Genomic DNA, 56,643 nt, shown 5'->3' with positions numbered 1-56,643 from the left:
CGCGAGGCGAAGTCGCGCGCCGTGTCGCCGTCGCGCGTGAAGATCGCGGCGCCATTGCCATATTCATGGTCATTCACCAGCTTCAGCCCCTCGTCATAGGTCTTCGCACGCACCACGGAGAGCACGGGCCCGAAGATCTCCTCCCTGTAGATCTTCATGTCCTTCGTCACATTGTCGAACAGCGTGCCGCCGAGGAAGAAGCCGTTCTCGTAGCCCTGCATCCTGAAGCCGCGGCCATCGACCTTCAGCGTGGCACCTTCCTTGACGCCCTGGTCGATGTAACCCACAACGCGGTCCAGCGCCTGCCTGGTGACGAGCGGGCCGTAATCCGCCTCGCGGTCCGTGGAAAGCCCCACCTTCAGCTTCCCGACACGCGGCACAAGCTTCTCGACCAGCGCATTGGCGGTTGCCTCGCCCACCGGCACCGCCACCGAGATCGCCATGCAGCGCTCGCCGGCCGAGCCATAGCCCGCGCCGATCAGCGCATCGACCGTCTTGTCCATGTCGGCGTCGGGCATGATCAGCATGTGGTTCTTGGCGCCGCCGAAGCACTGCGCGCGCTTGGCCGCGCCGGTGGCGCGCGAATAGACATAATGCGCGATCGGCGTCGAGCCCACGAAGCCCACCGCCGCGATGTCCGGATCGTCGAGAATGCCGTCGACGGCTTCCTTGTCGCCATTCACCACATTGAAGATGCCGGCGGGCAGGCCCGCCTCGAGGAAGAGTTCAGCAAGCCGCATCGGGCAGGACGGGTCACGCTCCGAGGGCTTCAGGATGAAGGCATTGCCGCAGGCAATCGCCGGTGCGGCCTTCCACAGCGGGATCATGGCCGGGAAGTTGAAGGGCGTGATGCCGGCTGCGATGCCGAGCGGCTGGCGCATCGAATACATGTCGATGCCGGGGCCTGCACCGTCGGTGTATTCGCCTTTGAGAAGATGCGGAATGCCGCAGGCGAATTCGACGACCTCGACGCCGCGCTGCAGGTCGCCCAGCGCATCGGGGATGGTCTTGCCGTGTTCCATGGAAATCAGCGTGGCGATTTCCTCGGCATGGGTGCGGGCGAGTTCAAGAAACTTCATCATCACCCGGGCGCGCACCTGCGGGTTCCTGGCGGCCCATTCGGGCTGGGCCGCCTTGGCATTCTCGACCGCGGCGCGGAGTTCGGCGGGCGAGGCCAGCGCAACCTTCGCCTGAACCTCGCCGGTGTTGGGGTTAAAGACATCGGCGAAGCGGCCAGACGTGCCCGCCACATGCTTGCCGCCGATGAAATGTCCGATGTTCTTGACCATGAAGGCCATCCTCCAAACTGAAACAAAACGGTTGCGCAACCTAAATCCCCCCCGCCACCCCGGCAAGGGTCAGCCTCACAATGAAAGTGAAGCCAGAACGCATGGCGCTGCAACCGCGAAGAGCCATGTGCAAAGCGCATGGATCATTCATTAAGCCTTCGCCGCATTGCAACATAATCTTTATTTCGTCGGACGAATTTAAGTTCAGGCAGGAAAAGCTAACAATGCAGCGTCAGCTCCGGATCTACCGCATCCGCAAGCTCTGGCCGCTTGAGACCGGGGCGTTCCGCCGCCATTTACTGCGGCTTGACCCCGAAACCCGCCAATTCCGCTTCGGAACCCCGGTGAACGACAATTTCCTGAACGCCTATGCCGAAACGGCCTTCCGCATCGGCTCAGTGGTCTATGGCGCCTTCATCAGGCGTGAGATGTATGCCTCGGCGGAGCTCCGCTCGCTCCATGCCGTGGGCGACGTGATGGCGGAAGCCGCCTTGATGACGGCGAGGCCCTGGGCGAGATCGACACCGACCCGCCGACGGCTCTTTCAATCCTCGGCGAGGCGATGCACGACACCGGCGATTTCGTAACGGCAGTGTTCGACTGGTCGCCTATCGCGGCGTCGGCGCCGTCGGCACCCACGAATATCCGTCATCATCGAGAATGACGCATTCGCGAAGCCCGTGCGCCTTGTCGAGTGAGCCCGCCAGCACCGTGAAGCCCAGCTCGCGCGCCTTTGCTTCCGCCCGGTCCGGGTCACAGCCGAAAATCCGCAGTTCCACGCCCGCCCCGCGCGCCTCCAACCCGGCGACGAGGCCGGACAGCGGGTGCCCGCGATAGGAACGGTCGGCATGGAACATGAAGTCCTGCCCCTGCCAGCGCAGGGCGGCGAAATCCTCATTGTCATAGAAGCTGGTGGCGCCCAGCACCTCCTTTGCGAAGGTCACGGCGCGCGGCACGTCGGTCACCAGCAGGTTGAAGCCGAGGCCCCTGAGGCTTCGGCCATATTCGGCGGCATTCGGTTCGGGATTGGTATCGCTCATGAAGCAATGTGAACACTGGCACGTTCGGCGTGCAAGTTCCACTTCACGGCGCAGGCGGGAATCCGCTTCGGGTCGGCAATGCCATGGCGCTTCATGGCGATGAGGAAGACCACCGCCGCATCGGCCACGGCCTCGGACAGATCGGCCGCGGGCAGACCCTCCTCCAGCAGTTCCATCAGGTGCAGCGCCGCGGCGTCGCTGAGTTCGGCGGCCTCGCCCGCGGTGAGATCATCCGCCGCCTGCCAGCTCTGGGCCAGGTCGTCGTCATCCATCTCGGCGACAAGCTGAGCCCCGATGGTGAAGGCCAGCCGCCCCGCCTGGGGCCGATAGCCGGGCGATACGAGCGTAAACGAGTCTTCCGGCAGGGACGGGGACATGAAACACCTCAAGCAACACACAGGCCCCATCCTGCGCCCGATGCTTTGCGGGATGGTTAACACCCCTTGTGCGAAGCTTGCGGAATTTGAGGGAAGCGGGAAAGCAAGCCGCAGCAACTTCCCCTTCTCCCGTTGGCGCGAGCCAATGGGAGAAGGACCCGTGGCCGTCACCGCGCTGCATAAGCCAACGCACGCCATATTGCCCGATAAGCATCAAGCCCCGGCACATCGGCCGGCGTCACCTCGGCCATCCTGATGGCGATCGCCGGCAGCCTGCCATTCTCGATCATCGCCAGTGCCGCCGCCCCCGCGGTGGTGCCGTCACGCAGGGCAGACGCCTTCACCTGCTGTGCGGGCCTGAGTGCCGCCAGCACGCCAAGCAGCACCGGGTTCTGCGAGAAGGGCCCATCGACGATGATGCCGTCCTTCGACGCAATGGCATCGAGCTGCTCTGACACCATCAGCGCGCAATAGAGCGCCGCCAGCGTGGCGCGCTCCTCCGCACTCTCTGCCGCGGGCCCCTTCACACAGCCTTTTCCAGCTGAGCCGGGCGCAGGCCCGCTGGTCATGGTGAAGGACGGCACGGCGTATGTGCCGCGCGCCACCAGTGCGGCCACGCAGGCGAGGCTTGCCGCTTCCGCCGGCGCGCCATTGGCCACCGCGGCGAATTCCATGCCGCCGAAGAAGCGGCTGCAGCACACGTTGCGGCCCAGCACGTCGGTGTTGGTGTTGGTGTCGCGCGCCGGGTCCAGCACGTCCACGCTCGTCGACGGATCGAAGCTGATGCTCCACGTGCCGGTCGAAACCAGCGTGAAGCGGTCAAGCCCGGCGCAGACATAGCGCATGAAATTGGCCGTCGAGTCATGCACGCCGCCGAGCACGCGGGCCGCGCCGCGGAAGCTTGCGCCGCGGAACTCATCCTTAAGCGTCCCGATCGTCTCCCACGCCTTGGCGCGGGGCGCATAAAGCCTGTCCCAGCCCAGCCGCCTTGCGGTGCTCGAAGGTTCCTGCGCGCGGATGTCGAGGAGATGCGTCTGGCAGGCCATGGAGGAAATCTCGGTCACCGCAACCCCGCTCAGCCGGAAGCCCACATACTGGATCCACGGCAGCAGCGTCCTCACCCTGGCGAAGTCATCCGGCCAGGCCCGCTGCTGCCAGTAGAGCTGCAGTCCGTGGGTGATCGCCATCGGCAGCAGCGGGCACAGCGCCTCCTCGAAGCCCGGCATGATCTTCTCGTAATCCGCCACGACCGCCGGCGGCGGCTCGCTGGTATAGTCCATCACGGGGAGCGCCAGCCTGCCCTCCGCATCGAGGCAGGCCATGGCCGCGCCATGCGCCGTGGGCACGACCGCATCGATGGGCAGCATGGCGTCAAGCTCGGGCAGTGCGCTCCGGCACAGCGCCACCATCGGCTCGGGGTCGATGTGCTTGTAGGGCGGCGCGGGCACATGCCGACTCGGCGCCTTGCGCTCGGCCAGCAACTCGCCCGCCCCCGAAAACAGCGCGATCTTGGTGTTGGTGAAGCCCACATCCACCACCGCGATGCCGCGCAAGCCGTCCTGCCCCATTCGCCTCGTCCTGCCGTTTTAGCCAGTCTCTCGCATCCGCCGCATGGGCGTCAATCGCCCCGGGCACTTGAAGGGGCGGGCGGCCCGGGTCTATAGCCATGCACCTGACAACCCGTCCGGAGACCCGTCCACATGGCCAAGCTGAAGTATCCCGACCTCCGCCGGGCGGTGATCAACACCTGCCTCAGGATGAACGAGGAAGGGATCAACCAGGGCACCTCCGGCAATGTGAGCGTCCGCACCCCGGAAGGCTTTCTGATCACGGCCTCGGGCATCCCCTATGCCCGGATGAAGCCCGAACACATCGTCGAGATGGACCTGGACGGCGGCTATATCGGCGAGTACCTGCCCTCCACCGAGTGGCGCATGCATCTCGACATCTTCAGGCGCCGCGCCGAGGCGGGCGCCATCGTCCACACCCATTCGATCTATGCCACCGCACTCGCCTGCCTCAGGATGGACATTCCCGCCTTCCACTACATGATCGGCATTGCCGGGGGCTCCGACATCCGCTGCTCGGACTATGCCGAGTTCGGCACGCCGGAACTTTCGAAAGTGATGCTGAAGGCGCTGGAAGACCGCTCCGCCTGCCTCCTCGGCAACCATGGCCAGATCGCCTTCGGCCCCGATCTGGAAAAGGCGCTGTGGCGGGCGGGCGAGGTCGAAACCATCGCGCAGCAGTATTGGGCGGCCCTGCAGGTGGGCAAGCCCGTCATCCTCAAGGCGAACCAGATGGGCACCGTGCTGGCGCGCATGAAGACCTATGGCAAGCAGTCGGGCGAGTTCAAGACGACCGATGCCGCATCGGTCACCGGCCTGGAGCGCCGCGATGCGCCGGGGACGCCCGCCGCGAAGAAGAGAGGCGCGGCGAAGCGGTGATCGCAGGTGTCTCCCCGCTCGTTGCCGAACTCAAAGCCCGCGAAGAGGCGGGCAAGACCGTGACCATCGGCCTTGCCGGCTGCGGCCAGATGGGCGCCGACATCATGGTGCAGCTGAACCGCATGCCCGGCCTGCGCCTGGGCGCCGTGGCCGAAATGCGCCCGCCCCAGGCCAGGGCCGCCGCCGCCATGGCGGGCTTCACGGAAGACCGCACCGTCTACGCCGAGACGCCGTCGGCCGTCGATGCCGCGATCGGGACCGGTCGCATCGCCATAACGTCAGACCCGGCGGTGCTCGCCAGGTCCTCGCGCATCGACGTGGTGATCGACGCCACGGGCAATCCCAACACCGGCGCGCAATTCGCGCTCGACTCGATCGCCAACGGCAAGCATGTCGTCATGCTCAATGTCGAGGCCGACATCACCATCGGCCGCCATTTGCACGGGGAGGCCAAGCGCGCCGGCGTCGTCTACACCGGTGCTGCAGGCGACGAGCCCGCCGCCACGCTGGAGTTGATCGGCTTCGCCCAGTCCATCGGCCTTGAGGTCGTCTGCGCCGGCAAGGGCAAGAATAATCCGCTCAAATGGGACGCCGTCCCCGCCGACTACGAGGCGGAGGCCAGATCCCGCAACATGAATGCCCGCATGCTGGTCGAATTCGTCGACGGCTCCAAGACCATGGTGGAGATGGTGGCGATCGCCAACTGCACCGGCCTCGTGCCGGACGTGCCCGGCATGCATGGCCCCGCGGCGGCGGGAGACGAACTCGCCTCGGTGCTGATCCCGAAGGAACATGGCGGCGTGCTCTCCAGGAAGGGCTGTGTGGATTATTCCATCGGCAAGGGTGTGGCCCCCGGCGTCTTCTGCATCGTGACGACGGATCACCCGCGCCTGCAAGAGCGCCTCATCGACCTCAAGGTCGGCAAGGGTCCCTATTTTGCCCTGACGCGCCCCTATCATCTCACCAGCCTCGAAGTGCCGCTCTCCGCCGCCCGCGCCGTGCTGCATGGCCAGGCCGACATGGCGCCGCTGGCTCAGCCCGTGGCCGAATGCGCCACCGTCGCCAAGCGCGATCTTTCGCCGGGCGAAAACCTCGGCCGCATCGGCGAAACGGATTACCGCGCCTGGGCCATGACCCACGCCGAGGCCCGCAACGCCAACGCCGTGCCCCTGGGCCTCGCCCAGGGGGCGAAGGTGCTGAAGGCGATCAAGTCCGGCGAGCCCCTCACCTACGGCAATTGCGCACCCGATGAGTCGCTCCTCATCACCCAGATCCGCCGCCGCCTGGACCAGTCCGACACGCGCTTGCACGCGCTGTAAGACAGCCAAACGAGGATTTTTTCAAAGGTCGGTAATCGCTTAGTGGAGCAGGCTGTCCTCTAGCTTTTGTTTGACCGCGACCGCCTCACCATCCATAGAAGCCAGACGTATCTCGGAGTTAATTACTCGTGATAACGTCCTTTCCTTGATGTCGGCAGGCTTTGCCTTTTCAAGAACTAGCATCGCGCGCACGTTAGATAGCAATTGTTTTTTCTGTTCATTGACGAACAAAAGTGCCTCTAACGCCTTGACTTCGGATGTGCCCGCGAAAATGGCCAGAATTCTTCCGTCACGACCTTCGACAACAATGTCGACGATGTAGTCCTTCATGGTTTCGCGAATAGGTTCACCAATTCTGATCCGGGCCGTACCACTGAATTGGGCTTCGACCAGCTTGATGAGGTCTTCCTTAAACCTGCTTCGAACCCTATTCTTTGCCAGTAGAGAAAGATCAAAGACTCGGTTCATCAGCGACATGAATGAAATCGCCCTGGCCGGAATTTCGTCTTCAAGAAAATATTCTGTATGCAGTACTGAGCCAGCTTCGTCATAGCTGGCTTGGTGAGTTCGAAGCAAATCTGCTAGAGCCTCCAGACGACTCTCGCTATCAAAATCGACTCCTACTGCTTCCAAGGCGGCGACAGTTTCGCCATCATCTTCAAGTCTATAAAACTTGCTGTCAGCTGAGCTTCTACGGATGTAGATTGCAATACTCTCACCGTCATCCTTAAGAAAAGGGGTCTTGAGGACATATCCCAGAGGCACAGTCCGCAGCTGTAGCTCTGAACAAATCGCTTCACAGAAGTTTTCTCTGTTCATATTAGATCGCCCTGAGCCTTGAAGCGAAAGCGCTCTGCAGCCACCGACACACCAGACCTGATCGTAACGTTAAAATCTGTTCTTGAATGTTTGGCGTGCCTAGCCGGCCAACGGCGAGCGGTCTTCCTCGCATAACCCGGTTCCACTCTTGAATGATCATCTAACTTTAGGTGACAATGCCAACCGGGTTCTGAAGCGTGGTACTCGAACTGACAGAGCACTCGCATGTCGCCGTTGTCCTCAACGCCCAGCGTTGCGCGAAAAATCTGTTTGTCCTCATTCAAGATGATTAGCACTCGACATACCTCGCCGACGCATTGGAATCGCACTACGCGCCATTTGTAATCTGGGCCATATTTGTATCGCTTGTTCGACAACCCGGATAGAGGGAAGGCCGAACGTGGTACATGACCTTCCTGCCACTTTCCTTCGTCCAACGTGATTTTGACCCCTCTCAGAACTTCCTTCAGGTTCATATGGCGACCTCGACCCGTTTTTTACTTCCGGTTGTTTTCACCTCCATATCAGGAAAGTGAATCGCATTGAAACCCGTTACTTTGGCATTTGGGGGCATCTGCTAGGGGCAACCGTCGCACTGCAACATACTGTTTGCGCTGCGATATCCTGCGCCATTTGGCTGCGCGCCGTTGACTTGCGGCCAATTCCCCTGCACTTTTGCAATTCAAAAATGACAAATACGATTGCCCGCAACGCCGGGAATGGGAGCCGTGCTGATGACTGCCGATTCCGCCAGCCCCGTTGGCGCCGCGCCGGAGCGCCGTCCGTGGCTGCCGCACTGGCTGACGTCGGAGAGCCCCTTGCCCTGGCTGTTGCCGACGGCGGCGCTGATGGCGGTTTTCGGCATCTATCCGCTGATCTATGCGATAACACTGTCGCTCTACAAGAGGAACGCCGCCACCCGGAAGATGACCTTCGACCCCACCCACAACTGGACCAAGATCCTCGCCGACGAGCGCGTGTGGAATGCCATCTACAATACCTTCCTCTATACCGGCGTGGCGCTGGTCTTCCAGCTGGTGCTGGGCATGCTGATTGCGCTGCTGCTCGATTCGGACCGCAAAGGCTACGGCGTGCTGCGCGCCATGATGACGCTGCCCCTCGTCATCCCGCCCGCCGTCACCGGCATGATGTTCCTCCTCATGCTCAACGGCTCCTTCGGCGTGTTGAGCCGCGGGCTGATCGCGCTTGGGGTCTTTCCGCCCGGCTTCTCCATTCTGGGCACGGCCAACACCGCCATGGCCGGCGTGCTGCTGGCGGAAATCTGGCAGTGGACGCCCTTCATGGTTTTGATCATGCTGGCGGGCCTGCGCTCGCTGCCGAAGGAACCTTTCGAGGCCGCCGCCATCGACGGCGCCAGTGCATTCCAGGCCTTCTTCAGGCTCACCCTTCCGATGATGTCGAAGGTCATCGCCATTGCGGTGCTGATCCGCGGCATCGACCTGTTCCGCGCCTTCGACTATGTGAAGGTGATGACGGATTCGGGGCCAGGCACCGCGACGGAGACGCTCACCTCCTATGCCGGCCGCATCTATTTCGGCAATGCCGATTTCCCCTATGCCTCCACCGTGGCGCTGCTGACGCTGGTCATCGTCATCGTCGTCTCGACCCTGTTCATGCGGATCTTCAGGGTGAGGCTCTGATGGAAACCCCGCGCGCCCTGCAGATCCTGCGCGATGTCACGGCCATCCTCGTGGTCGGCCTCTTCATGTTCCCCATTTTCTGGTGGGCGCTGACCTCGATCAAGCCGGCCTATGCGATCTTCGACAAGGACCGCGTCAACTTTTTCGATTTCGCGCCGACCTTCATCAATTACGGCGTGACGCTGCTCGGCATGTCGCGCTCGGAGATGGCCATCGACCAGGGCATCGGCATGGGGGTGGGCGGCGGCGGCGCCTATGATTCGCGCCAGTCGATCCTCGAATCGGTCATCGTCTCGCTCGGCGCCACGGCCATCACCATGAGCGTCGCTGTCTTCGCGGCCTATGCCATCTCGCGCATGATGTTCCGCGGCCGCGGCCACTATCTCAACTGGGTGCTGGGCCAGCGCTTCATGCCGCCCATCGCCATCCTCGTGCCGCTCGTCACGATCTACAAGACGGCGGGCCTGCGCGACACGGACAACCTCGCCATGGGCTATCTCGGCCTCATGATGATCTATGCGCTGATGAACCTGCCCATCGCCGTGCTCCTCATGAAGTCCTTTCTCGACGACGTGCCGAAGGATGTTGACGAGGCGGCGATGATCGACGGGGCCACCCGCTTCCAGACCTTCCGCAAGGTGGTGCTGCCGATGGTCAGGGGCGGCATCGCGGCCTCGGCCGTCCTCGTCTTCATCTTCAGCTGGACCGAGTTCCTGCTTTCGCTGTTCCTCACGACGGAGATCCGCACCGTTCCGGTGAAGATCCAGACCTTCGTGACCTCGACGGGCAATGAATGGGGCTTCATCGCGGCGCTCGGCACCGCGGCGATCATCCCGAGCTTCATCTTCATCCTGCTCGTCCAAAAGAATCTGGTGCGCGGCCTCACCCTTGGCTCGCTGAAAGAGTGATCCGCGCGCGAGAACCCAAAGCTCAAACCCATGGGAGGATTTCAATGAGCTTCAAAGACCACGACAAGAAGACGTTCATCGCCGATACGGCCCGCGACTTTGCCGCCCGCCGCATCTCCAAGCGCGATTTCATGAAGAAGATGGCGCTCGCCGGCGTCGGCTTCTCGGCCTTCTCGGCAGGCCTTCTCGGCAACAGCCGCGGCTTCCGCGGCAATTTGGGGCTCATCGGCACCGAGGCCATGGCGCAGGATGCGTCCATGACGCAGTGGCTGAAGGACGTGGGCGCCCCCTTCAAGGGCGCCAAGATCCGCTACACCTCGGAAGCAACGCCCCCCACCGTCGTGCTCGACCAGATCAAGAAGGAATTCACAGAGCCGACGGGCATCGAGGTGGAGGTCGAGATCGTTCCCCTGGAGCAGGTTCTCGCCAAGGCCACGCAGGACGTGCAGGGCCAGCTCGGCACCTATGACCTCTATTACCTTGACCAGTCCTGGGTGGCCACCTTCGCGCAGGACACCATCGATCCGGTGCAGTACTACAAGGACAAGCCGAACCTCGCCATGCCGGGCTTTGACTGGGACGACTTCTCCAAGCCGCTGGTCGAAGGCCTCGCCATGTATGACGGCAAGATGGTCGGCATTCCCTTCGACATCCCGATCTTCATGCTCATGTACCGCAAGGACGTTCTGGAGAAGCACGGCATCGCGGTGCCGAAGACGGAGGAGGAGTTCACCGCCGCCATCAAGAAGATCACCGAGGCGGAGAAGGCCAACGGCATGTACGGCACCGGCCTTCAGGCCAAGTCCGGCCACTATTCGCTGAACTGCGACTGGACCCAGATGGTGTGGAACGCCGGCGGCTCGATCTTCGGCGCCGACAAGAAGTTCAAGGGCAATGACGAGGCCGGCATCCGGGGCCTCGCGCTGTACCAGGAATGGGCGAAGAATGCCCCGCCGGAATCGCTCAACTCCACCTGGGACGGCCAGTTCCAGATGATGGCGTCCGGCCAGTGCGCCCTCGTCCAGTCCTGGGACGAGTTCTTCCCCGGCCTCGACGGCAAGGACTCCAAGGTGCAGGGCCTGTGGATGCCGGCGAAGCCGCTCACCGGCAAGGACCTTCGTCCGAAGTCCGAAGTGGGCTTCGGCGAAGTGCCGAACCGCGCGCATCAGGGCGGCTCGGTGCTCGGCCTGTCGAAATACTCCAAGAACGTCGACGCCGCGTGGATCTTCATGCAGTGGGCTTGCTCGAAGGATGTGATGACCCGCTGCACGCTCATCGGCGGCTTCGCGCCGATGCGCATCTCATCCTTCACCGATCCGCGCGTTGCGGCGAAGGCTGTCGTGGGCCCCGGCACCACGCGCCATCTCGAGCTGGTGAAGTGGATCATCGACAACGACATGGCGTCCGAGCCCGACATGCCGCTGTGGGCCGGCTTCTCGAACAACGAGATCCCGGTGAACCTCGGCAAGCTGCTGACCGGCCAGGACTTCGGCGGCGACCCGAAGAAGTGCATGGACACGATCGCCGCGGCGATCGATGCCGCCGTGGCCGACGCCGGGCTCTAAAGCATTTTCAGGTCAAGTGGGCACCGGTTGACCGTCGAAAATGCGGCCAGACAAAGCATTTTCAGGTCAAGTGGACACCGGTTGACCGTCGAAAATGCGGCCAAGCAAAGAGATGGAGCAGGTTTCGATTCCGCTGAACCGAAACCTGCTCTGAACCACGCCACGCGGAGGCGGCACAGCGCATCGTGCGGGCAAGCGGCAACGCTTGCGAAGCGTAAGGTGCGCCAGAGTTGAAAGTCTGGCGCAACGTCCTGCCCTCAAGCGCCATGCGCTTGAGGGTCCGTTGCGCAGGCCGCCTCCGTCTTCACCCCGGAAAGAAGCCTCACGTCCCATGCGCCCCGATCTCGTCATCGGCATCGACAGTTCGACCACGGCCACCAAAGCCATTGCCTTCGATGCAAGGGGCCGCATCGTCGCGGAAGGCAGAGCGCCCATTGCGCTGTCCAACCCGCATCCCGGCTGGTTCGAGCAGGAGGTCGGCGACTGGACCGGCGCGCTCACCAGGGCGCTGAGGCAGCTGTTGAAGAAGATCGACGCAAAGCGCGTCGCGGGCCTCGCCATTTCCAACCAGCGCGAAAGCTTCGCGCAGTTCGACGCCAGGGGCAAAGCCCTCCGCCCCGGCACGCTGTGGCTCGACGAGCGCGCCCAGAAGGAAGTCAAGGACATCGTGTCCGAACTCGGCGCCGACACGCTGCACCGAGTCTCCGGCAAGCCCGCCGACGTCACCCCCTGCCTCTATCGCTGCCGCTGGCTCTCAACCCACATGCCGAAGCTCTGGGGCAGGACCGCCAAGACGGCGGAGGTGCACGGCGTCCTCACCCATTTCCTCACCGGCCAATGGGCCACCTCCACCGCCTCGGCCGATCCCATGGGCCTCCTCGACGCCAGCGCCTATGACTGGTCGGACGTTCTGCTCAAGGCCGCGCGGCTGACGCGCGAGCAGCTGCCGCGGCTCCATCGCCCGGGTGACATCATGGGCGGGGTGACGGCCGAAGCCGCCAGGCTCACCGGCCTCAAACCCGGAACCCCCGTCATCGCCGGCGGCGGCGACGGGCAATGCGCCGGCACCGGCGCCAACACATTCCTTGAGGGCCGCGCCTATGTGAACCTTGGCACCGCCGCGGTCTCGGGCAGCTATGGCAGGCACTATGCCGTGCACCGGTCCTTCCGCACCATGATGGCGGTGGGCGAGGAGGGCTTCTCCTTCGAAACCGCAATCCGCACCGGCACTTTCCTCGTCAACTGGATGGTGGAGCGTCTGTTCAATGTGAACCCGGGCAAGCACCCGGCCATCTTCCAGGCGCTGGAGGCGGAAGCCGCCGCCTCCCCCATCGGCGCTCACGGCCTTGTGCTGGTGCCCTACTGGTCCGGCGTGATGACGCCCTACTGGGACTCGGCCGCCCGCGGCGTCATCGCCGGTCTTTCGGGCAACCACTCGCGCGGCGATGTCTATCGCGCGCTGCTTGAAGGCGTGGCGCTGGAACAGGCGATGATGACCAACCAGGTGGCGGATGCCACGACACCCATCACGCATTTCGCCGCGGTGGGCGGCGGCTCGCGCTCCGACCTGTGGTGCCAGATCCTGGCGGATGCCTCGGCGCGCGAGGTGAAGCGGCTGGAAACGGCGGAAGCCTCCGCACTGGGCGCCGCCATGGCGGCTGCCAGGGGTGCGGGCTGGTACAAGAGCCTCCCGCAGGCCTCCGCCGCCATGTCCGGCAAGCCGTCGAAGACCTTCCGCCCGCGCAAGAAGGATAAGGCCCGCTACCAGGACCTGCTCGCCATCTATGCCGAACTCTGGCCGAAGCTCTCCGGCTGGAACCAGAAACTCGTCGATTTCTCGCGAAGCGCACGGAAATGACCGACTGGAACGAACTGATCAGCGATGTGGTGGCGGGCCGCTGGCAGGACCCCGCCACGGGGAAGACCGCCACCGTCCCTTTCGAGGTGATCCGCATCGAGGAAGACCTCGATGGCGGCGAGGCCGACGTGCTGGCCCCTTTGAATCTCGGCAGGCGCATCGCGGTGGTCTCGGACGTCAACACGCATGAGGCCATGGGCCGCCGCGTCGCCAGGCGCCTGAAGTCGCTCGGCGCCGTCGAGGAACTCGTTCTCCCCGGCGACACCCACTGCGACGAACCGACCATCGCCATGGTGCGGGAGAAGACGCGCCACGCCGATGCGCTGGTCGCGGTGGGCTCCGGCGCCCTCTCTGACACCTGCAAATTCGCCACCTTCAAGGACGGACGGAAATACGCCACCTTCGGCACGGCCGCCTCGATGAACGGCTATGCCGCCTCCACCGCCTCGGTGACGCTGGCGAACGGCTACAAGACCTCGCTTCCCGCCCATGCCCCGCGCGGCATCTTCCTCGACCTGAAAGTCTCCGCCGCCGCGCCGCACTGGCTCTCCGCCGCGGGCCTCGGCGACTCGCTCTGCCGCCCCACCGCGCAGGTCGAATGGTGGGCCTCGCACCGCCTGTTCGGCACCTTCTATTCGGGCGTGCCCTACACCCTCACCGGCGGCGACGAGCCCCGCATGATCGACAACGCGGCGGGCCTCAAGACCCATGATATCGCCGCCAACGGCCATCTCCACCGCGTGCTGACGCTCTGCGGCCTCGGCGTCTGCTTCACCGGCGTGTCGCACCACGGCTCGATGGGCGAGCATCAGGTGTCGCACTGGATCGACATGTTCGCCGGCGGAAAGCATCCGGGGTCAACGCATGGCCAGCAGGTGGGCGTGGCCTCGCTCGCCATCGCGCGCCTCCACCATGAGCTTCTTGCCCTCGACCAGCCGCCGCTGATCAGGGCGACGCACATCGAGGAAAAGGAATTCGTCGCCCGCTATGGCGAGGCCATCGGCCGCATGTGCCATGCCGAAGCCAGGAAGAAATCCTTCGACCGCGCCGGGGCCGAAGCCTTCAACAGGAAGCTCGCCGCCATGTGGCCGCAGCTCCGCGGGGAACTGCGCCCCATGCTCATGGATCCGGCGAAGATGAAGGCGGCGCTCGCCGCGGCCGGGGGCCCGACCACGGCCACCGAGCTCGGCCTCGACCGCCAGGTGTGGCGCGATGCCATGAAATTCGCCCGCGATGTCCGCAACCGCTGGTCCTTCCTCGACTTGGCGGACGATGCCGGCCTGCTCGACGATTTCCTCGCCCGCGATGAACAATAGGACCGTAGAATGTCATCGGTAACGATCAAGAACGTCAGGAAGAACTACGGCAACCTCGAGGTCGTGCACGGCATCGACCTCACGATCGACGACGGGTCCTTCGTGGTGCTGCTCGGGCCCTCCGGTTGCGGCAAGTCCACCCTCCTGCGCATGATCGCGGGGTTGGAAAGCGTCACCTCGGGCGACATCGAGATCCAGGGCCGCCGCGTCAACAAGGTGCACCCGAAGGACCGGAACATCGCCATGGTGTTCCAGAACTATGCGCTCTACGCCCACATGAAGGTCAGGGACAACATGAGCTTCTCCCTGCAGCTCGCCAGGCGTCCGCAGTCCGAGATCGACGAGAAGGTGAAGTGGGCGGCGAAGATCCTGAACCTCGAACCTTACCTGGACCGCTACCCGCGCGAGCTTTCGGGCGGCCAGCGCCAGCGCGTCGCCATGGGCCGCGCCATCGTTCGAAATCCCGCCGTCTTCCTCTTCGACGAGCCGCTCTCCAATCTCGACGCCAAGCTGCGCGTGCAGATGCGCACCGAGATCAAGGAGCTGCACGAGCGCCTCAGGACCACCACCGTCTACGTCACGCATGACCAGATCGAAGCCATGACCATGGCCGACAAGATCGTCATCCTGCGCGACGGCCATATCGAACAGGAAGGCTCGCCGCTCGAAGTCTATGACAGGCCGGCCAATCTCTTCGTCGCCGAATTCATCGGCTCGCCGTCGATGAACCTCCTGAAGGGCGAGGTCACGTCCGATGGCGTGCTCCTGGGCGAAGGCACGGTGCTGCCGCTGCCGCCCGTCCACAAGGCCACGCCGGGCCAGAAGGTGGTCTATGGCATCAGGCCCGAACACTTCACCTTCGGCTCAGGCGCCCCCGCCAAGGTCGTGGTGGTGGAGCCGACAGGCCCCGAGATGCACATCTATGCCGACATGGGCGGGCAGGAGATCTGCGCCATCACCCAGGACCGCGTGTCGCTCTCGCGTGACGAGGTCTTCCACCTGCAGCCGCGCCTCGAGAAGGTGCACCTCTTCGACGCGACAAGCGGAAAGGCCCTGGCGTGAGCACCGTCACCATCCTCGGCGCCGGCGTCATGGGCTCGTCCATGTGCATGCCGCTGCGCGACCGCGGCCACGGCGTCCGCCTCGTGGGCACCCATCTCGACACCGGGATCATCGACAGCGTCAGGGCCACGGGCCGCCATCCCAGGCTCAACGTCAAGCTCCCCGGGGGTGTTGCCGCCTTCCAGCACGATGAATTCGCCACGGCGCTGGGCGGCGACACGGACCTGATCCTGCTCGGCATCAGTTCGGCCGGTGTCGGCTGGGCCATCGACCGCCTGTGCGAAACGCTCAAGGGTCCCGTGCCCATCGTGATGATCACCAAGGGCATGCACCCGGAGGTCGGCCGCCTCACCGCCCTGCCTGATCGCGTGGCCGCGGAAGTGAAGCGCCGCACCGGCATTGCGCTCGCCATCGCCGCCATCGGAGGCCCCTGCATCGCCGGCGAACTCGCGGTCAGGCGGCAGACCGGCACCGTCATCACCGCGCACGATCTTGCCTTCGCGCAGACGCTCTGCGACATGCTGGCGTGCGACTACTATCATCCGCGCCTCTCCGCCGATGTCATCGGCGTCGAGATCTGCGCGGCCTTCAAGAACTTCTTCGCGATCGGCGTCGGCTGGGCGGCGGGGCGTCTCGAAAACATGCCCGCCACGGAAAACCGCGCCTTCAACCACAATGCCGCGGCCGTCATTTTCGGCCAGGCGATCCGCGAGCTGACGGTGCTGGTCCGCGCCCATGGCGGCTCGGAACAGAGCGTCTGGGGCATGCCGGGTGCGGGCGATCTCTATGTCACCTGCCAGGCGGGCCGCAATTCAAGGCTGGGCAACAATCTCGGGCGCGGCCTCACCTACGGCCAAACCAGGGACGGCCCGATGAAAGGCGACACCATCGAGGGCGCTGAGCTCGGCGTCGCCGTGGCGGCGACACTCCGCGCCATGATGAGCACCGGCGCGCTTGACGCGAGGTCGCTGCCCCTCACCACAGCCCTGCTGGACGCACTCACCGGCGACTCCGCCCTCGACATTCCCTGGGCGGCCTTCCAGCGCATGTGAGGCGATGATGGAGGAGGGCGAGACACGCGCATTGCCGGAGCTGGCGCCTGCCGTCGGCGTGAATTTCGCCGTCGACCCGGAGGAACAATTCGCCACCCGCGCCGCCTGGCTTTCTTTCGTGGCGAGCCTGACGCAGGCGCAGATCGGCAGGAAGCTGGGGATCAACCGCACCCGCGTCAACCGCCTCCTGGCCCAGGCGCGCGGCCAGGGCCTCGTTCAGATCAACATCACCGGGAGACTGGCCTCCTGCGTCGAGCTTGAGGAGAAACTGAAGCAGATTCCCTGCGTCGTGATCGCGTCCGGTGGCCGCACCAAGGCGCAGGGCCTGCGGGGCGTGCTCAATGGCGGCATGTGCGACGTCATCATCACGGACGGGCAGACGGCCCGGTCCATCCTCGCCATGGAGGAGACATGACGGACGTCGTCCTCGGCATCGACATCGGCACCTCCGGCGTGCGCATCGCCGCCACCGATGAGGCCAACACGCCAAAGGCCATGGCCACGGCCCCCATCGCCGCGCCCATCGCCGGTTTCGGCCGCGCCTGGCAGGACCCGCAGCTGTGGTGGGACGCCACGCTTGCCGCCTTCGCCGCCCTCAGGCTGGACGGCCTGCATGTGCGGGCCATTGCGGTCGACGGCACCTCCGGCACCATCCTCGCCGTCGGGGACGACGGCGCGCCGGCCAGCCTGGGCTCCATGTACAACGACGTCTGCGATGCGGCGAACCTGGCGAAGATCGCCGCCGCCGCCCCGCGCGGGACCGCGGCCCTCGGCAGCACCTCGCCTCTCGCCCGCGCCATGGAACTCGTGGGCAAGGGCACGCGCATCCTGCATCAGGCCGACTGGGTCCTGGGCAAGCTGTCTGGCCGCTACGGAGTCACGGACGAGAACAACGCGCTGAAATCCGGCTACGACCCCGTCACCCGCTCCTGGCCGGACTGGATCGCCAGGACCGGCTTTGACACCCGCCTGTTCTCCACTGTCGTCCCCGCCGGAACCAGGATCGGCAACATCACCGCGGAGATGGCCGCCCGGCTCGGCCTGCCTCGGAACACCGCCATCGTTGCGGGCACCACCGACGGCTGCGCCGCCTTCCTCGCCTCGGGCGCCTCCGAACCGGGTGACGGCGTCACCTCGCTCGGCACCACGCTCACCCTCAAGCTGCTCTCGAAGACGCCGGTCTTCGCCCCGGACTTCGGCATTTACAGCCACCGTATCGGCGACCGGTGGCTGGCGGGTGGCGCCTCCAACACCGGTGGCGCCGCCATCGGCGCCTGTTTCTCGAAGGACGACATCGCGCGCCTCACGCCGCTGCTCGATCCGGAGCAGCCCACGGGCCTCGACTATTATCCCCTCCCCAGGCCAGGCGAGCGCTTCCCCGTCAACGACCCGGCTCTCCAGCCGCGCCTCACGCCGCGGCCCGCCGATGACCGCATCTTCTTTCAGGCCATCCTCGAGGGCATCGCGCGGATCGAGGCGGAGGCCTATGCCAAGCTCGGCGCATTGGGCGCCTCGAAGCTCGCCAGCATCCGCACCGCCGGCGGCGGCTCGGCCAATGCGGCCTGGACGGCGATCCGGCTCAAGGCGCTGGGCGTTCCCGGGAAAGCGTCCCTCAGCGAACACGCCGCCGTTGGCACGGCCCGTCTTGCCTGGCGCGGGATCGGCCATGCCAACTGATGCAAAGCGGATAAACGGGCTCCACGAGATCGCATCCCGCTTTGACGGCATGCTGATCGACCAGTTCGGCGTCATCCATGACGGCCAGACGCTCTATCCCGACGCCCTGCGCGTGCTGGCCGGGCTGAAGGCGCTCGGCATCCCCGTCGCGGTGATGACCAATTCCGGCAAGCGCGCCGAGGCGAACCGCCAGCGCCTGGTCGGCATGGGCGTGCCGCGCGGCCACTTCGTCGATGCCGTGAGCTCCGGCGAGGTCGCCTTCTCCGGCCTCACCGCGAAACGCGCCTTCCTCATCGGCAAGGACGGCGAGCATTATGGCTTCGACGGCATCAGTTTCGTCAGCGACCCGCACGAGGCCGAGATCATCCTCATCCTCGGTTCCAACGCGCCAAGGACCTCGCTCGATGATTACCGCAGGCTGCTCGCCGGCATGGACCTGCCTGCCGTCTGCTGCAACCCGGACAGGCTGATGCTGACGCCGCAGGGCCTCGTGCCCGCCCCCGGCGCCATCGCGGCGCTCTATGAGGAGATGGGACGCAAGGTGACGTGGATCGGCAAGCCCTACGCCGGGATCTACCGGCAGGCCGCGCGGCTCATCGGCAATCCCGCCCGCATCCTCTGCATCGGCGACAGTGCCCTGCATGATGTGGCGGGCGGCCGCAACGCGGGTTTTGCCACCCTCCTCGTGCTGCAGGGCGTCTCGGCGGGGCACGACCCGGCGACGCTCTCTCCCCAACCCGATTATGTGATGGACGCTTTCCAATGGTAGAACTCGACCGCCTCCGCACCCTTTCGGCGAGGGTGGGCAGCGACCCCCTGCTGGTTCAGGCCGCCGGCGGCAACACCTCGCTCAAACGCGGGGGCGTGATGTGGATCAAGGCCTCCGGCACATGGCTGAAGGACGCCGCCACGCGTGACATCTTCGTGCCGCTCGACCACGCGGCCATCCTCGCCGCACTGGCGAAGGACGATCCGGCATGTGAATCCTGCACGGACTTCGTGCGCGCCGACCTGAACGGCACGGGCCTTCGCCCCTCGATCGAAACCACCGTGCATGCGCTCATGCCGCAGCGCGTCGTGGTGCACGTCCACTGCGTCAACACCATCGCCTGGGCCATCCGGACGGATGCCGAACAGCGCCTTGCCGAAAAGCTCAGGGGCTTCGACTGGGCCTTCATTCCCTATGCGCGGCCGGGCCTGCCGCTCGCCGCCGCCATCCGGTCCCGCATGCGCAAGGGCGTCAACGTCCTCGTCCTCGGCAACCACGGCCTCGCCGTCGCCGCCGACAGCGTGGAAGACGCCGGGGCGCTCCTCGACAGGGTCGCCGCCGCCGTGACGCGCCCTGTGCGCGAGGCCGCGAAGCCCGACCGCGCCGCGCTGGAAAAGCTCGGCACAGGCGCCTCCTACAGGCCTGCGGAGATGGACGAGACCCACGCGCTGGCCACCGATCCCCTCGCCCTGAAGCGCGCCCGGCACAAGGTCTTCTACCCCGACCACGTGGTCTTCCTCGGCGCCGGCGTGGCCACCGGCTTCGACGGCAACCCGCCCCTCGTCGCAATCCCCGGTGTGGGCGTGCTGATCCGCGATGACGCGAGGCCCGCCGTCGAACCCATGGGCCGCTGCCTCGCCGACGTCATGCGCCGTGTGGAGGAAGGCGATCCGCTGCTGGCGCTGACGGATGACGATATCGGCCGTCTGGTGAACTGGGATGCGGAGAAATATCGCCAGACGCTGAAACTCTGATGTCTGCTTGCATCATTCCGGCAGGCATTCCCCACACTCGTCACCCGGCGGATTGTCAGAACAGGCGCAACACGGGCAGGATGAGGTTCAGGTGGGAACAGAGCACCCACGCCTGAGCCCTGAGGACAGGAGGATGGGATGGCCGCCCGAGCAGATTTCCGGCCGGCGGGAGCGCCGGGCGATCAAATGAAATAGGTATGGTTTCCCTTCCTGAGCCGGCACGCGTCCGCTCAGAACCGGTATTTGAGCGTGGCGCGCGCCACGCTGAAGGCATAGTCGGCGTTGCCGGTTTGCCTCACATTGTCGAAGATGTCGTCGAGCGTTGGGTCGGCGAGGTCGACGTTGCCCGAACCGCCCCAGCTGTAGCTGCCAAGGTTGACGTAGAGATATTCGGCGCCGAGCAGCCAGCGCCCGGCGCCATATTCGATGCCGCCGCCCAGTGTCCAGCCGGCCCTGTAGCCGTCTGTCTCGCTCGCCCAGCTGAGCGTTTCGCCGTCGCCATTGGTGGCTTCAAGCGATTGCTTGATCTTCATTTGCCCCCAGGCCAGGCCGCCGGTGCCATAGATCAGCACGTCGTTCATGGCATAGCCCAAACGCGCACGCGCCGTTCCGAACCAGTCGGCGGTGTAGTCGATCTTGTCCGTGCCCGAGGCGTTCTCGGGCGCCATAACCTCGCTGATGGCGTCGCCGACGTCATGCCTCACGGAGCCGTTGAAGCCGATGTAGTTGACGTCAGCCTCGGCGCCCAGCACGAAGCTGGAATACTGCCAATTGTAGCCCGCCAGAAAGCCGCCGGAAAACCACAGGTCGTCCGCCGTGTCGCTGAAGCCGAAATTGTCGATCAGCGTCCGCTCGTCTGCGGTAAGGCTGTCCGAGCCGGTATAGCGGTAGTTGGAGCTGAACTCGCTGCTGTCGAGGGCGGCGCCGGCGTTGACGCCCACATAGCCGCCTGACCAGTCATAGGTGGACCCGGCAAGCCCGAGGTCGCCCGCCCGCGCGCCCCCCGCCCAGCCGGCGAACATCAGAGTGGCGCAGGATGCGAGAAGCAGCGTTTTCATGGTGGGTCTCCGGCGATGACATTAGCGATTTGGAAAGCAAGAATCGCAGGAAATGGCTTACGAAAGATGAATCCGGAGAATTGCCTCTAAAAATCAAGCCCGCCTGTCCGGGCGGCGGCAAACGAAAACGCCGCGCACGGAGGTCCGTGCACGAAGGTCCGTGCACGGAGCATGAAGCGCAAAAGTGGAACTCACTTCCGCGGAAAGGTCATGCCCAAGCTTTTAAGGTGGCGCATGTTCTTCCCGGTCAGGTAAGTGCGCCTGACGTGAACATGCGCTAAAGCGGCGTGAACTGGACCTGGCCGGCTGTCAGCCGCATGCCGTCGGAGGTGATGGGCTGGCAGGTCGAGGGCGTGCCCTTGGGAAGCCAGCTCGTGGGGTTGCGCGCCTGGCACAGCTTGCCATCGGAAGCCTGCCAGATGCCGGTTCCAACGCCCCTGCCCGCCTGATCATATTCGAATGTGCCGTCCCTGAAGAAGGACACGGTGCCCTTCATGCTGGGCGCGGCATAGGTGAATTTGCGCTCCGCCAGCGCATTGGTGATCTGCGCCGCGGTGAGAGCGTTGCCCACCGGCAGCGGCCCCGGAGCGGGCGCCACGGGCGCCGTGGTGACTGGCGCCAGATCGGGCGTGGTCGTGCCCGACGCGCAGGCGGCAAGCGACAAAGCCGCCGCCGCCAGCAACAGGCCGGACATTCCGCGGGCCAGGCCCATTGCGTCAGACTCCTTCCGCCAGCACCACGACGCGGGTGCCGATGGGAACGCGGCGGTAAAGTTCCTCAACATCCTGGTTGACCATGCGGATGCAGCCGGACGAGGCGTTGTGGCCGATCGACATCGGGTCGGTCGTGCCATGGATGCGGTAGAGCGTGTCCTGACCGTTCTGGAAGAGGTAAAGCGCGCGCGCCCCCAGCGGATTGTCCGGGCCGCCGGGCATGCCATTGGCCCATTTGGCCTTCTCCGGCACGCGGGCGATCATTTCCTTAGGCGGAGTCCAGCGCGGCCACATGACCTTGCGGCCGATGTCGGCAAGACCCGCCCAGCGGAAACCATCCTTGCCGACGGCACAGCCCCAGCGCAGCGCCTGGCCGCCCTCCTGCACGAGGTAGATCTGGCGGTTGGGCGTATCGACGATGATGGTGCCCGGCCACTGGCGGCCGGTGTAGGCCACGGTTGCGGGGCGGAAGGCCGCCGGCAGCTTCGAATAGTCGAAGGGCGGCAGCGGATAGGGATCGTCATCAGTGGACTGCGGAAGGGCCGCAGTGGACAGGGGAACCGCCAGCAGGGCTGCGGACGCTCCAGTCAGAACTGCGCGGCGGGAAAGCATCATGGTCCTCTCGTCGGGTCTGGAAATCACGGCTTTGTCGTACCAAATTGGCGGGCAAACGCTAAGCACATATTAACGATGGCCCGCCGCTTGTGAGGGATTGCCTGTCAGAAAGCAATTGAACTCGAATTAATGCTGCCGCGGTTTTATCGGCTGCATCCCCGCTCCGCAAGCTCCCGTCAGCCCCTGACCCTCAGATTCGCCGGATCATGCAGCGCCCCCAGGTGGATGCGGGCGGCCACCACCTGGTTCGCCACCACCAGCTCATAGCGGCCTGACCGGAGATAGGCCTGGTCCACCCCCTCGGCGCGGCGCACATAGCCATAGCCCACGGGCCGGCCCACCGTATAGCCATAGCCGCCGCTGGTGAGATAGCCCGCAAACTGGCCGTCGCGGAGGATGGTTTCGCGCCCCGCCAGCACCACGTCCTCGCGCTCGGTCGTGAAGCCTGCAAGCATCTTCGCCAGGCGCTTCGCCGCAATGGCCCCGGATGCGGCGCGGCCGATGAAATCCTCGCCGGACTTGAGCTTCACCGCCCAGCCGAGCCCGGCATGGAAGGGCGAGTCATTGGGCGTGATGTCCGCTCCCCAGGCGCGATAGCCCTTCTCGAGGCGCAGCGATTCGATGGCGCGGTAACCGGCGGGCACAATGCCGTGCCGGCGCCCGGCCGCCATCAGCGCATCGAACACGCCGCCCGCCGCGGCGACCGGCACATGCAGCTCCCAGCCGAGCTCGCCCACATAGGTGACGCGCAGCGCCCGCACCTGCGCCCCCGCAATGGCGATTTCGCGCACCGCGCCGAAGGGGAAGGCCGCATTGCCGACATCGGCATCGGTGACCGCCGCAAGGATGGCGCGGGATGCCGGGCCCATGAGCGAGAGTGTCCCCCACTGCCCGGTGACGTCGGTGAGCGTCGCGTCGAGGCCCGGCTTGATGTGCTCCCTGATCCACGCATAGTCGTGGGTGCGGAAGCCGGTGCCGGTGACGATGTAGAAATGATCCTCCGCCAGCTGCGCCACCGTCAGGTCGCACTCGATGCCGCCGCGGCTGTTGAGCATCTGGGTATAGGTGAGCTTGCCGGGCCCCCGCGCCACGCGGTTGGCCGCAATGAAGGAGATGGCCTCCGCGGCACTCCTGCCCTTCAGTTCGAACTTGGCGAAGGACGACTGGTCGAACAGCCCCGCGCGCTCGCGCACCGCGCGGTGCTCCTCGCCCACATGGGCAAACCAGTTCTGACGGCCCATGGAATAGACGTCCCTGGGCTCCACGCCCGGCGGTGCGAACCAGTTGGGCCGCTCCCAGCCGAGCTTCGAGCCGAAGCAGGCATTGAGCTTTTTCAGCCGCTCATAGAGCGGCGAGACGATGCGCGGGCGGCCGCTCTGGTATTCCTCATGCGGGAAGACCACCGTGTAATGCTTGCCATAGGCCTCAAGTGTTCTTTCGCAGGTCCAGGCGCGGTCCTTGTGCAGGTCCGAGAAGCGGCGGATGTCGACGACCCATAGGTCCATCGGCGCTTCGCCCTTCGCCGCCCATTCCGCCAGCACCCAGCCCGCGCCGCCGCCCGATGCAATGCCGAAGGCATTGAACCCCGCGCCGACATAGAAATTCTTCAGCTCCTGCGCCTGGCCGAGGATGAAGTTGCCGTCGGGCGTGAAGCTTTCGGGCCCGTTGATCATCTTCTTGATGCCGGTCCCGGCGAGAGCCGGCACGCGCGCCAACGCCGCGCCCATGTGCTGTTCGAAGTGGTCCCAGTCATCCTCGAAGAGCTGGAATTCGAAATCGCCCGGCACGTCGCCGTTGGTCCACGGGACCGGGTTCGGCTCATAGCCGCCGAAGACGAGGCCACCGACCTCCTCCTTGAAGTAAGTGCGCCGGTCCGGATCGCGCAGCGTGGCGGCATCGGGGCTGAGCCCGCCCACCTTTTCAGTGATGACGTATTGATGTCTCACCGGCTGCAGCGGCACGCAGACGCCCGCCATGGCCCCGATCTGGCGGGCCCACTGGCCGCCGCAGTTGATCACCGTCTCGCAGGCGATCACACCCTGGCTGGTGCGGATCGCGGTCACCCGGCCATCCTTGATTTCGAAGCCCTCGGCGCGGCAGCCCTCGACGATCCTCGCACCATGCATGCGCGCCCCCCTGGCGAGCGACTGCGCGATGTCGGAGGGAGAGGCCTGCCCGTCCGTCGGCAGCCACGATGCGCCGATGAGATCGGACACATCCATCAGCGGCCACATCTTCCTGACCTCCTCCGGCGAGATCAGATGCATTTCCATGCCGAAGCTTTGCGCGGTGGTGGCAAGCCGCTTGAACTCGGTCCAGCGGTCGTCATTGGTGGCCAGCCTGAGGCAGCCGGTCATCTTCCAGCCGGTGGCAAGTCCCGTCTCGGCATCAAGCCGCTTATAGAGATCGACCGAATATTTCAGCATCTGGGTGATCGAGGCCGAAGAGCGGAGCTGGCCCACGAGGCCAGCCGCATGCCAGGTGGAGCCGGAGGTGAGCCTGTTCTGCTCCAGCAGCACCACGTTGGCCTTGTGGTCCCGGGCGAGGTGATAGGCAGTCGAGCAGCCGATGATGCCGCCGCCGATCACCACATATTGCGCATGCGAGGGAAGGGTCATGATGAGTCCGTCTTGTGAGCGGGGCGTATGATGGAAGAAGTCAGGGCGGAATTCACCTCCTTTCGGCACGTCCCGCACCGGCCGCCATGCCCTCTCCGCATCCTCGCCCCGCCTCCCAAGCCCTTGTTCCCCCGCCGGAACTCCGCCATTGTCGCGAACCTTACGGGGAGAAGCCAAATGAGCATTCTGGTCATCGGCGGCGGCGGCATGGTCGGCGTCAAACTGATCAACCGCCTGGCGAAGGACGGCACGCTTGGCAATACGCCCATCTCAAGGATCATCCGGCATGACGTGGTGCTGCCGCCGCCCCCGCCTGCCTCCGCCTTTCCCGTCGAAACCTTGATCGGCGACCTTTCGACACCGGGCGAGGCGGAGAAACTGGTGGCGCTGAGGCCCGGCGTGATCTTCCATCTCGCGGCCATCGTCTCGGGCGAGGCCGAGGCCGATTTCGCGAAGGGTTACCGCATCAATCTCGACGGCACGCGCTGTTTGTTTGAGGCGATCCGCAAGGCGAGCGGCGGCTACAGGCCCAGGGTCATCTTCACCTCGTCCATCGCGGTGTTCGGCGCGCCCTTCCCGGACGCCATTCCGGACGAATTCTTCAACACGCCGCTGACCAGCTACGGCACGCAGAAGACCATCTGCGAATTGCTGCTGGCGGATTATTCGCGCCGCGGCTTCTTCGATGGGGTGGGGCTGCGTTTCCCGACGATCTGCGTGCGCCCGGGCAAGCCGAACCTGGCGGCCTCGGGCTTCTTCTCCAACATCATCCGCGAACCGCTGGCGGGGCAGGAAGCCGTCCTTCCCGTGCCGGAGGATGTGCGCCACTGGCACGCGTCGCCTCGCGCCGCCGCCGGTTTCCTGATTCATGCGGCGGCCATGGATACCGCGAAGCTGGGGGCGCGGCGCAACATCACGCTGCCCGGCGTCTCCTGCACGGTGGGCGAACAGATCGCGGCGCTGCGCAAGGTGGCGGGCGACACGGTGGTGGCGCGCATCAGGCGTGAGCCTGACGAGTCCATCATGAAGATCGTCGCCGGCTGGCCCCGGAATTTCGAGGCGAGACGCGGCCGTGAACTGGGCTTCGAGGCCGAGAACAGCTTCGAGGACATCATCCGCGTCCACATCGAGGACGAGCTCGGCGGCAAGATCGCCTGATGGCCCGCACTGCCGCCGTCGCCCGGTCTGCCCCCTTTTCGCCCGCTCCGGCGGGCGGACCGGAACGGGCGTGCCGCCGGAGTTCTGATGGCGCCTGACCTGAGGGAGAACCGGACGCGCGGCATTTTGTGGATGCTCGCCACCATGTTCTGCTTCATCGCGCTCGATACGATGATGAAGTACCTGATGGAGACCTATTCGCTGGTGCAGGTCACCTGGGCGCGCTTCTTCTTCGCCACGGTGGTCGCGATCATTGCCTGCGGACCGCGCATCGGCCAGCTTGCCGTCAGCGGCCACCCGAAGCAGCAACTGCTGCGCTCGGTGTTCCTGATGTTGACGACCGGAATGTTCAACGCCGGCATTCGCACCGTGCCGCTGGCCACCGCCACCACCATCATGTTCCTCAACCCGGTGCTGGTGACGGTGCTGGCCATCCCGCTGCTGGGCGAGAAGGTGGGGCTGCGGCGCTGGACCGGCGTGCTCCTGGGCTTCCTCGGCGTCGTGATCGTGGTCAGGCCCTGGCAGGAGGACATGGGGGCCCATGGCGCCGGCGTGCTGTTCCTGCTCGCCGCCGCCATGCTCAATGCCAACTACCAAATCCTCACGCGGCGCGTGCGCGGTGACGACCCGCTGACCTCCCTCCTCTACACCGCCACGGCTGGTGCGGCGGTGACCAGCGTTCTGGCGCCGTGGTTCTGGTCCTGGCCCACCGGCTTCGACTGGCTGCTGCTGGTGGGCACCGGCGTCGCAGGTGGCCTCGGCCATTTGTTCCTCATCCGCGCCTTCCGCGCGGCGCCCGCCTCCGTTGTGGCCCCCTTCTCCTATTCATCGCTGATATGGGCGACGTTTTTTGGCTTCGTCATCTGGGGCGACTGGCCGGACCTGTGGACCTGGGCGGGTGCTGCGCTCATCATCGGCTCCGGGCTTTACATCTTTTCGGGGGAACGACGGGCATGAAGACCGTCGCGTTCGCCGCCATGCCCCAGATCGAGAGCCTGAGCATGACCCGTTGGTGCGGCAGAAGGGCGTGGTCAGGGGCATCCGGCCACTCACCGCCGCCGCGGAATGGCGCCAAACGCCGCAAGCAGACCTGAAATGCCGCGCCCCGGCTGGCAGCCGCCCCCGCTGCCCGCCAAGGTGGGTGCATGACTCAGCCCTCCCCCGCCATGAACCGCAACCTCGTGGGCGTTGTCTCGCTCTGCGCCGGTGTGCTGGTGTTCTCCGCCCAGGATGCGATCCTTAAGGGTCTGAGCGGCAGCCATGCGGTGACGCTGGCCATCATGCTGCGCTCCGTCGTGGGGCTTCCCATCCTCTTCGCCATGGTGTGGGCCGAGAAGGGGCCGCAGGCGCTGCGCACGAAAAACTGGAAACTGCTCGTGGCGCGCGGCCTGATCCTCCTCACCTCCTACACCACCTATTACATGGCCTTCCCGGCGCTGCCGCTGGCCGAGGCGGTGGCGCTGTTCTTCACCTCGCCGATTTTCGTCACCATCCTCGCCGCGCTTTTCCTGCGCGAGAAGGTGACGCTCAAGGCCTGGGGGGCGGTGATCGCGGGCTTCGTGGGCGTGCTCATCATTCTGCGCCCGGGCACTGGCCTGTTTGAGCCGGCAGCCCTGCTGAGCCTGTTCAGCGCCGCGGCCTATGCGCTTTCCATGGTGCTGGCGCGGCGCTACAGCGCGGATGAGCCCACCACCGTCATGGCCTTCTACGTCAACGCCGTCTACATGGTGGCTGCGGCGGGCGTCGCCCTCGCCTTCCACCTGCTTGGCGTCACCCATGCCGCGCATCCGAGCCTCGAATTCCTGGTCAGGCCCTGGGCCGTGCCGGACCTGCGCGATCTCCTTCTCATGGGCCTGTGCGGCGTCATCGCCGCGCTGGGCATGACGCTGCTCACCCACGCCTATCGTCTGGCGCGGGCCAATCTTGTCACGGTGTTCGAATATACCGGCATGTTCTGGGTGCCGCTCTGGGGCTTCCTGTTCTTCGCGGAAATCCCGCGCTGGACGACGGTGACCGGCACCGTCATCATCATCGCGGCCGGCATCTTCGCGGTCAGGAATTCGAAGGCTTAAGGCGCCACCTGCTCGCTTAGGATCCGGAAATCGCCGACATAGCTCTTGGCCCCGCCTGCCGCGCTGGCGACGCGCAGCCACAGGCCCTTGCCGGCCTCGCCGCCGGGAATGGCGAAGGTGCGGGCTTCACCCGATTGCGGCAGTTCGAAGCTCATCACCGGGCGTCCCGAGGCGCCAAGCTCGCCCTCCGGCAGCACCATCACATCCACGGCCCTGGCCATCGAAGCGGGGTCCACGCCGGCGGGCGGCGTGTATTCCAGCGCCGTCACCTCTTGCGCCGTATCGCCCTTGAACAGCACGAGCACGTTGATCTCGGTGTCGGGCGGGTTGATGGCGAGGAAGGTGTCGTCCTGCGCGTCGAACAGGCTGGCGAAGGCATAGCGTGCGTCGCTGCCGTCCTTGAGCGCGGCGGCAAAGCGTGCACCGTCGGCGAGGTTCACGGTTTCGGTCGCGAGCTTCGGGGCGTCCGACTTTGCCACCGTCTCGTTGGGAACGATCGCATCCGCCTTTTGCGGATCGACCGTCACCACCACGTTCACCGGCGGTTGCGCCGCCTCGCGGGGCGCGAAGGTCTGATAGGCGGCAAGGCCCACGCTGGCCACCGCCGCGAAGCTCGTGATGACGATCTGGAAATTGCTGAGCTTCACCGAACTAGGTTTTGAGGATTGAACGTCCCGCATATGCCGCCTGCGACCCCAGTTCCTCTTCGATGCGAAGAAGCTGATTGTATTTGGCCAGCCGGTCCGAGCGCGCCAGCGAGCCCGTCTTGATCTGACCGCAGTTTGTGGCAACAGCAAGGTCCGCGATCGTCGAATCCTCGGTTTCGCCCGAACGGTGCGACATGACTGCGGAATAGCCGGCCTTGTGCGCCATCCCGACGGCTTCCAGCGTCTCGGTGAGCGAGCCGATCTGGTTCACCTTGACGAGGATCGAATTGGCGATCCCTTCGGAAATGCCCTTTTTCAGGCGCTTGGTGTTGGTGACGAAGAGGTCGTCGCCCACCAGCTGGTGGGTCTTGCCGATCAGGTCGGTCACCTGCTTCCAGCCGTCCCAGTCGTCTTCCGCCATGCCATCCTCGATCGAGAAGATCGGATAGGCCCTGGCGAGCCCGGCGAGATATTCCGCCTGCTCGGTGACCGGGCGCTTCTTGCCCTCGCCCTCATAGTCATAGGCACCGTTCTTGAAGAACTCTGTCGCGGCACAGTCGAGCGCAAGGTAGACGTCCTGGCGCGGCTTGTAGCCCGCCTGCTCCACCGCCTTCATCACGAAGTCGAGTGCCGCCTCAGCCGACGGCAGGTTGGGGGCAAAACCGCCCTCGTCGCCGACGTTGGTGTTGTGGCCGGCCTTCTTCAGCGCAGCCTTCAGCGTGTGGAAGATTTCCGCACCCATGCGCAGGCCCTCGCGGAAGCTTTCCGCCCCCACCGGCATGATCATGAATTCCTGGAAGTCGATCGGGTTGTCGGCGTGCGCGCCGCCATTGATGATGTTCATCATCGGGACGGGAAGCACGCGGGCGCCCGCACCGCCCACATAGCGGTAGAGCGGAAGGCCCGCCGCATCCGCCGCAGCCTTGGCCACGCTGAGCGAGACGCCGAGAATGGCATTGGCGCCGAGGCGGGCCTTGTTGGGCGTGCCGTCAAGTTCGGCCATCGCCTGGTCGATGGCGATCTGGTCCTCGGCCTCCATGCCGGCCAGCGCGTCGAAAATCTCGCCGTTGACGGCGGCCACCGCCCGGGTGACGCCCTTGCCGAGGTAGCGCGCCTTGTCGCCGTCACGGAGTTCCACGGCCTCATGGGCGCCTGTCGAGGCGCCAGAGGGAACCGCGGCGCGGCCCATGGAGCCATCCTCCAGCACCACATCCACTTCCACCGTCGGGTTGCCGCGGCTGTCGAGGATTTCCCGGGCGGTGATGTCGATGATGGTGGTCATGGCCGTGTCCCCTGATGTGCGCAAATCAAGGAGGGGTTATGGCGGGGGCGAATGTCGTTTGCAAGACGGATGCGGGAGGGATGACGGCATCAAACCGCCTTCGCCACCCTGTCCAGCGCCATCAGCGTCCGCAGCAACCCTTCCATCTGGCCGATCGGCACCATGTTGGGGCCGTCGGAGGGCGCATTGTCCGGGTCCTGGTGGGTTTCGATGAACACGCCGGCCACACCCACGGCCACGGCAGCGCGCGCCAGCACCGGCACCATGCGGCGCTCACCGCCCGACGAGGCGCCCTGGCCTCCCGGCTGCTGCACCGAATGGGTGGCGTCGAAGATCACCGGTGCGCCGGTCGCCGCCATGACCGGCAGTGCGCGCATGTCGGAGACCAGCGTGTTGTAGCCGAAGGACGCGCCGCGTTCGGTGAGCAGAACGTTGGGATTGCCGCTGTCGACGATCTTGGACAGAACGTTCTTCATGTCCCATGGCGCCAGAAACTGGCCCTTCTTGACGTTCACGGCCCGGCCCGTTTCGGCCGCCGCGATCAGCAGGTCCGTCTGGCGGCAGAGGAAGGCCGGGATCTGCAGAATGTCCACCACGGTCGCCACCTCGGCGCACTGGCCTCTCTCATGCACGTCGGTGAGCAGGGCGAGGCCCAGTTCCTTGCGCAGGTCGGCGAAGACGGCGAGCGATTTTTCAAGCCCCATGCCGCGCCGGCCCTGGAGGCTGGTCCGGTTGGCCTTGTCGAAACTCGATTTGTAGACCAGCCCGATGCCGAGGCGGGTGCAGATCTCCTTGAGCCTCTCCGCCATCATGAAGGCATGGTCGCGGCTCTCCATCTGGCAGGGGCCGGCGATGAGCGAGATCGGGAGGCTGTTGCTGAAACTGACGTTGGTGGCGGAGACGATGCTGTTGGGAGTCATTTCGTGGGATACACCAGGAATGTGCCCGAGCCATGGGCGTAGAGTTTGCCGTTGTCGCCGGTGAGCTTCGCTTCCGCCGTCAGCATGATGCGGCCGGCATGGATCACCGTGCCGGTGCAGATGAGGCGCGTCACCGAGGCGTCGATCTTGCCGACGTAGTTCACCTTGAGCTCGATCGTGCCATAGCCGGTTCCGGCGGGCAGCTTGGTCTGCACCGCGCAGCCGGTGGCCGAGTCGATCAGCGTCGCCGCATAGCCGCCATGCATGCGCATCTGCGGGTTATAGAACTTGGGCGATGGGAAGGCCTCGAAAGTGGCCGTGCCGTCGTCGACCGCAATGAGGCGGAAATTCAACGTTTCGGCCATGGCCGAGCCATGCCAGCCCTGCAGCAGCTGGCGGAGATGGTCGAGCCCGCTTTGCGGAGGGGTCTTGCTGCCCTGGGTGTCCATATGTCCCGTCACTTCGCCGCCTGCACCACCGGCACGGCCTGGGCAATGGTTATGCCCATGCCGCGGAATTGCGACAAAAGAGCGAAGCGGATGTCGCTTGCGACCTGGGCGCCCGTCAGCACGTCGGCGACGAAGGCCCGGACCACGAATTCGAGGCCGTTCTTGCCGAAGCTGGTCAGCAGAACCACGGGGGCGGGATGCTTCAGAACCTTGGGGTGGGCCCTCGCGGTGTCGAGCAGCAGTTTCCGCATCACCTCGGCGTCCGTGTCGTAGTCGACCACCACGTCGACCGAGAAGCGGCCCATGTCGTCATTGTGGGTCCAGTTCTTGACGGCTTCGGTGACCAGAGCCGAATTCGGCAGAATGATCGAACAGGAATCGAAGGTCTCGATCTCGGTCGACCGCACGTTGATGCGCCTGACAATGCCCTCGCCCTCCGGCAGCGACACCCAGTCGCCCACCCGGATCGGCCGCTCGGCCAGCAGGATGACGCCCGAGACGAAGTTGTTGATGATCGACTGCAGGCCGAGACCGATACCGAGGCCGAGCGCGCCGGCGATGATGGCGAGGCTGGAGAAATCGACGCCCGCCGCCGTGAGCGCGAAGACGCCCGCGAGGAGGTATCCGATATAGCGCGATCCCGTGAGGATCGAATCCTGCACGCCTTTCTTGATCCGCGTGTCCGACAGGATGCGGCGATCGAGCCAGCTGTTGAACAGCTTGGTGGCGATGACGCCGAGAACCAGAATCGCCAGCATGATGGCGAGCGTTCCCGGCAGGATGGTGACGTCGCCGATGGTGATGCCGAGGGAGAGGGTGGTGAGAAGGCCCCGCATGTCGACCCAGTTCAGCGTCCACAGCAGCAGCAGGGTGGGCACGCCGACGATCACCAGCACGAGATCGACCATGGTGCGGAACATCAGGCCCAGCCGCTCGATGGCGCGTTCGCCAAGCCCGGTGATGCGGCGAAGGAAGGTGCCGAAATTCGACTGCGGATCGAAGCTCGCCTGCACCATGGCGTCGAGCAGGTAATAGACCAGGAACACCAGCGTCACGACCATGGCGGTGCGCACGATCTGGTGAGCGATGTAGTCGCCGAGCGCCAGATAGCCCGTGGCCAGCGCCGCGAAGCCGACGAAGATCAGCGCCCACACGAGGGGTGCCAGCCTGGTGGCCCAGCCGAAATAGAAGCGCCGCTTATCCTCCTGCGGAAGGCCCGGCTGTTTGCGCAGCGCCAGCAGCACGAGGCTCGTCAGCACCAGCAGGATGAGCGCGCCCAGCGCCGACTGCCCCTGCGTGTAGTTGAGGCTCAGATACATGCCGGCCGAGATCTGGCCGAACTGCTTGTTGAAGGTGGCGGCGAAGGCCGTGAGGCCCACCAGCCAGGCGAACCGCCGGGCCGACCGTTCGTCCATGTTGACAATGCGGATCTCGGGGCGTCCGGGGGCCGCCATGCGCCGTCCGAGCACGTAATAGAAGATGGTGGTGAACACCGTGTCGCGCACCGCCTCCCACAGCATCACCATGCGCGGCGTTGCATCGCTGAAATAGCCGCTCGTCTCCAGCGCGAAGCGGATCGGCAAGAACAGGATCGCCAGCGCCGCCAGGGTCACCATCAGGGCGCGCAGGATGATCCACAGCCGGGTCATGTTGTCGATGGGGCGGACCGAAGCCTTGTAGCCCGTCAGCCAGCGCGCGAAGAACCGCTTGAGAAGCCGGAAGGCAAAAGCAAACGCAGTGACGAAAACCGGGATCATCAGCAGCCCCAGCGGCTGCGCCGTCTGCGATACGTCCGCCCACCAGTTGCGCAGCATCAGCGACAGACCGGTGAACAGCACGCCCACGCCCGCCACCAGGTCATACCAGAGCTGCGGGTTGAACACGGACCGGGTGCGGTCGAAGATGCGGCCGAAGAACTGGTTTCGCTGTATGCTCGACACCGACCTCGAAAGCTGCTCGGCCTCGACGGTGACCACGTCGAGCTGCGCCTTGAGGCTTTGCAGCCTGTCACGCGTTGCCGTGAGGTCGGCGCGCGATTGGGCGACGCCCTCATCCTCCTTCTGGCCGGCGGCGGGCGCGGCGCCCAGCGAGTTCAGCTGCTGCGTCACCTCTCCCAGCGGACCAAGCAGCTTGATCGACCTGTCCGCCGCCGTGGTTCGGATCTTTTCGAGCGTGACCTTGAGGCTGGCGAGTTCCTTGTCGCTGAGGTTGGGCCTCCGCAGCTGCATGCCCGCGCCGTCGAGGTCGATGCGCAGCTGCTGCAGCGCGCGGTCCGTCTCGCCGATGATGGCGCGGTCGAGCGCAAAGCCCGCGGAAACCGCAAGGCACAGCGCAAGCAGCGCCCCCAGCAGGATGCGTGCCGCGCGCATCGGGCTAGACCAGCCGGCTCTGTTCGATCGCCGCCGCGATGAAGGAAGAGAACAGCGGGTGCGGATCGAACGGTTTGGATTTCAGTTCCGGGTGATACTGCACGCCGATGAACCACGGATGATCCGGGTATTCGACGGTCTCGGGCAACAACCCGTCGGGCGACATGCCGGCAAAGCGCAGGCCTGCCTTTTCCAGCCGGCCGCGGTAGTGAGTGTTCACCTCGTAGCGGTGACGATGCCGCTCGGAAATGCGGGTGGCCCCATAGATGTCGGCAATCTTGCTGCCAGGCTTCAGTTCCGCGTCGAACGCGCCGAGCCGCATGGTGCCGCCGAGGTCGCCGCCCCGCTTGCGGATTTCAAGCTCGTTGCCGTTCATCCATTCGGTCATGGCGCCGACAACGGGTTCCCCCGTCTCGCCAAATTCGGTTGAGCTCGCGCCCTCGATGCCGCAGAGCGAGCGCGCCGCCTCGATGCAGGCCATCTGCATGCCGAAGCAGATGCCGAAATAAGGCACCTTCCGCATCCTCGCAAAGGTCGCCGCCTTGATCTTGCCCTCGGATCCCCGCTCGCCGAAGCCGCCGGGAACGAGGATGCCGTGCACGCCCTCGAGATAGGGTCCCGGGTCTTCCTTCTCGAAGACCTCGCTCTCGATCCAGTCGAGATTGACCTTCACCTTGTTGGCGATGCCGCCATGGACGAGGGCTTCCTGCAACGACTTATAGGCGTCGAGAAGGCCTGTGTACTTGCCCACCACCGCGATGTTCACTTCGCCCTCGGGCTGGGTGATGCGGGTCATGATCTCGTCCCAGCGGGAGAGATCGGGCTCGCGCACGTCCTTGAAGCCGAAAATGTCGAGCACTTCCTTGTCGAGGCCCTCATGGTGATAGGCGCGCGGCACGTCGTAGATCGACTTGACGTCGAGGGCCTGGATGACGGCCGAGGGGCGTACGTTGCAGAACAGCGCGATCTTGCGGCGCTCGGTCAGCGGGATTTCGCGGTCCGCCCGGCACAGAAGGATGTCGGGCTGGATGCCGATCGAACGCAGTTCCTTCACCGAATGCTGGGTGGGCTTGGTCTTGAGCTCGCCCGCGGTGGGAATAAAGGGCAGCAGCGTGAGGTGGATGTAGAGGCAGTCGCCGCGCGGCTGTTCCTGGCCGAACTGGCGGATCGCCTCGAAGAAAGGCAGGCCCTCGATGTCGCCCACCGTGCCGCCGATCTCGACCAGTACGAAGTCATGGCCCTCGTTGCCGCTGCGGATGAAGTCCTTGATCGCGTCGGTGACATGCGGGATCACCTGCACCGTGCCGCCGAGGAAGTCGCCGCGCCGCTCCCTGGCGATGATCTCCTGGTAGATGCGGCCGGTGGTGATGTTGTCCTGCTTGTTGGCGTGGCGTCCGGTGAAGCGCTCATAATGGCCGAGGTCGAGGTCGGTCTCGGCCCCGTCATCGGTGACGAAGACCTCGCCATGCTGGTAAGGGCTCATGGTGCCCGGATCGACGTTGAGATAGGGGTCGAGCTTTCGGAGCCTGACGCTGAAGCCGCGGGCCTGCAGCAGCGCGCCCAGTGCGGCCGATGCAAGACCTTTTCCCAATGAGGAAACCACGCCGCCGGTAATGAAAACATATCGCGCCATGGAACTTCACCCTATCTGCTTCACATCACATTGGAAAGCCCGGAAACAGCGTTTCCGGGCTTTGTGGATAAATCAATAAATACGTGGCCTTACGGGCTGACTGGAACCTGCGGCTGGGCCGGCGCGGCGGGCGCCAGTTTGGGCAGCACCGGGGAATCGCCTGGCACGGGCTTGGCCTGCTCCGGGCCTGTGGCGGCCGGCGGCGTCACGTTGTCGATCACCGAGCCGGACACGCGGTGGGTGGCGATCACCGTGAGGGCGATCGAGGTCGAGAAGAAGGCCACCGCCAGCCAGGCCGTGGTCCGCGTCAGCGCATTGCCGGCACCGCGCGCCGTGAACAAATTGCCCCCCGAGCCGCCGCCACCGCCGATTCCCAGCGCACCGCCCTCCGAGCGCTGCAGCAACACCACGCCGGTCAGCGACAGGGCAACAACGAGGTGAATGACGAGAATGACGGTTTCCATGGGCGTTCCGGGTTTTTCCGATCAAATTGCGGGCTGGCTTTACCCGCTTCATCCGGGGAAAGCAACCGGCAGGGGCTGGCCGGGGTAGAGTGAGGAGATTTCAGGATGATGCGCCTTTCTAGCACATCGAGCGCGCGCTGTCAAGGACTATTTTCTGAACACCCGCTTTTAGTCACTCCACGTCCTGCCCGGCCGCTCCCTTGTAGCGGTAGCGGAAGGTGCAGCAGGAAGCACCTTCCATAATGGTCTGCTTGCGCTCCAGGACGATGTTGGGGTCATAGCCCTCGCAGAAAGTCCCGTCGCGGTTGCAGGACAGCAGGTGACCGATCTTGCCCAGACCCATCTCCTTGTAGGTCTCGGCATAGCGGCAGCGGGTGATGTCAAAATCGAAGGACGTGTCATCCGCCTTCAGCACCTTCATTTCCAGTGCCCCGTCCGCCGTCCAGTGCTCGTAGAGCTTGATGAATTCGGCCATGGAGGTCTGGCCGCCGGTTTTCCCGGCGAAATATCGCCCCTCGGCCACCGCCGCCTTGCTGATCGCGGCGTCGAGGATGGCCGCCGCCTTTTCCTGACCGAGCTGTTCCACCATCTCGGCATAGATCGGCCCGATCACCTGCGCCTGGAGCCTGCGCTTGGTTAAAGTGGGGATTTCTGACATTACGCGAAGACCTTGATAATCCCCAGGAAATCAGCCGCCTTAAGGCTGGCGCCGCCAACCAGCGCGCCATTCACATTGGGCAGGCTCATCAGGTCCCCGGCGTTGGAGGGCTTCACCGACCCGCCATAAAGGATGCGCACCCCCGCTCCGTCATTGCTCATCAGGCCACCCAGTTCGTTGCGGATCAGGGCATGCACTTCGGCCACTTCCGCGGTGGTGGGGGTCAGTCCCGTGCCGATGGCCCAGACCGGCTCATAGGCGATCACCGTGTCCGACGCCGCCGACTCGTGCGGCAGGGAGCCTTTGATCTGGCGGGCGACCACGTCCAGCGTCTTGCCCGCCTTCCGCTCCTCCAGCGTCTCGCCGATGCAGATGATGGCCTTGAGCCCCGCTTTCTGGACGGCCCTGGCCTTCCGGGCCACGATCTCGTCGGTCTCGCCGTGGTTGGCGCGGCGCTCGGAATGACCGACGATGACAGCAGTGCAGCCCGCCTCCTTCAGCATGTCCGCTGAAATGTCGCCGGTGTGGGCGCCCGCCGCGTTCCAGTGGCAGTCCTGGCCGCCAACCTTGATCTTGGAGCCTTTCAGCACCGATTTCACCCGGCGGATGAGAATCGCCGGCGGGCAGACCATCACGTCGGCCTTCAGCCTCACATCCTTGAGCATGGCGGCGAGGAGGCGGGGCTCCCTCAGCATAGCCAGGCTGCCGTTCATTTTCCAGTTTCCGGCGACCAGCGGCCGCGGCCCTTTGCTTGCCATGATTGACTGCTCTCACTCCCTTGCGAAACAGACTCTTAGCAGACGCATCCCGCGCTTGCGAGGGGGTGTTCGCCTACCTATAGTGCGCCGCGCCCGGTGAGGCTCGGCAGTTTATGAGGAATGTTCTGACATGATGGATTCCATGCGCAAGGCCGCCAAGGGTTGGGTGGCGAAGCTCCTCATTGGCTTGCTGGCCGTGAGCTTCGGCGTATGGGGAATCGCTGACGTGTTCCGCTTCGGTTCGTCCGCCGGGCTTGCCACCGTCGGCAGCCAGAAGGTGACCGCCGCGGAATATGACAAGGCCTTTCGGGACCGGCTGCAGGACATTGCCCGCCAGACCGGCCAGGGCATCACGCCCGAGCAGGCCCGCGCCTATGGCATCGACAAGGGCGTGCTCGCATTTCTGATCCAGGGCGCGGCGCTGGACGACGAGGCCGCCAGGCTTAAGCTCGGCGTGTCAGACCAGTTCCTTGCCAAGGACGTGATGGCCAATCCGGCCTTCCTCGATGCGGCGGGCAAGTTCAACGCCGACCGCTTCAGGCAGGCGCTGGCGCAGAACGGCTACAGCGAAGCGACCTTTTTCGCGGAGGAGCGCAAGCGCAGGCTGCGCGAGGCGCTGACCGGGACGGCCACCGCCGGCGTGGCCGCCGGCGCCGGCCTGGTCGAGGCGCAGTACCGCTATGACAATGAGCAGCGCGATGCGCGCTTTTTCACGGTCACCACCGCCGAAAGCGAGGTGGCGCCCCCGACCGGCGACGAGATCAGGAAGGAATATGACGCCAATCCGGCCGCCTACACCGCGCCCGAACACCGCTCGATCGCCATCATGAAGGTTGAACCCGCCGACATCGTGTCGAGGATCACCCTCACCGACCAGGACCTCGCCGACGCCTATGCCAAGCACAAGGCCGAGTATTTCTCGCCCGAGAAGCGCACCGTGCTGCAGATCACCTTCCCCAGCCTCGCCGATGCCGCCGCCGCCAGGGCCAGGCTGGCGGGCGGCGCGGATTTTCTGGCGCTGGCCAGGGAGCGCGGCCTCACCGAGGCTGACGCCACCTTCGCCGACAAAACCAAGGCCGACTTCATCGACCCGGCCATTGCCGATGCCGCCTTCGCGCTGCAGGAGGGCGCGGTGAGCGAGCCCGTCAAGGGTGCTTTGTCCACCGCGCTTCTCAAGGTGGTGAGGATCGTGCCGGAACACCAGGCCACACTCGAGGAGGTGAAGCCGCAGCTTTCGGAGCGCGTCAGGATGGAGCAGGCGATCGGGCAGATCCAGTCCATCTACGAAGCTGTGGAAGACGCGCGCGCCGCCCAGACCAAATTCGAGGACATTGCCGCCAAGGCCGGCATTCCCTTCGTCCTGATCGCGGCGGCCGATGCCCAGGGCAATGACAAGGCGGGCAAGCCCCTCGACATCCCGCATGCGCCGGAGGTGCTGCAGGCCAGCTTCTCCAGCGACGTCGGCGTCGAGAATGACGCGATCTCGCTGGACAACGGCTATGTCTGGTACGAGGTGCGCGAAGTCGTGCCCGCGGCGCTCAAGCCTTTCGACCAGGTGAAGGACCAGGCCCGCGCCGCGGTCATGGCCACAAAGGTCAGGGCCGGCTCGGAGGAAAAGGCGAGGAAGCTGGTGGAGCGCGCCCGGTCCGGCGCCAGCCTCGACGACCTCGCCAGGGAAGTCAATGCGGAGGTGCAAACCGCCCAGGGCCTGAAGCGCAACGAAACGGGCGCCGGCTTCGGGGCCGCCGCCGTCCGCGCGCTGTTCTCGGTGCCCGACAGCGGCTTCGCCTACGCCGCGGAGCCTGACGGCAAAGGCGCGCGCGTGATGCAGTCGGCGCCGGTGCTGCTGCCGCCCTTCGACCCCAATTCGCCCGACGCGAAAAGCATCGCCGCCGCGCTTGAGCCGCAGCTGGCCGACGCCATTCTCACCGCCTATCTCAACGCGCTGCAGGGCCAGGTGGGCGTCAAGATCAACGACGCCCTCTGGCAACAGGTTGCGGGACAACAGACGAACTGAGCCGCCCCCCCCCCCGTGACCCTTCTGCCGGAATAGGCCAATGATCATCTCCCCCGATTACGAGAGCTTCGCCAGCGCCTATGACCGCGGCGAAGCGCAGATCGTATCGACCAGACTCGTCGCCGATCTTGAAACACCCGTCTCCGCCAAGCTGAAGCTTGCCCGCAATGCGCGCTATTCCTTCCTGCTTGAGTCGGTTGAGGGCGGTGCGGTGCGCGGCCGCTATTCGATCATCGGGCTGAACCCGGACCTCATCTGGAAGGTCGAAGGCGGCAAGGCCCAGATCAACCGCAAGGCCTCGCTCGACCCGGACGGCTTCTTCGAGGACACGGGCCTCCACCCGCTCCAGTCGCTGAGGGCGCTGCTGGCCGAGAGCCGCATCAGGCTCGCCGATGACGCGCCACCCATGGCCGCCGGCGTCTTCGGCTATATGGGCTATGACATGGCGCGCTTCATGGAGGAGCTGCCGGAGCCCAATCCGGACACGCTGGGCCTTCCCGACTCGATGATGATCCGCCCCACGGTGATGGCGATCTTCGACAGCGTGCGCGACGAGGTGACGGTCACCTCTCCCGTCTACCCGGCCCCCGGCGTTTCGCCGAAGGCGGCCTACGCACGCGCTAGCGGGCGCATCGGCGAGGTGGTGGACGCACTCGACCGCCCGCTCGATCTCTCGCTCAAGGAGGCGGACCTCCCGCCCATCGGCGCCCCGCGTTCCAACACCTCGCCCGAGGACTACAAGGCGATGGTGCTGAAGGCGAAGGACCATATCGCGGCGGGCGACATCTTCCAGGTGGTGCTCTCTCAGCGCTTCGAGACCGGGTTCAGCCTGCCGCCCTTCGCGCTCTACCGCTCGCTCCGCCGGGTGAACCCCTCGCCCTTTCTCTATTACCTCGACTTCGACCGCTTCTCGGTCATCGGGTCGAGCCCGGAAATCCTCGTCCGCGTGCGCGACGGCAAGGTGACGATCCGCCCCATCGCCGGCACGCGCCGCCGCGGCGCAACGCCCGCCGAGGACCGCGCGCTCGCGGCCGAACTGCTGGCGGACCCCAAGGAGCGCGCCGAGCACCTGATGCTGCTCGACCTCGGCCGCAACGACGTGGGCCGTGTGGCCGATATCGGCTCGGTCAAGGTCACCGACCAGTTCATTCTCGAATACTACAGCCAGGTGATGCACATCGTGTCGAACGTCGAGGGCCGGCTCTCGGACAAATACGATGCGATCGATGCGCTGGTGGCGGGCTTTCCGGCGGGCACCGTCTCGGGCGCCCCGAAGGTGCGCGCCATGCAGATCATCGATGCGCTCGAGAAGAACAAGCGCGGAGTCTATGCGGGCTGCGTGGGTTATTTCTCGGCCGATGGCGAGATGGACACCTGCATCGTGCTGCGCACCGCCATCGTCAGGGATGGCAGGATGTATGTGCAGGCGGGTGCTGGCATCGTCGCCGACAGCGTGCCTGAGTCCGAGCACCAGGAGTGCGTGAACAAGGCCAGGGCGCTGTTCCGCGCCGCGGAGGAAGCGGTGCGCTTCGCCGGCCGGGCCGGGAGGGCGCAATGATCATCCTGATCGACAACTACGACAGCTTCACCTGGAACCTTTATCATTTCCTGGGCGATATCGGCGCCGAGACGGCCGTCCACCGCAACGACAAGATCAGCGTGGGCCAGGTGATCTCGGCCAGGCCGGAGGCCATCGTCATCTCGCCCGGCCCCGCAACGCCAGACGAAGCTGGAATCTGCCTCGAGCTGATCGGGAAGGCCTCGGAGACGATCCCCGTGTTCGGCGTCTGCCTCGGCCTCCAGTCCATGGGGCAGGCCTTCGGCGGCAAGGTCGTTCGCGCGCCAAACCAGATGCACGGCAAGACCAGCCGGATCCGCCACACCGACAAGGGCGTGTTCAAAGGCGTGCCGCAGGACTTCACGGCAACGCGCTACCACTCGCTCATCGTCGAGCGTGACAGCCTGCCGGACTGCCTCGAAGTCACGGCGGAGGCCGATGGCCTGATCATGGGCCTGCGGCACAGGACGCGGAATGTGCATGGCGTGCAGTTCCATCCGGAGTCGATCGCCTCCGAGCATGGCCACCTGATCCTCAGGAACTTCCTCGAACTGGCGAGGGCCCGCTGATGGCTGAACTGAAACCCCTGATCGCCAAGGTCGCGGCCGGCACGCCGCTCACCCGCGCGGAGGCCCGCGAGGCCTTCGGCGTGATGATGTCGGGCGATGCGACGCCCGCGCAGATCGGCGGTTTCCTCATGGCGCTGCGCGTGCGCGGCGAAACGGTGGACGAGATCACCGGCGCCGTCGAGATCATGCGCGAGAGGATGCTGCCTGTGGAGGCGCCTTCGGACGCCATCGACATCGTCGGCACGGGTGGCGATGCCTCCGGCTCCTATAACATCTCCACCTGCGCGGCCTTCGTCGCCGCGGGCGCGGGGCTGAAGGTCGCCAAGCACGGCAACCGAGCGCTGTCCTCGCGTTCGGGCGCGGCGGATGTACTCATGGCGCTGGGCGTCAGGATCGACGTGCCGCCGGAGAAGATCTCGGAGTGCGTCGCCGAAGCCGGCCTCGGCTTCATGTTCGCGCCCGCGCATCATTCCTCGATGAAATTCGTGGGCCCCTCGCGCGTCGAGCTCGGCACGCGCACCATCTTCAACCTGCTCGGCCCCCTCTCCAACCCGGCCCGTGCGAAGCGGCAGGTGACGGGGGTTTTCTCGAGGCAGTGGGTGGAGCCGCTCGCCCAGGTGCTGCGGAACCTGGGCTGCGAGGCCTGCTGGATCTGCCACGGCGAAGGCGGCATGGACGAGATCGTGCCCACCGGCACGACATGGATCTCCGAACTCAGGGACGGCAGGATCGCCTCCTTCACGCTGACGCCGGAGGAGGCGGGCCTCAAGCGCTCGTCCTTCGGGCAGCTCAAGGGCGGTGACGCCCTGCACAATGCCGATGCACTGCGCCATGTGCTGGCCGGCAAGCCCTCCGCCTTCCGTGACGCCGCGGTGATGACGGCGGCCGCCGCCCTGGTGGTGGCCAGCCGCGAGCCCGGCCTCAAGCAGGCTGTGGCCGCCGCGCAGAAGGCCATCGACAGCGGTGCGGCAGAGGCCGCGCTCGCCAGGCTCATCAAGGTATCGAACGGCTGATGGCCACCATTCTCGACAAGATCGCCGCCTACAAGCGCGAGGAAGTGGCCAGGGCCAAGACCCTCGCCACGCTCTCCGAACTGGAAGCCCGCGCCAGGGCCGCGCCGCCGGTGCGCGGCTTCGCCAGGGCGCTCGACGCCAAGGCGGCCCAGGGCGAGTGGAGCCTGATCGCCGAGATCAAGAAGGCGAGCCCGTCCAAGGGCCTGATCCGCGCCGATTTCGATCCGCCGGCGCTTGCCAGGGCTTACGAGGCCGGTGGTGCTTCATGCCTTTCGGTCCTCACCGACAGGCCCTCCTTTCAGGGCGCCCCGGAATTTCTTGCCGCGGCGCGCACCGCCTGCCCGCTGCCAGCACTCCGCAAGGACTTCATGCTGGACACCTGGCAGGTGGCCGAGGCCCGCGCCTGGGGCGGCGACTGCATCCTGCTCATCATGGCGATGATCGATGACGCGCTCGCCGCCGAGCTCGAATCCGCCGCCGGGCACTGGGGCCTCGATGTCCTCATCGAGGTGCACAACGAGGCGGAGCTCGAGCGCGCGCTGAAGCTGCGCTCGCGGCTGATCGGCATCAACAACCGCGACCTCCACACCTTCGAGACAACACTCGCCACCACCGAGCGCCTGGCCCCGCGCATCCCGGGGGAGCGCATGGTGGTGGCCGAAAGCGGCCTCTTCACGCCCGCCGATCTCGCACGCCTCGCCAGGCTCAACGTCAACGCCTTCCTCATCGGCGAGAGCCTGATGCGCCAGCAGGACGTGGCGGCGGCAACCCGCGCCATACTGACCAAGCCCCCTCCGGCGACCGCATGAGCCGCCTCACCCACCTCGATGCTGAAGGCAACGCCCACATGGTGGACGTGTCCGAAAAGCACGTCACCAGCCGCACCGCCACCGCCAGGGCGCTTGTCGAGATGCAGCCCGCCACGCTCGCGCTCATTCTGGAGGGCAAGGCCAAGAAGGGCGACGTCATCGCCACCGCCCGCATCGCCGGCATCATGGCGGCGAAGAAGACGCATGAGCTGATCCCGCTCTGCCATCCGCTCATGATCTCGAGGGTCACCGTCGATTTCGCGCCCGACACGCAGGCCTCCACCATCGAGGTCTCGGCCACGGTGAAGGTCGAGGGCAAGACAGGTGTGGAAATGGAGGCGCTCACCGCCTGCTCGGTCGCGTGCCTGACGCTCTACGACATGTGCAAGGCGGTCGACCGCAGCATGAAGATCGCAAATCTCCGCCTGGTCGAGAAGGCCGGCGGCAAATCCGGACATTTCACCGCGGAGTAAGGTCATGGCGCTCATCCCCGTCGAAGCGGCGCGTGCGCGCATCCTGAAGGGCGTGAAGCCGCTCCCCGCGGAGGAGGTGAAGCTCGACCGGGCGCTGGGCCGTGTGCTGGCCAGGCCCCTCAAGGCCATCCGCAACCAGCCGCCCTTCGATTCCTCCGCAATGGACGGTTATGCGGTGACCGCTGCCGATGTTGCGGAGACGCCCGCCACGCTGAAGCTCATCGGCCTTTCCGCCGCCGGCCATGGGTTCACGGGCAGGCTGAAGCCCGGCCAGTGCGTGCGTATCTTCACCGGGGCGCCCGTGCCGAAGGGCGCGGATGCCGTCGTCATCCAGGAGAACACGGAAGCGGCTGGCCAGGACATCACAATCCTGCAGCCGCTGAACCCCGGGCAGAACATCCGTTTCGCCGGCCTTGATTTCCGCAAAGGCGATGCGCTGCTGCCCGCCGGCCTCAGGCTCGGCGCGCGCGACATCGGGCTCGCAGCCGCCGCAAACGCGCCGAAACTCGCCGTTCACCGCCGCCCCGTCGTCGCCCTGATCGCCACGGGCGACGAACTCGTGCTGCCCGGCGGAAAGCCCCGCGCCGATCAGATCGTCTCCTCCAACAGCCACGCGCTCGCCGCCATGGCGGAGCATCTCGGCGCGCGTGTGATGAACTTCGGCATCGTCGCGGACGATCTGAAAGCCACCGGGCGCGCCATCGCCAGGACGGCGAAGGCCGACATTCTCGTCACAACCGGCGGCGCCTCTGTGGGTGACCATGATTATGTGCAGGAGGCGCTGAAGAACGCGGGCGTGAAGATCGACTTCTGGAAGATCGCCATGCGGCCGGGCAAGCCCTTCATGTATGGCCGCCGCAAGCACCAGCACGTTCTGGGGCTGCCCGGCAATCCGGTTTCCGCCCTCGTCTGCGCGCGCCTGTTCCTGAAGCCCCTGATCGATGCGCTGCTCGGGCTTTCAACCGGCGATGATGAGGTCGAGGCCCGCCTCGGCGCATCAATGAAGGAGAACGACAGCCGGCAGGATTATGTGCGCGCCACGCTCGTGGAGGCCGCCGACGGCAGCCGCACGGCAACCCCCTTCGCGAAGCAGGATTCCTCGATGCAGCGCACTTTCCGCGAGGCCCAGGCGCTCATCGTCAGGCCACCCTTTGCCAAAGTGGCAGCCCAGGGTGACGTCATTAAGATTTTACGTCTGGACTTCTGAACAGTTACGGAAAGTAAACACTTGCAGAACTAAAAGGGTACGGATATCTTTGTTTTGGATTTGTTCCGATTCCGGACGAAGATCGAAATCGCTGTCACTCACCGAGAAAGACCCGGCCCATGCTCACGCGGAAGCAACTCGAACTCCTCCTGTTCATCAATGAGCGGCTGAAGGAGGAAGGCGTTCCCCCCTCTTTCGAGGAAATGAAGGAAGCCCTCAACCTGCAGTCCAAGTCCGGCGTCCACCGCCTCATCGTGGCGCTGGAGGAGCGCGGCTTCCTGCGCCGCATGGCCAACCGGGCCCGCGCGCTGGAGGTGCTGAAACTCCCCGATGCGCATTCCCCCAGCCTGACCACGAAAAAGTCCGGGGGCTTCACGCCCAATGTCATCCAGGGCAATCTCGGCCGGGTGAAGCCCGTCTCCGCCACCAATGACGGCGCGCCCAAGGCCGCCGTGGTGCCGCTGATGGGCCGCATCGCGGCGGGTGTTCCGATCTCCGCAATCCAGGACCATACGGCCAACATCACCGTTCCCCCTGAGATGCTCGGCGGCGGCGAGCACTTCGCTCTCGAGGTCAAAGGCGACTCGATGATCGATGCGGGCATCTTCGACGGCGACACCGTCATCATCCGCAAGGGCGACACCGCGCATAACGGAGACATCATCGTGGCCCTCGTCGATGACGAGGAGGCAACCCTGAAGCGCCTGCGCCGCAAGGGCGACTCGGTGGCCCTCGAAGCCGCCAACCCATCCTATGAAACCCGCATCTTCGGGCCCGACCGGGTGCGCGTGCAGGGCCGCCTCATCGGGCTTATGCGCAAATACTGAGACCGTCCCGCCGCCCCTGAAAGCGGCGGGATCAACGGCTTGCGCATGATCTTATCGCAAAAGCGGGTTCCACTTTTGCGGATCATGCGCCAGATCAAAAGCTTGCGCATGATCTTATCGCAAAAGCGGGTTCCACTTTTGCGGATCATGCTTTAGTTTCCGGACTCCACCGGCTTTCGAGGAGTGCGCCCCCATGAAGATCTACGGCGATCTGATTTCCCCCTTCGTCCGCATGACCATCGTCGCCGCCCATGAGGTGGGATTGGCCGGCAAGGTCGAGCACGTGGTCGAGGCGGTGAAGCCGACCGAGGTGAATGCCAGGCTCGCCAGCCTCTCGCCCATCGGCAAGGTCCCGGTGCTGGAGACGGGCCATGGCCATGGCATCTACGACTCGCGCGTCATCATCGAATATCTCGCCCACACGGCGGGCAACACCAACCTGATCCCGCATGAGCCCGCCAGGCGCTTCCGCGTGCTCACCCTGCAGGCGCTGGGCCAGGGCCTTGCCGATTCCGCCGTCGCCTATCGCTATGAGACCGCCGCCCGCCCCAGGGGCCTGCAGTGGGAGGACTGGATGGCCCGCACCGAAACGCGCCTCCATGCCACCTTCGACGAGCTCGAATCCAACTGGATTGACCTCCTGCAGGATGTGAACGCAGGCTCCATCGCCGCCGCCGTGACGCTCGCTTACATCGACTTCCGCTTGCCCGACATCCACTGGCGCAACGGCCACCCCAGGCTTGGCCGCTGGCATGAGCATTTCTCCGGCCGCGACAGCATGAAGAACACCTCGATCGCCAACCGCTAGCGGATGTTCTTTAACGTTCAGGCGATTCCGCCTGAACGGATCATGCGCCAGCTGCGGCGCCAGCGCCCTTGCGCCCGTCGCTTGAGAAGCCCATTTTCGCGCCATGAGCGAATTCGATGTGATCGTGACCGGGGCCGGCCCCGCCGGGCTTTCCGCCGCCTGCCTTCTCGCGCTGGACGGCCGCCGCGTGGCGCTGGTGGCGAAAGATCAGGCCGACACGACTGACCCACGCACCGTGGCGCTGATGCAGCCTTCGATCCGCCTCCTCATGCATCTCGGCCTCTGGCCCGGCCAGCTGAAGGAGGCAACCCAACCCTTGCGCAAGCTGCGCCTTGTCGATGACACGGGCTCCCTGTTCAAGGCCCCCACCATCACCTTCGACCCGGCGGAGCTGGGCGAGGAGGCCTTCGGCTGGAACTTCCCGCTCGGCATCCTCATCCCCGTCCTCTTCGCCCGTGCGCAGACGCTGGGCGTCACCTTCACCGGTGCCGATGCGGCGTCCGTCCACACCGCCGCCGATTCCGTCTCCGTCACCACCACCGGCGGCGAGCGCCTCACCGCGCGCGTGGCGCTGGCCGCCGACGGCCGCAATTCGCTGTTGCGCGATGCAGCCGGCATCCGCGCCAACCGGTGGAGCTACGACCAGTCGGCGCTGGTGACGAGCTTCGAACATTCTGGCCCGCATGACGGCATCTCGACCGAACACCACAGGAAGGCCGGCCCCTTCACCACCGTGCCAATGCCCGGCAACCGTTCAGCACTCGTCTGGATGGAACGACCGGCGCGCGCCGCCGGGCTCATGGCGCTCACCGACGGCGAAATCGCGGCGGAGATCCAGATCGGCGCCCATGGCGAGCTCGGACGCGTGTCGAACATCGGGCCGCGCCGCCTTTTCCCCATGCACGGTCTGGTGGCGAGAGACTTCGCCCGCAACCGCATCATCCTCGTGGGCGAGGCCGCGCATGTGGTGCCGCCCATCGGCGCCCAGGGCCTCAACATGTCACTGCGCGATGCCGCCCAGGCCGCCGATCTGATGGAGGGCGAGGACGATCCGGGAGCGCCCTCGATCATGGCGGACTATGATGCGCGGCGCCGGCGCGACGTGCAGCCGCGCCAGCAGGCGATCGACCTGATGAACCGCTCGCTGCTCTCGGGCTTCATGGCGCTTGAAACGGGCCGTGCGATGGGATTGTCGCTGCTCGCGCAATTCGGACCCTTGCGCCGCGCGGCGATGCAGTATGGCCTCGCGCACTCACCCAACCTGCCGCGCACCATGCGCCCGGCGCAGTCCGGCGCCGCGGATCTGGCCATCTAGCCGCCGCGCGGGCGCTTGAAGCAGCCATTTGGCCTGCCCCGCACGGCCTCTTGCCTTCCGCCTCTATCCTTGGCAAGCAATCGTCATGGGCAACGCTTCGACCGCTAAATTCGGGATTGGACAGGTTGTGCGCCACCGGCTGTTCCCGTTCCGTGGCGTCATCTTTGACGTCGACCCCGTGTTCAACAACACGGAGGAGTGGTGGAACGCGATTCCGGAGGAAATCCGCCCCCGCAAGGACCAGCCCTTCTATCACCTGCTCGCCGAGAACGACGAGACGGAATACGTGGCTTATGTCTCCGAACAGAACTTGCTCGTCGATGACACTGGGGAACCGGTCCGCCACCCTCAGGTGCGCGAGTATTTCGAAGGCTATGACAGCCGCCGAAAGAGCTACCGGCCGCGGGACATTCAGCACCACTGAGGCCCGGCGGCCATCATAGCGGAGAAAGCCGGACCCCGCTTCCTTTCGCCCGTGGGCTGCCTTATGCCTAGCACAAGGTTTTCTGGACGGAGGACGACATGGCATTCCAGGCACGCGGTGCGGCACTTGCGGTTGCACTCCTTGCATCGGGCCTGCTCACGGCCTGCGACGATGGCGCGAAGCAGCAGCAGGCCGCCGCCCCTGCCCCCATCCCCGCCGTCACCGTGGTCAAGGTCGAGGCCAGGGACCTGCGTCCCGCGGTCAGCTTCTCCGCCCGTGTCGAGGCGCTCCACAAGGTGGATCTGCGCGCGCGGATCGAAGGCTATCTGGACAAGCAGAACTTCACCGAAGGTGCGGCGGTCAAGGCGGGTGACCTGCTCTTTGTAATCGAGCAGGCGCCCTATCAGGCCAGGGTCGCCGCCGCCGAGGCCGCCGTGGCCGTGGCCAGGGCCCGCCTTGACCGCACCGAGATCGAGCTCACCCGCCAGACCACGCTGGTCAACAAGGAAGCCTCCGCCCAGACCAAGCTGGATGACGCCCGCACCGCGCGCAACGAGGCCAAGGGGCAGTATGACAAGCTGATGGCCGAACTGGACCAGGCCAAGCTTCAGCTCTCCTACACGGAGATCCATGCCCCCATCGACGGCCGCATCGGCAAGTCCCTGCTGTCGGTGGGCAGCTTTGTCAGCCCGCAGAGCGGCACGCTGGCCACCATCGTCCAGCAGGACCCGATCGGCGTCACCTTCCCCGTCAGCCAGCGCGACATGCTGGCGGTGCGCGAGAAGATGGGGGATGATGCCGGACTGCGCGATCACACCGTCTATGTCGAGATCGGCAAGGGCAGGCGCTACCAGTATCCCGGCAAGGTGGACTTCCTCGACGTCGGGGTCAACACCGGAACGGACGCCGTCAACGTCCGCGCCACCTTCCCCAACCCGCAGGGCCTGCTGGTCGATGGCCAGCTGGTCACCGCGGTGGTCGAGTCCTCATCCGCCGCGCCGACGCTGGTGGTTCCCGTCAACGCCGTCCAGATCGACCAGTCCGGCCCCTTCGTGCTGATCGTGAATTCCGATAAGAAAATCGAGGTGCGCCGCGTCGAGCTCCTGCGCCAGGACAATTCCTTCATTGCCATCGCGAAGGGGCTTTCGGCGGGCGACCTCGTGGTCACCGAAGGCGTGCAGAAGGTCAAACCCGGCCAGGCCGTGGACGCAACCGAAGTCAAGCCGGAGGCTTGAGCGGCATGTTCTCCTCGATTTTCATCGACCGCCCCCGTCTCGCGGTCGTCATCTCGCTCGTCATCACCATCGCCGGCTTCGTGGCGATGACGCAGATTCCGATTGCCCAGTTCCCGGACATCGTGCCGCCGCAGGTGCAGGTCACCGCGAGCTATGCGGGTGCCGGAGCGGAGGTGGTCGAAAGCACCGTGGGCCAGCCCATCGAGTCCCGCGTCGTCGGCGTCGACAACATGCTCTACATGAAATCGACGAGCGGCAATGACGGCAGCTATACCCTCACCATCACCTTCGCCGTGGGCACCGATCCGGACCTCAACACCGTCAACGTCCAGAACCGCGTGAAGCTCGCCGAGGCCCAGCTGCCGCAGGAGGTCCGCGCCCAGGGCGTGAGCGTGATGAAGAAATCCTCCGCCATCCTGCAGATGGTGGCCTTCACCTCAACCGACCCCAGGCAGGACCAGCTGTTCCTGTCCAACTATGTCACCATCAACCTGCTCGACCGGCTGAAGCGGGTGCGCGGCGTGGGAGACGTGAGCCTTTTGACCCCCACCGACTATTCCATGCGCATCTGGGTCGATCCGCAGCGGCTCACCGATTATGAGATGGTACCGACCGACATCGTCAACGCGCTCAAGAAGCAGAACGTGCAGGCCGCCATCGGCCGCATCGGCTCGGCCCCCTCGCTGCCCGACCAGGCCTTCCAGCTGTCGATCCAGGCCCAGGGCCGCCTGACCACGCCGGAGGAATTCGGCAATGTCGTCATCCGCGCCACCGAGGGCGGCTCTTTCGTGCGCCTCAAGGACGTGGCCCGCGTCGAGCTCGGCGCCCGCCTGATGGAAACGCTGGGCCGGCAGGACGGTCTTCCCGCCGCCGTCATTGGCATTTACCAGGCACCCGGCGGCAACGCCCTTGCCAGTGCCGAAGCCGTCGACAGGATCCTCGAAGAGGCCAAGGCCAGTTTTCCCGAAGGCATGAGCTACAAGGTCACCTATGACACCACCAAATTCGTGGAGGAAAGCATCCACGAGGTGGTGAAGACCCTGCTCGAGGCCTTCGTGCTGGTGGTTATCGTGGTGTTCCTGTTCCTGGGGTCCGTCCGCGCCACCATCATTCCGCTGATCGCCGTGCCTGTGTCGCTGATCGGAACCTTCGCCGTCATGATGGCGCTGGGCTTCTCCGCCAACACCGTGTCGCTGCTGGCCCTCGTTCTGGCCATCGGCATCGTGGTGGATGACGCCATCGTGGTGGTCGAGGCCGTCGAGGCCAAGATGGAGGAGGACCCCGGCCTCTCGCCGAAGGAAGCCGCCCGCCGGGCGATGGGCGAGATCACCGCACCCATCCTCGCCATCACGCTGGTCCTCATGTCGGTCTTCGTGCCGGTCGCCTTTATCCCCGGCATCTCGGGCCAGCTGTTCAAGCAGTTCGCGGTGGTCGTCACCGTGTCGATGATGATCTCGGCGCTCAATGCGCTCACCCTGTCGCCCGCGCTGTGCGGCGTGCTGCTGAAGAACAGCCATGGCCCCAAGCGCTTCCCCATGGGGCATATCCTTGGCGGCATCAACATGGCGCGCGATGGCTATGCGGCCGTGGTCAGGCGTCTTGTCCGGATGGCGGTCATCGGCCTCATCGCGCTCGCCGTCATTTTCCCGGTGACGGGCTGGCTGTTCAAGGTCACGCCCTCGGGCTTCCTGCCCGCCGAGGACCAGGGCGCCATCTTCGGTGAAGTGGTGCTGCCCGAGGGCTCTTCCGTCAATGTCACCGACGCGGTGGCCAAGCAGGTCTCCGACATGGCCGGCCAGGAGCCGGGTGTGGCCGGCGTCATGACCGTCGTGGGCTACTCCATGCTCGACGGCCAGGTGAAGTCCAACTCCGCGCTGCTCGTGCTGACGCTCGATCCCTTCGCCCAGCGCACCGAGCCCTCGCTCAACGTCAACGCCATCATCGGCAGGCTGATGGCCAGGGGTCAGGCGATCAAGCAGGCCAACGTCATATTTTACAATCTGCCGCCGATCATCGGGCTCGGCACCGGCTCGGGTTTCGAATTCCAGCTTCAGGATTTCGCCGGCTCCCCCCCGCGCGATCTGGCGGCCGTGGCGCGCGGCCTCGTTTTCGCGGCGAACCAGAACCCGCAGCTGGGCCGCGTCTTCACCACCTTCGCCGCCAACACGCCGCAGCTCTTCCTCGACATCGACCGGGACAAGGTGCAGACGCTGGGTATCGACCTGTCCGACGTCTTCGCCACGCTGCAGGCGGTGCTGGGCGGGTCCTACGTCAACGACTTCAACCTCTTTGGCCGCACCTGGCAGGTCACCGTGCAGGGTGAGGCGGTGGACCGCGCCAAGGTCGATGACATCTACCGCATCTCGGTGCGCAACAAGAAGGGCGAGATGGTCTCGGTCCGCTCCTTCGCGGAGGCGCGCCTGATCCTCGCCCCGCAGTCGATCACCCGCTTCAACAATGTCCGCAGCGCCACGATCAACGGCAGCCCCGCCGCCGGCTTCAGCTCCGGCCAGGCCATCGCCGCCATGGAACAGGTCGCCGCGGCCTCGCTCCCCAAGGGCTTCGGCTATGAGTGGACCGGAACCGCGCTGCAGGAGAAGGAGGCGAGCGGCAAGACGACGATGATCCTCGGCCTCGCCGTGCTCTTCGCCTATCTCTTCCTCGTCGGACTTTATGAAAGCTGGTCGATCCCCATCTCGGTCCTGCTCTCCGTGTCGGCAGGCGTCATGGGCTCGCTGCTGGCGCTCAAGGTCTCGGGTCTCTCCAACAATCTCTATGCCCAGATCGGCCTCGTGGTGCTGATCGCACTCGCCGCCAAGAACGGCATCCTCATCGTCGAGTTCGCCATGGAGGCCCGGCGGAAGGGCAAGAGCATCATGGACGCCGCCACCACCGGCGCCAGGGAGCGCTTCCGCGCCGTGATGATGACGAGCTTCGCCTTCATCGCCGGCCTGATCCCGCTGGTTTTCGCCGAAGGTGCGGGCATGCTCAGCCGCCGCGGCGTGGGCACCACCGTCTTCGGCGGCATGGTGGCCGCAGCGGTGCTCGGCATCTTCCTCATTCCGCTGCTCTACGTCATCTTCCAGTGGGGCCGCGAGAAGGTGCACGGTGCGGGCGGCGGGGAAAAGGCGGAGAACCACAAGCCGGAGGCGCCCGCAGCCTGACCGCCGCCCCGCAGGCCGTCACTCGACGGTGACGGACTTCGCGAGGTTTCGCGGCTGGTCCACGTCGGTGCCGATGAACACCGCCGCGTGATAGGCAAGGAGCTGCACCGGAACCGCATAGAGCAGCGGGCTGACGAAGGGGTTTGCCCTGGGCACGCGGATGGTTCGGAAGCCCTTGTGTTCGTTGTCCTTCATGCCGCGGTCATCCGTCAGCAGCACGATCTTGCCGCCGCGCGCCGCAACCTCCTCCATGTTGGAGACCGTCTTGCCGTAAAGTCCGTCATGCGGCGCGATGACGATCACCGGCACGTTCTCGTCAATCAGCGCGATCGGCCCGTGCTTCAGCTCACCCGCCGCATAGCCCTCGGCATGAATGTAGGAAAGCTCCTTCAGCTTCAGCGCGCCTTCGAGCGCGATTGGATAATTGAGCCCGCGGCCGAGGAACAGCACGTCGCGCGCATGGGCGATCTCGCGGGCGATGTCCGCAATATGCCTCTCGTCCTTGAGGATCTCCGTCATCTGCCGCGGGGCCATGATCAGCGCCCCGACCAGTTCCTTCTCCTGCCCGGGGCTGAGCGTTCCGCGCATCTTGCCCGCGAGGATGGCAAGGCAGGCCAGAGCGGTCAGCTGACAGGTGAAGGCCTTGGTGGAGGCCACGCCGATTTCGGGGCCGGCACAGGTGCGGAACACCATCCCGCTTTCGCGCGCAATGGTCGACTCCGGCACATTGACAATGGCCAGCGTGTGCTGACCCTGCTGCTGGCAATAGCGCAGCGCCGCGAGCGTATCCGCCGTCTCGCCCGACTGCGACACGACGATGGCCAGGCCGTTTCTCGGCAGCGGCGCCTCGCGGTAACGGAACTCGGAGGCGATATCGACTTCGGTCGGCAGCCGCGCGATGCGCTCGAACCAGTATTTCGCCGCAAGGCCCGCATAGGATGCCGTGCCGCAGGCCGTGATGGTGATCCGGTCCAGGGCCGCGAAATCGAAGGGAAGCTTATCGGGAACGCGCACGGTGCGCTCGGCGAAATCGACGTATTCGGCCAGCGTATGGCCGATGACCTCCGGCTGCTCCTCGATCTCCTTGGCCATGAAGTGGCGGTGGTTGCCCTTGTCCACCAGCATGGCGGAGGCCTGGCTGAAGCTCATCGGCCGCTTCACCGCATTGCCATGCGCATCGCAGATCTCGACCGCATTGTGCGTCAGCACCGCCCAGTCGCCATCCTCGAGATAGGTGATGCGGCTGGTGAAGGGGGACAACGCAATGGCGTCGCTGCCCACGAACATCTCGCCCTCGCCATGGCCGATGGCCAGCGGCGGTCCGTTGCGGGCGGCGATCATCAGGTCGTTCTCGCCCCTGAACAGCATGGCGAGCGCAAAGGCGCCCTGCAGGCGCGCGAGCACCGCCCTCACCGCCTCGCGCGGCGCCTTGCCCCGCTTCAGTTCCCGCGCCAGCAGCTGGGCAACGACTTCCGTGTCGGTCTGGGTGGTGAACACCGAACCATCGGCGGTCAGCTCTTCCTTGAGGGGGCGGAAATTCTCGATGATGCCATTGTGCACCACCACCACATCGCCCACCGCGTGCGGGTGGGCATTGGTCTCGGTGACACCGCCATGCGTCGCCCAGCGGGTGTGCCCGATGCCGGAGGCGCCCTCCAGCGGTTCGCGGGCCAGCAGGCTGGCGAGATTTTTCAGCTTGCCCACGGCGCGGCGCCGTTCGATGCCGCGAGGCGTCAGGGTCGCGACGCCCGCCGAGTCATAACCGCGGTATTCGAGCCGCCGCAGAGCCTCGACGATATTGTCCGCCACGGGTTCCTTGCCGAGAATGCCGACGATGCCGCACATGACTTCGAAGTCCTACGTGTTGTTGCGCGCGGCCTTGCGGGCCGCCTTCATTTCGCGATAGCGCCTGGCCCAGCCTTCGCGAAGGTCCAGCGCCGCGCGCGTCATCGCCAAAGCGTCGGCGGGAACGTCACGGGTGATCACGCTGCCCGCCGCGATCGTTGCGCCGTCCCCGACGCTGACCGGCGCGACGAGCGCCGTGTTGGAGCCGACGAAAACATTCTCGCCGATGTCCGTGAGGTGCTTCCCGTGGCCATCGTAATTGCAGGTGATGGTTCCAGCACCGATATTGGTCTTCGCCCCCACCCGCGCATCGCCGATATAGGTCAGGTGATTGGCCTTGACGCCCCTGCCGATCACCGCCTTCTTCACCTCGACGAAATTGCCGATATGGGCCCCTTCGCCGATGTCGGCGCCAGGGCGCAGCCGTGCATAAGGGCCGATGCGGGCGCCCGCGGCAACCCGCGCGCCCTCGATATGGGAAAAGGCAAGGATCTCGACGCCGTTGCCGATCTCGACCCCCGGTCCGAACACCACATTGGGCTCGATCACCACATCCTGCCCGATCGCCGTGTCCGCCGAGAAGAACACCGTCTCCGGCGCCACCAGCGTTGCGCCGTTGAGCATATGGCGGCGGCGATAGGCCTGCTGCAGTGTCCGTTCGATTCCGGCAAGCTGCCCGCGGTCGTTGACGCCAGCCACCTCCCGCTCGGCGCAAGTGGCAAGCCGGCAGGGCGCACCCGCCGCGGCGGCAAGCTCCACGAGGTCGGTGAGGTAATACTCGCCCTTGGCATTGGCGTTGCGGAGCTTCGGCAACAGCGACCAGAGCAACGCGGCGCCGATGGCGATGATCCCGGAATTGCAAAGCCGGATGGCGCGTTCGCGCGGGCTGGCATCAAGCTCCTCGCGGATCTTCACCACATGGCCGGCGGCATCCTGCAGCAGGCGGCCATAACCCTCTGGGTTGGCCGTCTCGAACCCCAGCACCGCCATGCCCGCACCCGCAAGCCCGGCGAGTTGCCGCAGGCTCTCCGCGGTGATCAAGGGAACATCCCCGTAGAGCACAAGCACAGTGCCCGAAAAGTCCCGAAGGGCGTCCCGCGCCATGGACACCGCATGGCCGGTCCCCAGCCTCTCCACCTGCACCGCCCGCCGGGCATCCGGAAAAACCCGTTGCGCCTCGCGTGACACGGCCTCCATATCCGGGCCCACGACGACCACGGCCTCGCGCGGCTCCAATGCCCGGGCGGCATGGAGCACATGACCGAGCAGGCTCCGCCCCGCCGCCCGGTGCAGCGCCTTGGGAAGGCTGGATTTCATCCGCGTGCCCTTGCCCGCGGCGAGGACGATGACCGCGATGTCCATCATTCCAGTTCCGGTCGAATGAAGATTCTCATGCGTTTCCGGTAGCATGCCGCGAGCCCCGGGGCGATAGCAAGGCCGCTTGCAAATCAGTTGACCGGCACCCCACCCCCCTCTATGTTCCGCGCCCATCCGCCAGGCTTTACGCCCGGCTGTGGGCCCGTAGCTCAGCGGTAGAGCATCTGACTTTTAATCAGAGGGTCGCGGGATCGTACCCCGCCGGGCTCACCAATAAGTTCAATAAAGCATTTTCAGGTCAAGTGGATACCGGTTGACAGTCGAAAATGCGACCAAACAAAGAGACAGTGCAGGTTTCGGTTCAGTGGAATCGAAGCGTGCACTGGCGCGTGTTCTGGTTAGGTTGGCTTGGCTGAATGGCGGGAGGATTTGGCGGATCGGACGCCTGGGCATTTTCCGGCGGGAGTTTGAGCGGGGTTTGAGATTTGGGGGTTGTGGGGCGGAGTTGCGATGGG

At 65.5% G+C, this 56,643-nt stretch carries 50 protein-coding genes and 1 tRNA gene (1 of these 51 only partly in view); 31 read left to right on the top strand and 20 right to left on the bottom strand.

The features are described 5' to 3' along the window. Positions 1 to 1,289: the 5' portion of a CoA-acylating methylmalonate-semialdehyde dehydrogenase gene (locus IOC69_RS11455; protein ID WP_290543686.1), read on the bottom strand. The gene continues 211 nt to the left of window position 1, outside the view; the window shows 1,289 of its 1,500 coding nt (coding positions 1-1,289); its start codon is at positions 1,287 to 1,289; its stop codon lies beyond the left edge, outside the window. A 224-nt stretch (positions 1,290 to 1,513) separates the two neighbouring features. On the opposite strand from IOC69_RS11455, the gene IOC69_RS11450 reads away from it, so the two are divergent. Beyond that, the gene (locus IOC69_RS11450; protein ID WP_290543685.1) at positions 1,514 to 1,876 is read left to right on the top strand and encodes a hypothetical protein; all 363 of its coding nucleotides are present in this window, start codon (positions 1,514 to 1,516) and stop codon (positions 1,874 to 1,876) included. Between the two features lie 21 nt (positions 1,877 to 1,897). On the opposite strand, the gene IOC69_RS11445 is transcribed toward IOC69_RS11450, so the two are convergent. The 3 genes from IOC69_RS11445 to IOC69_RS11435 form a co-directional block, all read right to left on the bottom strand. Then, the gene (locus IOC69_RS11445; RefSeq protein ID WP_290543684.1) at positions 1,898 to 2,329 is read right to left on the bottom strand and encodes a hypothetical protein; all 432 of its coding nucleotides are present in this window, start codon (positions 2,327 to 2,329) and stop codon (positions 1,898 to 1,900) included. Next, positions 2,326 to 2,706 (bottom strand): hypothetical protein, encoded by a 381-nt coding sequence (locus IOC69_RS11440; protein ID WP_290543683.1) that lies wholly within the window; start codon positions 2,704 to 2,706, stop codon positions 2,326 to 2,328. The genes IOC69_RS11445 and IOC69_RS11440 overlap by 4 nt, the downstream gene beginning before the upstream one ends. A 167-nt stretch (positions 2,707 to 2,873) precedes the next feature. After that, positions 2,874 to 4,274: an FGGY family carbohydrate kinase gene (locus IOC69_RS11435; RefSeq protein ID WP_290543682.1), complete on the bottom strand. Its 1,401-nt coding sequence runs from the start codon at positions 4,272 to 4,274 to the stop codon at positions 2,874 to 2,876. Between the two features lie 132 nt (positions 4,275 to 4,406). Between IOC69_RS11435 and IOC69_RS11430 the strand changes: the two genes are divergently transcribed. Next, complete coding sequence (locus IOC69_RS11430) at positions 4,407 to 5,153, top strand: class II aldolase/adducin family protein (RefSeq protein ID WP_290543681.1); 747 nt, start codon at positions 4,407 to 4,409, stop codon at positions 5,151 to 5,153. Beyond that, positions 5,153 to 6,472 carry a homoserine dehydrogenase gene (locus IOC69_RS11425; protein ID WP_290543707.1) on the top strand — a complete coding sequence of 440 codons (1,320 nt, stop codon included), beginning with the start codon at positions 5,153 to 5,155 and terminating at the stop codon, positions 6,470 to 6,472. Before IOC69_RS11430 ends, IOC69_RS11425 begins: the two co-directional genes overlap by 1 nt. 39 nt (positions 6,473 to 6,511) lie before the next feature. Here the strand turns inward: IOC69_RS11425 and IOC69_RS11420 are convergent, their stop codons facing one another. Continuing rightward, positions 6,512 to 7,291 (bottom strand): DUF1828 domain-containing protein, encoded by a 780-nt coding sequence (locus IOC69_RS11420; RefSeq protein ID WP_290543680.1) that lies wholly within the window; start codon positions 7,289 to 7,291, stop codon positions 6,512 to 6,514. Between the two features lie 734 nt (positions 7,292 to 8,025). Between IOC69_RS11420 and IOC69_RS11415 the strand changes: the two genes are divergently transcribed. From IOC69_RS11415 to IOC69_RS11365, 11 genes are all read left to right on the top strand, one after another. Then, entirely contained in the window at positions 8,026 to 8,952 is a 927-nt protein-coding gene (locus IOC69_RS11415; protein WP_290543679.1) for a carbohydrate ABC transporter permease, read from the top strand. Next, positions 8,952 to 9,860, top strand: a complete 909-nt coding sequence (locus tag IOC69_RS11410; RefSeq protein WP_290543678.1) for a carbohydrate ABC transporter permease — start codon at positions 8,952 to 8,954, stop codon at positions 9,858 to 9,860. Before IOC69_RS11415 ends, IOC69_RS11410 begins: the two co-directional genes overlap by 1 nt. 44 nt (positions 9,861 to 9,904) lie before the next feature. Beyond that, the gene (locus tag IOC69_RS11405) at positions 9,905 to 11,425 is read left to right on the top strand and encodes an extracellular solute-binding protein (RefSeq protein WP_290543677.1); all 1,521 of its coding nucleotides are present in this window, start codon (positions 9,905 to 9,907) and stop codon (positions 11,423 to 11,425) included. A gap of 331 nt (positions 11,426 to 11,756) precedes the next feature. Next, a complete protein-coding gene (locus IOC69_RS11400) occupies positions 11,757 to 13,283 on the top strand; it encodes an FGGY-family carbohydrate kinase (protein ID WP_290543676.1) in 1,527 nt (508 codons plus the stop codon). Continuing rightward, the gene (locus IOC69_RS11395) at positions 13,280 to 14,599 is read left to right on the top strand and encodes an iron-containing alcohol dehydrogenase (RefSeq protein WP_290543675.1); all 1,320 of its coding nucleotides are present in this window, start codon (positions 13,280 to 13,282) and stop codon (positions 14,597 to 14,599) included. Before IOC69_RS11400 ends, IOC69_RS11395 begins: the two co-directional genes overlap by 4 nt. Before the next feature lie 9 nt (positions 14,600 to 14,608). Continuing rightward, the gene (gene ugpC / locus IOC69_RS11390; RefSeq protein ID WP_290543674.1) at positions 14,609 to 15,661 is read left to right on the top strand and encodes a sn-glycerol-3-phosphate ABC transporter ATP-binding protein UgpC; all 1,053 of its coding nucleotides are present in this window, start codon (positions 14,609 to 14,611) and stop codon (positions 15,659 to 15,661) included. Next, a complete protein-coding gene (locus IOC69_RS11385) occupies positions 15,658 to 16,713 on the top strand; it encodes a hypothetical protein (RefSeq protein WP_290543673.1) in 1,056 nt (351 codons plus the stop codon). Before ugpC ends, IOC69_RS11385 begins: the two co-directional genes overlap by 4 nt. A gap of 4 nt (positions 16,714 to 16,717) precedes the next feature. Beyond that, entirely contained in the window at positions 16,718 to 17,128 is a 411-nt protein-coding gene (locus tag IOC69_RS11380; RefSeq protein ID WP_290543672.1) for a sugar-binding domain-containing protein, read from the top strand. Further along, positions 17,125 to 18,390: an FGGY-family carbohydrate kinase gene (locus IOC69_RS11375; RefSeq protein ID WP_290543671.1), complete on the top strand. Its 1,266-nt coding sequence runs from the start codon at positions 17,125 to 17,127 to the stop codon at positions 18,388 to 18,390. The genes IOC69_RS11380 and IOC69_RS11375 overlap by 4 nt, the downstream gene beginning before the upstream one ends. Continuing rightward, positions 18,380 to 19,159: a TIGR01459 family HAD-type hydrolase gene (locus IOC69_RS11370; protein WP_290543670.1), complete on the top strand. Its 780-nt coding sequence runs from the start codon at positions 18,380 to 18,382 to the stop codon at positions 19,157 to 19,159. Before IOC69_RS11375 ends, IOC69_RS11370 begins: the two co-directional genes overlap by 11 nt. Further along, a complete protein-coding gene (locus IOC69_RS11365) occupies positions 19,153 to 20,133 on the top strand; it encodes a class II aldolase/adducin family protein (RefSeq protein ID WP_290543669.1) in 981 nt (326 codons plus the stop codon). The genes IOC69_RS11370 and IOC69_RS11365 overlap by 7 nt, the downstream gene beginning before the upstream one ends. A gap of 230 nt (positions 20,134 to 20,363) precedes the next feature. On the opposite strand, the gene IOC69_RS11360 is transcribed toward IOC69_RS11365, so the two are convergent. The 4 genes from IOC69_RS11360 to IOC69_RS11345 all read right to left on the bottom strand — a co-directional run bounded on the left by IOC69_RS11360 (position 20,364) and on the right by IOC69_RS11345 (position 25,137). Further along, on the bottom strand, positions 20,364 to 21,191 hold the full coding sequence (locus IOC69_RS11360; protein ID WP_290543668.1) for a hypothetical protein: 828 nt from the start codon (positions 21,189 to 21,191) through the stop codon (positions 20,364 to 20,366). Between the two features lie 277 nt (positions 21,192 to 21,468). After that, a complete protein-coding gene (locus IOC69_RS11355; protein ID WP_290543667.1) occupies positions 21,469 to 21,903 on the bottom strand; it encodes a hypothetical protein in 435 nt (144 codons plus the stop codon). Positions 21,904 to 21,907: 4 nt separating this feature from the next. Further along, entirely contained in the window at positions 21,908 to 22,519 is a 612-nt protein-coding gene (locus IOC69_RS11350) for a L,D-transpeptidase (protein WP_290543666.1), read from the bottom strand. Between the two features lie 176 nt (positions 22,520 to 22,695). Further along, positions 22,696 to 25,137: an FAD-dependent oxidoreductase gene (locus IOC69_RS11345; protein ID WP_290543665.1), complete on the bottom strand. Its 2,442-nt coding sequence runs from the start codon at positions 25,135 to 25,137 to the stop codon at positions 22,696 to 22,698. A gap of 177 nt (positions 25,138 to 25,314) precedes the next feature. Between IOC69_RS11345 and denD the strand changes: the two genes are divergently transcribed. The 3 genes from denD to IOC69_RS11330 all read left to right on the top strand — a co-directional run bounded on the left by denD (position 25,315) and on the right by IOC69_RS11330 (position 28,367). After that, positions 25,315 to 26,295: a D-erythronate dehydrogenase gene (denD, locus tag IOC69_RS11340; RefSeq protein ID WP_290543664.1), complete on the top strand. Its 981-nt coding sequence runs from the start codon at positions 25,315 to 25,317 to the stop codon at positions 26,293 to 26,295. A gap of 87 nt (positions 26,296 to 26,382) precedes the next feature. Then, positions 26,383 to 27,252: a DMT family transporter gene (locus tag IOC69_RS11335; protein ID WP_290543663.1), complete on the top strand. Its 870-nt coding sequence runs from the start codon at positions 26,383 to 26,385 to the stop codon at positions 27,250 to 27,252. Between the two features lie 188 nt (positions 27,253 to 27,440). Continuing rightward, positions 27,441 to 28,367 carry a DMT family transporter gene (locus tag IOC69_RS11330; protein WP_290543662.1) on the top strand — a complete coding sequence of 309 codons (927 nt, stop codon included), beginning with the start codon at positions 27,441 to 27,443 and terminating at the stop codon, positions 28,365 to 28,367. Here IOC69_RS11330 and IOC69_RS11325 read toward each other — a convergent pair. The 9 genes from IOC69_RS11325 to tpiA all read right to left on the bottom strand — a co-directional run bounded on the left by IOC69_RS11325 (position 28,364) and on the right by tpiA (position 37,547). After that, on the bottom strand, positions 28,364 to 29,014 hold the full coding sequence (locus IOC69_RS11325; RefSeq protein ID WP_290543661.1) for a hypothetical protein: 651 nt from the start codon (positions 29,012 to 29,014) through the stop codon (positions 28,364 to 28,366). The genes IOC69_RS11330 and IOC69_RS11325 overlap by 4 nt on opposite strands. Before the next feature lie 4 nt (positions 29,015 to 29,018). Beyond that, positions 29,019 to 30,296 carry a phosphopyruvate hydratase gene (gene eno / locus IOC69_RS11320; protein ID WP_290543660.1) on the bottom strand — a complete coding sequence of 426 codons (1,278 nt, stop codon included), beginning with the start codon at positions 30,294 to 30,296 and terminating at the stop codon, positions 29,019 to 29,021. An 89-nt stretch (positions 30,297 to 30,385) separates the two neighbouring features. Further along, positions 30,386 to 31,216: a 3-deoxy-8-phosphooctulonate synthase gene (gene kdsA / locus IOC69_RS11315; protein ID WP_290543659.1), complete on the bottom strand. Its 831-nt coding sequence runs from the start codon at positions 31,214 to 31,216 to the stop codon at positions 30,386 to 30,388. Then, positions 31,213 to 31,677, bottom strand: coding sequence for a PaaI family thioesterase (locus tag IOC69_RS11310; RefSeq protein ID WP_290543658.1), 465 nt, complete (start codon positions 31,675 to 31,677; stop codon positions 31,213 to 31,215). The genes kdsA and IOC69_RS11310 overlap by 4 nt, the downstream gene beginning before the upstream one ends. Beyond that, entirely contained in the window at positions 31,674 to 34,034 is a 2,361-nt protein-coding gene (locus IOC69_RS11305) for a DUF3772 domain-containing protein (protein WP_290543657.1), read from the bottom strand. Before IOC69_RS11305 ends, IOC69_RS11310 begins: the two co-directional genes overlap by 4 nt. A 4-nt stretch (positions 34,035 to 34,038) precedes the next feature. Next, complete coding sequence (locus IOC69_RS11300; protein ID WP_290543656.1) at positions 34,039 to 35,667, bottom strand: CTP synthase; 1,629 nt, start codon at positions 35,665 to 35,667, stop codon at positions 34,039 to 34,041. An 89-nt stretch (positions 35,668 to 35,756) separates the two neighbouring features. Next, positions 35,757 to 36,131, bottom strand: coding sequence for a preprotein translocase subunit SecG (secG, locus tag IOC69_RS11295; protein ID WP_290543655.1), 375 nt, complete (start codon positions 36,129 to 36,131; stop codon positions 35,757 to 35,759). A 172-nt stretch (positions 36,132 to 36,303) separates the two neighbouring features. Next, positions 36,304 to 36,789, bottom strand: coding sequence for an L-2-amino-thiazoline-4-carboxylic acid hydrolase (locus IOC69_RS11290; protein WP_290543654.1), 486 nt, complete (start codon positions 36,787 to 36,789; stop codon positions 36,304 to 36,306). Further along, the gene (gene tpiA / locus IOC69_RS11285) at positions 36,789 to 37,547 is read right to left on the bottom strand and encodes a triose-phosphate isomerase (RefSeq protein ID WP_290543653.1); all 759 of its coding nucleotides are present in this window, start codon (positions 37,545 to 37,547) and stop codon (positions 36,789 to 36,791) included. Before tpiA ends, IOC69_RS11290 begins: the two co-directional genes overlap by 1 nt. A 130-nt stretch (positions 37,548 to 37,677) precedes the next feature. Here tpiA and IOC69_RS11280 point away from each other — a divergent pair, with 130 nt between their 5' ends. The 13 genes from IOC69_RS11280 to IOC69_RS11220 all read left to right on the top strand — a co-directional run bounded on the left by IOC69_RS11280 (position 37,678) and on the right by IOC69_RS11220 (position 52,966). Continuing rightward, positions 37,678 to 39,564 carry a peptidylprolyl isomerase gene (locus IOC69_RS11280; RefSeq protein WP_290543652.1) on the top strand — a complete coding sequence of 629 codons (1,887 nt, stop codon included), beginning with the start codon at positions 37,678 to 37,680 and terminating at the stop codon, positions 39,562 to 39,564. Positions 39,565 to 39,604: 40 nt separating this feature from the next. Next, on the top strand, positions 39,605 to 41,122 hold the full coding sequence (gene trpE, locus IOC69_RS11275; RefSeq protein WP_290543651.1) for an anthranilate synthase component I: 1,518 nt from the start codon (positions 39,605 to 39,607) through the stop codon (positions 41,120 to 41,122). Continuing rightward, the gene (locus IOC69_RS11270) at positions 41,119 to 41,691 is read left to right on the top strand and encodes an aminodeoxychorismate/anthranilate synthase component II (protein WP_290543650.1); all 573 of its coding nucleotides are present in this window, start codon (positions 41,119 to 41,121) and stop codon (positions 41,689 to 41,691) included. The genes trpE and IOC69_RS11270 overlap by 4 nt, the downstream gene beginning before the upstream one ends. Continuing rightward, positions 41,691 to 42,704: an anthranilate phosphoribosyltransferase gene (gene trpD, locus IOC69_RS11265; protein ID WP_290543649.1), complete on the top strand. Its 1,014-nt coding sequence runs from the start codon at positions 41,691 to 41,693 to the stop codon at positions 42,702 to 42,704. The genes IOC69_RS11270 and trpD overlap by 1 nt, the downstream gene beginning before the upstream one ends. Further along, the gene (gene trpC, locus IOC69_RS11260; RefSeq protein ID WP_290543648.1) at positions 42,704 to 43,513 is read left to right on the top strand and encodes an indole-3-glycerol phosphate synthase TrpC; all 810 of its coding nucleotides are present in this window, start codon (positions 42,704 to 42,706) and stop codon (positions 43,511 to 43,513) included. Before trpD ends, trpC begins: the two co-directional genes overlap by 1 nt. Then, a complete protein-coding gene (gene moaC / locus IOC69_RS11255) occupies positions 43,510 to 43,986 on the top strand; it encodes a cyclic pyranopterin monophosphate synthase MoaC (protein WP_290543647.1) in 477 nt (158 codons plus the stop codon). The genes trpC and moaC overlap by 4 nt, the downstream gene beginning before the upstream one ends. 4 nt (positions 43,987 to 43,990) lie before the next feature. Next, positions 43,991 to 45,193, top strand: coding sequence for a gephyrin-like molybdotransferase Glp (glp, locus tag IOC69_RS11250; protein ID WP_290543646.1), 1,203 nt, complete (start codon positions 43,991 to 43,993; stop codon positions 45,191 to 45,193). Positions 45,194 to 45,312: 119 nt separating this feature from the next. Continuing rightward, complete coding sequence (gene lexA / locus IOC69_RS11245) at positions 45,313 to 46,020, top strand: transcriptional repressor LexA (protein ID WP_290543645.1); 708 nt, start codon at positions 45,313 to 45,315, stop codon at positions 46,018 to 46,020. 193 nt (positions 46,021 to 46,213) lie between these two features. After that, positions 46,214 to 46,828, top strand: a complete 615-nt coding sequence (locus tag IOC69_RS11240; protein WP_290543644.1) for a glutathione S-transferase family protein — start codon at positions 46,214 to 46,216, stop codon at positions 46,826 to 46,828. Between the two features lie 103 nt (positions 46,829 to 46,931). Next, the gene (locus IOC69_RS11235) at positions 46,932 to 48,143 is read left to right on the top strand and encodes an FAD-dependent monooxygenase (RefSeq protein WP_290543643.1); all 1,212 of its coding nucleotides are present in this window, start codon (positions 46,932 to 46,934) and stop codon (positions 48,141 to 48,143) included. An 85-nt stretch (positions 48,144 to 48,228) separates the two neighbouring features. Next, the gene (hspQ, locus tag IOC69_RS11230) at positions 48,229 to 48,567 is read left to right on the top strand and encodes a heat shock protein HspQ (RefSeq protein ID WP_290543642.1); all 339 of its coding nucleotides are present in this window, start codon (positions 48,229 to 48,231) and stop codon (positions 48,565 to 48,567) included. Positions 48,568 to 48,665: 98 nt separating this feature from the next. Beyond that, positions 48,666 to 49,802, top strand: a complete 1,137-nt coding sequence (locus tag IOC69_RS11225; protein ID WP_290543641.1) for an efflux RND transporter periplasmic adaptor subunit — start codon at positions 48,666 to 48,668, stop codon at positions 49,800 to 49,802. Between the two features lie 5 nt (positions 49,803 to 49,807). Continuing rightward, positions 49,808 to 52,966 (top strand): efflux RND transporter permease subunit, encoded by a 3,159-nt coding sequence (locus IOC69_RS11220; RefSeq protein WP_290543640.1) that lies wholly within the window; start codon positions 49,808 to 49,810, stop codon positions 52,964 to 52,966. An 18-nt stretch (positions 52,967 to 52,984) separates the two neighbouring features. On the opposite strand, the gene glmS is transcribed toward IOC69_RS11220, so the two are convergent. Both glmS and glmU read right to left on the bottom strand, forming a co-directional pair. Further along, on the bottom strand, positions 52,985 to 54,811 hold the full coding sequence (gene glmS, locus IOC69_RS11215) for a glutamine--fructose-6-phosphate transaminase (isomerizing) (protein ID WP_290543639.1): 1,827 nt from the start codon (positions 54,809 to 54,811) through the stop codon (positions 52,985 to 52,987). Positions 54,812 to 54,823: 12 nt separating this feature from the next. After that, complete coding sequence (glmU, locus tag IOC69_RS11210; protein ID WP_290543638.1) at positions 54,824 to 56,176, bottom strand: bifunctional UDP-N-acetylglucosamine diphosphorylase/glucosamine-1-phosphate N-acetyltransferase GlmU; 1,353 nt, start codon at positions 56,174 to 56,176, stop codon at positions 54,824 to 54,826. 150 nt (positions 56,177 to 56,326) lie between these two features. Here glmU and IOC69_RS11205 point away from each other — a divergent pair. Then, positions 56,327 to 56,401 (top strand) — tRNA-Lys (locus IOC69_RS11205). The last annotated feature ends 242 nt before the right edge of the window (positions 56,402 to 56,643 follow it).

The sequence above is a fragment of the Aestuariivirga sp. genome, from assembly GCF_020252405.1.
Classification (GTDB): Bacteria; Pseudomonadota; Alphaproteobacteria; order Rhizobiales; family Aestuariivirgaceae; genus Aestuariivirga.
This window is presented reverse-complemented; position numbering and strand designations above follow the sequence as displayed.

What these genes read in the sequence shown, in the direction of transcription:
- trpC (WP_290543648.1), top strand. Translation starts at nt 42,704, where the DNA reads ATGGCCACCATTCTCGACAAGATCGCCGCCTACAAGCGCGAGGAAGTG.
- lexA (WP_290543645.1), top strand. Translation starts at nt 45,313, where the DNA reads ATGCTCACGCGGAAGCAACTCGAACTCCTCCTGTTCATCAATGAGCGG.
- IOC69_RS11410 (WP_290543678.1), top strand. Translation starts at nt 8,952, where the DNA reads ATGGAAACCCCGCGCGCCCTGCAGATCCTGCGCGATGTCACGGCCATC.
- IOC69_RS11380 (WP_290543672.1), top strand. Translation starts at nt 16,718, where the DNA reads ATGATGGAGGAGGGCGAGACACGCGCATTGCCGGAGCTGGCGCCTGCC.
- IOC69_RS11330 (WP_290543662.1), top strand. Translation starts at nt 27,441, where the DNA reads ATGACTCAGCCCTCCCCCGCCATGAACCGCAACCTCGTGGGCGTTGTC.
- secG (WP_290543655.1), bottom strand. Translation starts at nt 36,131, where the DNA reads ATGGAAACCGTCATTCTCGTCATTCACCTCGTTGTTGCCCTGTCGCTG.
- IOC69_RS11420 (WP_290543680.1), bottom strand. Translation starts at nt 7,291, where the DNA reads ATGAACAGAGAAAACTTCTGTGAAGCGATTTGTTCAGAGCTACAGCTG.
- IOC69_RS11450 (WP_290543685.1), top strand. Translation starts at nt 1,514, where the DNA reads ATGCAGCGTCAGCTCCGGATCTACCGCATCCGCAAGCTCTGGCCGCTT.
- kdsA (WP_290543659.1), bottom strand. Translation starts at nt 31,216, where the DNA reads ATGACTCCCAACAGCATCGTCTCCGCCACCAACGTCAGTTTCAGCAAC.
- IOC69_RS11240 (WP_290543644.1), top strand. Translation starts at nt 46,214, where the DNA reads ATGAAGATCTACGGCGATCTGATTTCCCCCTTCGTCCGCATGACCATC.
- glmS (WP_290543639.1), bottom strand. Translation starts at nt 54,811, where the DNA reads ATGTGCGGCATCGTCGGCATTCTCGGCAAGGAACCCGTGGCGGACAAT.
- IOC69_RS11375 (WP_290543671.1), top strand. Translation starts at nt 17,125, where the DNA reads ATGACGGACGTCGTCCTCGGCATCGACATCGGCACCTCCGGCGTGCGC.
- IOC69_RS11220 (WP_290543640.1), top strand. Translation starts at nt 49,808, where the DNA reads ATGTTCTCCTCGATTTTCATCGACCGCCCCCGTCTCGCGGTCGTCATC.
- IOC69_RS11345 (WP_290543665.1), bottom strand. Translation starts at nt 25,137, where the DNA reads ATGACCCTTCCCTCGCATGCGCAATATGTGGTGATCGGCGGCGGCATC.
- IOC69_RS11360 (WP_290543668.1), bottom strand. Translation starts at nt 21,191, where the DNA reads ATGAAAACGCTGCTTCTCGCATCCTGCGCCACTCTGATGTTCGCCGGC.
- IOC69_RS11405 (WP_290543677.1), top strand. Translation starts at nt 9,905, where the DNA reads ATGAGCTTCAAAGACCACGACAAGAAGACGTTCATCGCCGATACGGCC.
- IOC69_RS11415 (WP_290543679.1), top strand. Translation starts at nt 8,026, where the DNA reads ATGACTGCCGATTCCGCCAGCCCCGTTGGCGCCGCGCCGGAGCGCCGT.
- IOC69_RS11290 (WP_290543654.1), bottom strand. Translation starts at nt 36,789, where the DNA reads ATGTCAGAAATCCCCACTTTAACCAAGCGCAGGCTCCAGGCGCAGGTG.
- trpE (WP_290543651.1), top strand. Translation starts at nt 39,605, where the DNA reads ATGATCATCTCCCCCGATTACGAGAGCTTCGCCAGCGCCTATGACCGC.
- IOC69_RS11280 (WP_290543652.1), top strand. Translation starts at nt 37,678, where the DNA reads ATGATGGATTCCATGCGCAAGGCCGCCAAGGGTTGGGTGGCGAAGCTC.
- IOC69_RS11350 (WP_290543666.1), bottom strand. Translation starts at nt 22,519, where the DNA reads ATGATGCTTTCCCGCCGCGCAGTTCTGACTGGAGCGTCCGCAGCCCTG.
- trpD (WP_290543649.1), top strand. Translation starts at nt 41,691, where the DNA reads ATGGCTGAACTGAAACCCCTGATCGCCAAGGTCGCGGCCGGCACGCCG.
- IOC69_RS11370 (WP_290543670.1), top strand. Translation starts at nt 18,380, where the DNA reads ATGCCAACTGATGCAAAGCGGATAAACGGGCTCCACGAGATCGCATCC.
- tpiA (WP_290543653.1), bottom strand. Translation starts at nt 37,547, where the DNA reads ATGGCAAGCAAAGGGCCGCGGCCGCTGGTCGCCGGAAACTGGAAAATG.
- glp (WP_290543646.1), top strand. Translation starts at nt 43,991, where the DNA reads ATGGCGCTCATCCCCGTCGAAGCGGCGCGTGCGCGCATCCTGAAGGGC.
- IOC69_RS11305 (WP_290543657.1), bottom strand. Translation starts at nt 34,034, where the DNA reads ATGCGCGCGGCACGCATCCTGCTGGGGGCGCTGCTTGCGCTGTGCCTT.
- IOC69_RS11270 (WP_290543650.1), top strand. Translation starts at nt 41,119, where the DNA reads ATGATCATCCTGATCGACAACTACGACAGCTTCACCTGGAACCTTTAT.
- eno (WP_290543660.1), bottom strand. Translation starts at nt 30,296, where the DNA reads ATGACCACCATCATCGACATCACCGCCCGGGAAATCCTCGACAGCCGC.
- ugpC (WP_290543674.1), top strand. Translation starts at nt 14,609, where the DNA reads ATGTCATCGGTAACGATCAAGAACGTCAGGAAGAACTACGGCAACCTC.
- IOC69_RS11235 (WP_290543643.1), top strand. Translation starts at nt 46,932, where the DNA reads ATGAGCGAATTCGATGTGATCGTGACCGGGGCCGGCCCCGCCGGGCTT.
- moaC (WP_290543647.1), top strand. Translation starts at nt 43,510, where the DNA reads ATGAGCCGCCTCACCCACCTCGATGCTGAAGGCAACGCCCACATGGTG.
- IOC69_RS11440 (WP_290543683.1), bottom strand. Translation starts at nt 2,706, where the DNA reads ATGTCCCCGTCCCTGCCGGAAGACTCGTTTACGCTCGTATCGCCCGGC.
- IOC69_RS11435 (WP_290543682.1), bottom strand. Translation starts at nt 4,274, where the DNA reads ATGGGGCAGGACGGCTTGCGCGGCATCGCGGTGGTGGATGTGGGCTTC.
- glmU (WP_290543638.1), bottom strand. Translation starts at nt 56,176, where the DNA reads ATGATGGACATCGCGGTCATCGTCCTCGCCGCGGGCAAGGGCACGCGG.
- IOC69_RS11395 (WP_290543675.1), top strand. Translation starts at nt 13,280, where the DNA reads ATGACCGACTGGAACGAACTGATCAGCGATGTGGTGGCGGGCCGCTGG.
- IOC69_RS11400 (WP_290543676.1), top strand. Translation starts at nt 11,757, where the DNA reads ATGCGCCCCGATCTCGTCATCGGCATCGACAGTTCGACCACGGCCACC.
- IOC69_RS11445 (WP_290543684.1), bottom strand. Translation starts at nt 2,329, where the DNA reads ATGAGCGATACCAATCCCGAACCGAATGCCGCCGAATATGGCCGAAGC.
- IOC69_RS11300 (WP_290543656.1), bottom strand. Translation starts at nt 35,667, where the DNA reads ATGGCGCGATATGTTTTCATTACCGGCGGCGTGGTTTCCTCATTGGGA.
- IOC69_RS11355 (WP_290543667.1), bottom strand. Translation starts at nt 21,903, where the DNA reads ATGGGCCTGGCCCGCGGAATGTCCGGCCTGTTGCTGGCGGCGGCGGCT.
- IOC69_RS11225 (WP_290543641.1), top strand. Translation starts at nt 48,666, where the DNA reads ATGGCATTCCAGGCACGCGGTGCGGCACTTGCGGTTGCACTCCTTGCA.
- denD (WP_290543664.1), top strand. Translation starts at nt 25,315, where the DNA reads ATGAGCATTCTGGTCATCGGCGGCGGCGGCATGGTCGGCGTCAAACTG.
- hspQ (WP_290543642.1), top strand. Translation starts at nt 48,229, where the DNA reads ATGGGCAACGCTTCGACCGCTAAATTCGGGATTGGACAGGTTGTGCGC.
- IOC69_RS11430 (WP_290543681.1), top strand. Translation starts at nt 4,407, where the DNA reads ATGGCCAAGCTGAAGTATCCCGACCTCCGCCGGGCGGTGATCAACACC.
- IOC69_RS11335 (WP_290543663.1), top strand. Translation starts at nt 26,383, where the DNA reads ATGGCGCCTGACCTGAGGGAGAACCGGACGCGCGGCATTTTGTGGATG.
- IOC69_RS11365 (WP_290543669.1), top strand. Translation starts at nt 19,153, where the DNA reads ATGGTAGAACTCGACCGCCTCCGCACCCTTTCGGCGAGGGTGGGCAGC.